Origin of the sequence: Novosphingobium pentaromativorans US6-1, from assembly GCF_000767465.1 — a bacterium.
Lineage (GTDB): Bacteria > Pseudomonadota > Alphaproteobacteria > Sphingomonadales > Sphingomonadaceae > Novosphingobium > Novosphingobium pentaromativorans.
Window position 1 is genome coordinate 3,199,545 of the sequence record NZ_CP009291.1, and the last position, 57,014, is coordinate 3,256,558.

The following is a 57,014-nucleotide window of genomic DNA, read 5'->3' on the forward strand; positions in this document are numbered from 1 at the left end:
CTCTCGGTCAAGGGGCCCAAGGGCACCCTGACCATGGGTCTTTCTGACCAGGTAACCTACACGGTTGAAGAGGGCACCATTGCGGTGAAGCCGATCAACCAGACGAAGCAGGCCCGCAGCCACTGGGGCATGCAGCGTACGCTCGTCGCCAACCTGATCGAAGGTGTGACCGAAGGTTTCTCCAAGGTCCTCGAGATCAAGGGCGTCGGCTACCGCGCGCAGGCCCAGGGCAAGAAGCTCAAGCTTCAGCTCGGCTTCTCGCACGACGTCGACATCGACGTGCCCGAAGGCATCGAGATCAAGACCCCGGACAACACCACGGTCGAGATCTCCGGTATTGACAAGCAGAAGGTCGGCCAGGTTGCTGCCGAAATTCGTCGCTGGCGCAAGCCCGAACCCTACAAGGGCAAGGGCATCAAGTACCGCGGCGAGTACATCTTCCGCAAGGAAGGGAAGAAGAAGTAATGGCAAAGCTTTCCCTTTTCGAACGCCGTCGCCGGCGTGTTCGTACCGCTCTGCGTGCCCGTGGCGGCGATCGTCCGCGTCTTTCGGTTCACCGCACCGGCCGTCACATCTATGCGCAGATCATCGATGATGCGCAGGGCCGCACCGTGGCTGCCGCCAATACCCTTGGCGGCAAGGGCACCGACGTCGACGCGGCTACCCGCGTCGGCAAGGAGCTCGCCGAGGCTGCCAAGAAGGCGGGCGTGACTTCCGTCGTGTTCGACCGTGGCGGTTTCCTGTTCCATGGCCGCGTCAAGGCGCTGGCCGAAGCCGCCCGTGAAGGCGGGCTGGAGTTCTGATCATGGCTGACGAAAACACCAACCCCGAACAGCCGATTGCGGCTGAGCACCCGCAGGGCGGTGAGCCGCAGGAGGCCCGTGAGGGTCGCGGTCGTGGCGGCCGTGGTCGCGGTGATCGTGGCGAGCGTGGCGGCCGTGGCCGTCGCGACGACCGTCGCGGCAATCGCAACGAGGAAGATGGTGGTGAGGAGCTGATTGAAAAGCTCGTCCACATCAACCGCGTTTCGAAGACCGTGAAGGGCGGCAAGCGCTTCGGTTTCGCTGCTCTCGTCGTCGTTGGCGACGGCAAGGGCCGCGTCGGTTTCGGCCACGCGAAGGCTCGCGAAGTTCCCGAGGCGATCACCAAGGCCACTGCTTCTGCCAAGAAGAAGATGGTCCGCGTGCCGCTCAAGGAAGGCCGCACCCTGCACCACGACGGCAAGGGCCGTTTCGGTGCCGGCAAGGTCAACGTGCGTACCGCCCCGGCCGGTACCGGCATCATCGCCGGCGGTCCGATGCGCGCCGTGTTCGAGAGCCTGGGCGTTGCTGACGTGGTGACCAAGTCGGTCGGTACGTCGAACCCCTACAACATGATCCGCGCCACCTTCGACGCGCTGACCAACCAGACTTCGCCGAAGTCGGTTGCCCAGCGTCGTGGCAAGAAGGTTGCCGACCTCCTTGGTCGTGGCGGTGCCAGCGAAGCAGAGGCCGAGGCCGCTGCCGAAGCCATCGTGGAGTAATCAACCATGGCCAAGATCAAGATCAAGCAGATCGGTTCGCCGATCCGTCGCCCCGAGAGCCAGAAGAAGATCCTCATCGGTCTTGGCCTCGGCAAGATGCACAAGGTCGTCGAAATTGAGGACACCGCCGAAGTTCGCGGTGCGATTGCCAAGCTGCCCCACATGGTGGCCGTGGTCGACTGACCTGCTCGTTGGTTCTCCCTTGCGGAGAACGGTCGAGAGACATTCGAAAAGGGCTCCGGCGGCAACGTCGGGGCCCTTTTTCCTTGGCCCGTCGCGCGATTCGCCGCGTCGCGCTTTAATTACGCGGACTTGCCGGTTAGGACTGCGCCTCGGGGCGGCTCGCCGATGGCGCATCGGGCAGCGGGCGATGAGGGCAGGGGGCTTTTGCCGAGATGAAGCAAGCACGGTTCCCGGCGTGGTACGGGATCATCTTCCTGCTCGTTGCACTCGCCTTGCGCGCCAGCACATTCGGCGACCCCAACCTCCACGTCGACGAGACGTTCTACCAGACCGTCGGCATCGCCATGCACGAGCAGCATGCGGTGCCCTATGTCGACGTCTGGGACCGCAAGCCCTGGGGGCTGTTCTTTCTCTATTACCTGATTGCCTTCATTTCCTATGCCCCGCTGGCCTACCAGCTGGTGGCAACGGTCTTCGCGGCGGCGACGGCATGGGTGATCGGTTCGATCGCGAGTTTCTGGAACCGGGCGCAGGGCGGTCTTCTTGCGGGAATCGCCTATCTGTTGTGGCTGGAGCAGGAGCAGGGCTTCGGCGGCCAGGGTCCGATCTTCTACAACCTCTTCGTGGGAAGTGCGGCGCTGCTGGTCCTGCAGGCGGTGCCGGACCTGCGCGAAGGAAAGCCGGGTTGGCGTGTCTATGCAGCCATGCTGCTGGGTGGATGTGCGATCACGGTCAAGCAGACCAGCTTCTTCGAGAGCGCCTTCCTCGGCCTCTATAGCGCCTGGACCTTGTGGCACTCACCGCTTCCGCGCCGCAGGGTCTGCGCGATCATTGCATCGTGGGCGCTGCTGGGAGCTGCGCCGATGCTGGCCATTTCGGCCTGGTACTGGCTGGAAGGCTACTGGGCGATCTACTGGCACGCGATGGTGACATCGAACCTGGCCAAGCCGAAAGTCTGGTTGGCCTCCGGTATCCGCACGATCCTCATGTTCATCAGGCTTGCGCCGTTTCTCGTCATGGGCGTGCTCGGCATTCCGAAGATGGTTCCGCTGCAGCGCCAATTCATGGCTTTCTGGCTCCTGGCGGCGACCTTGGGACTGCTCTCGGTTCCCAATTTCTACGTTCATTATGCCCTGCCGATCCTCGTGCCGCTCACCATCGTCAGCGCGGGACTGCTCCAGGGACGTATCGCCGGGCCCATCGCCATGGTAGTGCTGGGCTTCCTCGCATTTCGCGAAACGTCGGTGCTGGACTTCGAGCATGCCCGGCGCTCGCGCGCGGCGATGGCGCAACTGGCCAAGGCCGTGCGGGCGCATGACGATGGCGGCCCGCTGTTCGTCTACGACGGGCCTTTCCAGCTCTATCACCTGACCGGGCACCGCTTCGTGACCCCGCTGGTCTTCCCGCATCACCTTGCCCAGACGATAGAGAAGGACGTCAGCCACCTCTCCACCGCAGGCGAAGTGCGCCGGGTCCTGGCCGAGCGTCCCAGCACCGTCGTGCTCGCACCCAAGCCGCGGCAGGATCCGGTCAACTGGGAGACGCTGGCGCCGGTGCGCGCCTATATCCATGCCAACTGCCGCCTCGTTGCCCGCGTGGAGACGCCCGAGTGGCTCCTCTCGAGCAAGATGGACGTCTGGGCGGACTGCAATCGGCAGGGCAGGGCGAAATAGCGCCTGTTCGCGCCGGCCTGCCTCTCGTGACACCTTCCTCTGTCCGCCCGCTGTGCTAAGGGCGCTCGCAAGCCCCGGGCGCCGCACCGGGCCGGATCTCCAGACGAGGAATACCTTGGCCAGTCGTTCTCTTGCCGTTTCGCTTCTCTGCCTGACGCTGCTTGGCACGGCTGCCTGCGATACGCGCCCGGTCAGCGAAGAGAACCGCGACGCCAATGCGCTGGAAGCGATCGGCAGCGAAAGCGCCTGCATCGACGAACTGTCCGATCCCGAACTGCTGCGCATGCAGCGCAAGGTGGACGATGCCCTGCGCAAGGCGCTGCTGGAGGGCAAGTCGCTCGATCCGGCCGCTCAGGCAGCCGAGGCTCTGGATCGCGGCGATTTCCGCCTGGCCGGGGCGCTTACCGCAAAGGGCGTCTCCACTTCGGTCTATGGCGCGCAGTGCCGGATCATGGGCGGGTTGAGCGCGCGCGCGATCCGCGCCGTGTCGTTCATCGACGGGGTTCCCGCCGACCAGCCAAAGATCGACTACCTGACCCGCGCCGAGACGTTCGCGCGGGCCTACAACGCGGCGATCCTGGCTGACGAGCGCTACCCTTATGGGGACATCTGCCGCAAGTTCGACGGCAAGGTCGAACTCGGCGAGGACGGCACGCTGCAGGTACAGGGCGCCGGGCCTTCCGATCACGCATTCGGTTTCGCCGATCTCGGACCGGTGCGCTCTGCGCCGACCCTTGCCGAACTGGCACGGCGCGGTTCGGTCAGCCGCCTCGACGGCCTGTTGCGGTCCGGTCAGTACGACGTGAACACGCCCGACCTGTTCGGCATGACGCCGCTCGCCTGGGCGATAGCCTATCGCCGCCGCGGCGCTTCCGACCTGCTGCTGCGGGCCGAATCGAGCCCGGGCGGATCGCGCTGCCAGACGATCTACGACCGCCGCTCGCCGATGCAGGTGGCCCGCGTGCAGCAATGGGTGGGCATGCTGCGGCGCATGCAGCCGCTGGTGACCGAGGACGATTTCAACGCGCTGCAGGAACTGCCGCGCCTTTCCGATGGCGATATCGACCGGTTCAACCACGGGCTGACGCAGCTCAACGACAGTTTCGCCGAGCAGTTCAGCAAGAACAGGTACCTCACCAAGCACCGGATCTATTTCACGGTGAACAGCGATGGCGAATCGACCGGCTGCCGTATCGAGCCCTCGACCGACTATCCCGACTACGACGAGAAGATCTGCGCGCTGGGCCTCGATGTCCTGCACTGGAAGCCGGCGCGCGGCGTCTTCGGCAACGTGATCGATGGCGAGGCTTCGCTGATCGTCGGGGTGCGCTCGCGCTAGGGGCGATGCCCGGATCCGGGTGTCTGGGGCCCGGTGAAAGGGGCGCGCGGGCGAAAGGGGGGTGACATTCGCCGCCCGATCCCCTAAGGGGCCGCCTTCCTATCAAGCGCGACCTAAAGCGAAAGCGAGTGCAGACTATGAAACTGAATGATATCCGCGACAACTCGGGTGCCCGTCATCGCCGTATGCGTATCGGCCGTGGCATCGGCTCGGGCAAGGGCAAGACCGGTGGCCGTGGCCAGAAGGGTGCGAAGGCACGTTCGGGCGTTTCGATCAACGGCTTCGAGGGCGGCCAGATGCCGCTCCACATGCGTCTTCCGAAGCGCGGCTTCTCGAACAAGAAGTTCGCCAAGGACTTTGCCGAAGTGAACCTGGGCATGGTCCAGAAGGCGATCGACGCCGGCAAGCTCGACATTTCGGGCACCGTCGATCACGCCGCCCTGAAGACCGCTGGCCTGGCCCGCGGTGGCAAGGACGGCGTCCGCCTGCTCGGCAAGGGCGAGCTGACTGCCAAGGTCGAATTCAACGTCGCCGGTGCCTCGAAGGGCGCCGTTGCCGCGGTCGAAAAGGCCGGTGGTTCGGTGGTGCTTCCCGCCAAGGAAGCAGCCGAAGCCTGAGGCAAGGCGGTAAAGTGATCTGATGATCCGGAGAGGGCGGGCGCCAGGCGCTTCGCCCTCTCATGCTGTTCAGTCCACGGTTTTTCGAGACAGGGGTTTTCGCTCCCGCCTCGAGAACTATATGACGAGTTCCTGTCCCGGGGTTCGACAAGCCGGCATGCAGCCGCTAAGGGCGACTCCGATAAGATTCTTCGAGGCATCCCTAACGTCATGGCATCTCGCGCCGACAACATCGCAAGTTCGCTCAGTCTTGCCAATTTCTCCAAGGCAACCGAACTCAAGAACCGCATCTGGTTCACGATCGGTGCGCTGATCGTCTTCCGCTTCCTGAGCTTCGTGCCGCTGCCGGGTGTGAACCCGCTGATTCTCGAATCGCTCTACAGCCAGACGCAGGGCGGCATTCTCGACCTGTTCAACACCTTCTCGGGCGGTTCGCTTTCGCGCATGAGCCTGATCGCGCTCGGCGTGATGCCTTACATCACCGCCTCGATCGTGGTGCAGCTGGCCGCTTCGCTCCATCCGGCGCTGATCGCGCTGAAGAAGGAAGGCGAGGCCGGCCGCAAGAAGCTGAACCAGTACACCCGCTTCGGCACCGTCGGCCTGTGCGCGATCCAGGGCTACTTCCTGGCTGTCAGCCTCGAGGCCTATGGCGCGTCGAGCGGCCTGCAAGCGGTCGTCGATCCGGGCTTCATGTTCCGCATCGGCGCGGTCATCTCGCTGGTGGGCGGCACGATGTTCCTGCTGTGGCTGGGTGAGCAGATCACTTCGCGCGGCATCGGCAACGGCGTATCGCTGATCATCATGGCCGGCATTGTCGCGCAGATGCCGACTTTCGCCAGCAACCTGGGCCAGGCCTACAGTGCGGGCGACACCGGTTCGTTCCTGATCATGGCGCTGATCGTCCTCATCATCGCGATGATCCTGATGATCTGTTTCATGGAGCGCGCACAGCGCCGCCTGCTGATCCAGTATCCCAAGCGCGCCACGCAGCGCGGCATGATGCAGGCCGACCGCAGTCACCTGCCGCTCAAGATCAACACCGCGGGCGTGATCCCGCCGATCTTCGCCAGCTCGCTGCTGCTGCTGCCGCTCACGATCACCCAGTTCGCCGGCAATTCGCTTTCGCCGGAATCGACGATGGGCCAGATCGTGGTCACGCTGAACCAGTACCTGGGCCACGGCAAGCCGCTCTACATGCTGCTCTACGCAGCCGGCATCGTGTTCTTCTCGTTCTTCTACACCGCTGTCGTCTTCAATCCGGAAGAGACTGCCGAGAACCTGAAGAAGAACGGCGGCTTCATCCCGGGCATCCGTCCGGGCAAGAATACCGCGACCTATCTCGACTACGTGCTGACGCGCGTAACGGTGATCGGTGCGATCTACCTGACCATCGTCTGCACGGTACCTGAGTACTTCCTGTCGATGACCGGCTTGCCGCTGCTCTTCATGGGTGGCACGAGTCTGCTGATCGTCGTCAACGTGACGGTCGATACGATCACCCAGATCCAGTCTCACCTGCTGGCGCACCAGTACGGCGACCTGATCAAGAAGGCGAAACTGAAAGGCCGCATCCGTTAAGGGGCGAGCGCCGGACATATAACTGAGGGGTAAGGCGTGAATATCATTCTGCTGGGTCCGCCGGGAGCGGGTAAGGGCACCCAGGCACAGCGTCTCGTCGAGCGGCACGGCATGCGCCAGCTTTCGACCGGTGACATGTTGCGTGCGGCAGTGAAGGCGGAGACCCCGACCGGTCTCGAAGCCAAGGCTGTCATGGAACGCGGCGAGCTGGTCTCGGACGCCATTGTTTCGGCGCTGATCGGTGACGAACTGGATGCGATGGGCCCCGATGCGGGCGCCATCTTCGACGGCTATCCCCGCACCGCGGCGCAGGCCGAATCGCTCGATGCGATCCTGGCGCAGCGCGGTCGCAAGCTGGATCACGTGATCGAGCTGGTGGTTGACGAGGACGCGCTGGTCGAGCGCATCACCGGTCGCTTCACCTGCGCCACCTGCGGCAAGGGTTACCACGACAAGTTCGAGCAGCCCAAGGTTCCGGGAACCTGCGACAAGTGCGGCGGAACCGAGTTCAAGCGCCGTCCCGACGACAATGCCGAGACCGTGCGCACGCGCATGGCCGAGTACCGGGCCAAGACCGCGCCGATCCTGCCGATCTACGAATCGCGCGGGATCGTTGCGAAGACTGACGGCATGGCGGACATGGACGACGTGACCGCAGCGATCGAGGCCGTCCTCGGTTCCTGATCGTGCCTGACGGGTGAAGGGCAGGGGCCTTGCGGCTCCGCCTCTCACCCGGGGCCGCCTCCGCCGCCTGCGCGGAGAAAGGCCGGAAACCTTCCAGGAGAACCGCTCCGATGAAATCCGCTGCATTCGCTCTTGCCCTGGCTCTCTTCGGGAGCGCCGTACCGGCTTGGGCGAAAGTGGCGGAAGTATCGGAGCGCGGTTTCGTGGTGCGCCATCTCGTCGAGGTGTCGGCCGGTCCGGCCAAGACCTGGGACATGATTCTCGATCCCGCCAAGTGGTGGGAATCCTCGCATACATGGTCGGGCGATGCGGCCAATCTTTCGATCGAGGCGAAGGCGGGCGGGTGCTTCTGCGAAGTGCTGCGCAATCCCAAGTCGCCCAATGCCGCGCCGCGCGGCAGCGTCGAGCATATGCGGGTGGTCTATATCGAGAACGGGCGCGCGCTGCGCATGGTCGGCGCGCTGGGGCCCTTGCAGGCCGATGCCGCGAACGGCACGCTGACGATCGAGATCAAGCCGGGCAAGGAGGGCACGCAGGTCCTGCTCGAATATGTCGTGGGCGGTTTCCTGCGCAAGCCGATGGACAAGCTCGCACCCGCGGTCGACGGGATGCTCGGTGCGCAGCTGGCAAGCCTTGCGGACAAGCTGGGCAGCCCGTTTTCCGCTGCTTTCCCGTTGCCCGACGACGCGCCGGAAGGCGCGCCGACAGCCGAAAAGGCCGGTCCGCCGACACCGCCTGCATCGACTGGCGACGAAATTATCGGTCGTTGAGCGAGGGGGTGTGTTTTGGCATATTTTGACTGCGCGCCATGGATACGGTACGAAGTGAACACAGGTTGAGCGCTGGCCGCCAGGCAATGGCGGATACGGCGCCGTTTCTCGTCCGCTGGACGTTGACAGGTGCTGCGAATCGTTTTAAGCGCGCCCTTCATTCGAAAACCACGGTAGTCCGGATGGCTCAGGTCGCAGGTGTCAAAGGCACCGTGTGGCGCGCCTTCTGGGCTTTTGCCATTTCTTCGGAATTCGGATGGCAAGCGTTGAGATGGAGGGCGCCCAAGCGTCTTCTGTGGAGCATGGAGATTTAAGTGGCTCGTATTGCCGGGGTAAATATCCCCACCAACAAGCGCGTTATCATCGCGCTCACGTATATCCACGGTATCGGTCGTACCAAGGCCGTTGAGATCGCCGACAAGCTCGGCATCGATCACACCCGTCGTGTTCAGGACCTCTCGGACGCCGAAGTGCTCCAGATCCGTGAAACCATCGACGCCGACCACCTGGTCGAGGGTGACCTTCGTCGCGAAACCGCGATGAACATCAAGCGCCTCATGGACCTCGCCTGCTATCGCGGCCTGCGTCACCGTAAGGGTCTGCCCGTTCGCGGCCAGCGCACCCACACGAACGCCCGTACCCGCAAGGGTAAGGCCAAGCCGATCGCCGGCAAGAAGAAGTAAGCCTGACGGGCCGTTTCGGCCCTCGGTTTCCGCAGCGATTTATCGACAGGATACACGGACATGGCACGCGAACCCCAGCGCATTAAGCGCCGCGAACGCAAGAACATCACGAGCGGCATTGCGCACGTCAATGCGAGCTTCAACAACACCATGGTGACCATCACCGACGCCCAGGGCAACGCGATTTCGTGGTCCTCGGCCGGCATGATGGGCTTCAAGGGCAGCCGCAAGTCGACTCCCTATGCCGCCCAGGTCGCCGCCGACGACGCCGGCAAGAAGGCCGCCGAGCATGGCGTGCGCACCCTCGAGGTCGAGGTCAAGGGTCCCGGCTCGGGCCGCGAGAGCGCCCTGCGCGCCCTGCAGGCCGTCGGCTTCACGATTACCTCGATCCGCGACGTGACACCGATCCCGCACAACGGTGTCCGCCCCTCGAAGCGCCGCCGCGTCTGATCGAGTTATTCCGGGCAACGAACCGGTCGTTGCCCGGCCTTCGGATCGTCCCAGGCCTTTCCACCCGGCCTGAGGACGTAACCGCCATCGAAATCCCAGGGGAAGTCCATGACTGTCAACATCAAGAACTGGCAGGAACTCAAGAAGCCGAACAGCCTTGAGATCAAGCCGGGACCAGACCCCAAGCTGAAGGCGACTTTCGTTGCCGAACCTCTCGAGCGCGGCTTCGGCCTGACGCTGGGTAACGCGCTGCGCCGTGTTCTGCTCTCCTCGCTGCAGGGTGCAGCGATCACCTCGATCAAGATCGAGAACGTGCTTCACGAGTTCTCGTCGCTTGCCGGCGTGCGTGAGGACGTCACGGACATCGTCCTGAACGTCAAGCAGATCGCGCTCAGGATGCAGGGCGAAGGCCCCAAGCGCCTGCAGCTTTCGGCCACCGGCCCGGCAGAGGTCAAGGCTGGCGATATCGCCGTCTCGGGCGACATCGAGGTCATGAACAAGGACCTCGTGATCTGCCACCTCGACGAGGGTGCGACGCTGAACATGGAACTGACTGCCGACACCGGCAAGGGCTACGTCCCTGCCGTCGGCAACCGTCCCGTCGATGCACCGATCGGCCTGATCCCGGTCGACTCGCTCTACTCGCCGGTCCGTCAGGTCAGCTACAAGGTCGAGAACGCCCGTATCGGCCAGGAGCTGGACTTCGACAAGCTGAGCCTGACCGTCGAGACCGACGGCACGGTGACCCCGGAAGATGCCGTGGCCTATTCGGCGCGCATCCTTCAGGACCAGCTTGCCCTGTTCGTCCACTTCGAGGACATCGCCCCGGTCGGCGCTCCGCAGATGATCGGCATGGCCGCTGCGCAGCCCGAGGAAAGCGACACCAACCAGCTCAACCGTTACCTCCTCAAGAAGGTCGACGAGCTTGAACTGTCGGTGCGTTCGGCGAACTGCCTCAAGAACGACAACATCATCTACATCGGCGATCTCGTGCAGAAGACCGAGGCCGAGATGCTCCGTACGCCGAACTTCGGCCGCAAGTCGCTCAACGAGATCAAGGAAGTCCTTTCCTCGATGGGCCTGCGCCTCGGCATGGACATCCCGGGCTGGCCGCCCGAGAACATCGAAGAGATGGCCAAGAAGCTCGAACAGGAGCTCCTTGGATAAGGAACCAGTCGACCCGGCGCGAGCCGGGTCGATGCTTTGGGCGAAAGGTGGCGGCCCTGACGGCCACCTGGATCGGGCTACCTCGCACGGGCCCCCTACGAACGGAGAATGAACATGCGTCACAAGTACGGTCAGCGTAAGCTGCAGCGCACCTCGGGCCACCGCGCCGCCCTTCTGCGCAACATGGCTGCCGCGCTCATCAAGCACGAGCAGATCCAGACCACCACGCCCAAGGCGAAGGAACTGCGTCCCTACATCGAGAAGCTCATCACGCTCGCGAAGCGCGGTGGCCTTTCGAACCGCCGTCTGGCCCACTCGCGCCTGATGGACGAGGCCCAGGAAAAGAAGCTCTTCGAAGTTCTGGCCGAGCGCTATGCCGGTCGCAGCGGTGGCTACACCCGCATCATCAAAGCCGGCATCCGCGCTTCGGACGCCGCCCCGATCGCGATCATCGAGCTGGTCGACCGTGACGTCGACGCCAAGGGCCAGGATTCGGGTCCGGTGATGAACGAAGCCGAGGAATACGCCGAGGCCTGAGCCCGGACGCATTCATCGACAAGATTGCGTGAGCGGTCGCGAGTGCTAGACTCGCGGCCGCTCTTGCGTTTGGGATTGGGAGAGAACGATGCGGCGCCTCAAGGCAGTCGCACTGGGTTGGTTGCCCCCTGTGGCCGGGGGCCCGTCGCGGGCGTCGATCTTCTCGCTGGCGTTGACCTTGTCGCTGGCGCTGGCGACGCCCATCTGTGCCGGGACCATGGCTGACCAGACATATCCGCAAACGCGCCGCGACGACATCGTCGAAACCCACTTTGGTGAGAAGATCGCCGATCCCTACCGCTGGCTGGAGGCGGACGTGCGCCAGTCGCCCGAGGTGGCCGAGTGGGTTGCGCGCGAGAATGCGGTGACCGAGGACTACCTCGCTGGCCTGCCGCAGCGGGCGCGCTTTGCCCAGCGCATCCGCGAGATCATGAACTACGAGCGCTACGGCCTGCCCGACAAGGCGGGGCAGCGCTATTTCTATACCCGCAATTCCGGCCTGCAGCCGCAGTCGCAGCTGTTCGTGCGCAAGGGGCTGCACGGCAAGCCGAAGCTCCTGCTCGACCCCAATGCCTGGGCTAGCGACGGCGCGACCGCGCTTGACGCCTGGGAACCCTCCGAGAAGGGGCACTTCCTGCTCTACAGCGTACAGGACGGCGGCAGCGACTGGCGCATCCTGCGCGTGCTCGACGTGCGCAGCGGAGAGCCGCTGGAAGACGAAGTGCGCTGGGCCAAGTTCACCGGCCTGTCCTGGGTCGGCGAGGAAGGCTTCCTCTATTCGCGCTTTCCCGCGCCGGAGGAAGGGACGGCGTTCCAGGGGCTGAACTACAACCACACGGTCTATTTCCACCGCCTGGGCACACCGCAGTCGCAAGACGAGGTGGTCTTCGCGACGCCCGATCATCCCGAGTACAATCACTTCGCGCGGGTGACGCAGGATGGGAGGCTGGCGGTCATCACCACGTCCGTGGGCACCGATGCGCGGTACGAGGTCTCCGTGATCGATCTCGACAAGCGCGCAGAGCAGGGCTGGAAGGCGCGCAAGATCGTCTCCGGGTTCACCGACGACTGGCGCCTCGTCGAAGGCTCCGGAGAGCACTTGTGGTACGTCACCAACAAGGATGCGCCGCGCTACCGCCTGGTCGGCATCGACTTGTCCAAGGACCATCCGGAATGGACCGAACTCGTCGGCGAGCGCACGGACATCCTCGAGCGCGCGGGCATCGTCGGCGATCAGCTCGTGCTCAACTACATGCGCGATGCCGCCAGTCATGCCGAGATCATCGGACTCGATGGCAGGCCGGGGCGCACGATCACGCTGAACGGTATCGGCACCGCCTCGGGCTTTCGCGGCCGGCCGGGTGATCCCGAGACCTTCTACGCCTTTTCGAGCTTCAACTGTCCCGCCGCGATCTACCGCATGAACATCGCTTCGGGCGAGACCGAACCCTTTGCCGAGCCCAAGCTGTGCTTCGATCCGCAGGACTATTCGGTCGAGCAGCGCTTCTTCAGGTCGAAGGACGGCACCCGCGTGCCGATGTTCGTCGTGCGCGGCAAGACGGTGGCGCGGATGAACCGGCCGGTGCCGACACTGCTTTACGGCTACGGCGGTTTCGACGTCTCGCTGACTCCGGGCTTCTCCGCGGTGCGCCTTGCCTGGCTGGAGGCGGGCGGTGCCTTTGCCCTGGCGAACCTGCGCGGCGGCGGCGAATACGGGCGGGAGTGGCACGATGCGGGGCGCCGTGCGAACAAGCAGAACGTGTTCGACGACTTCATCGCCGCCAGCGAGTACCTGATCGACGAGGGCATCGCGAAGAAGGACGGCCTTGCCATCCAGGGCGGGTCCAACGGCGGACTTCTGGTCGGCGCGGTGGTCAACCAGCGGCCCGATCTCTACGCGGCCGCAGTGGCGCAAGTGGGCGTGATGGACATGCTGCGCTTCGATCGTTTCACGGCCGGGCGGTACTGGGTGGACGATTACGGCTATCCGGACAGGGAAGCCGACTTTCGCATCCTGCGATCCTATTCGCCTTATCACAACATTCGCGGCGGGGTGGACTACCCCGCGATTCTGGTGACTACGGCGGACACCGACGACCGCGTCGTGCCCGGGCACTCGTTCAAGTACACTGCGGCGCTGCAGGCGGCCGATATCGGCGACAGGCCGCACCTGATCCGGATCGAGACGCGGGCCGGGCACGGTTCGGGCAAGCCCACCGACAAGGCGATCGAGGAAGGCGCGGACATCCTCGCCTTCATTGCGCGCTGGACCGGGCTGAAGATTCCGCAAGGCGGGCGGTGTTCAGAAAAATGACTATTTAGCTGAACAATGGCTGTAGCCGGGGTTCAGCGTCACCTCATGGCCCGATTGTTAGAACCTTCTCATGCCCGGACATGGCGTCCGGATGAGAAAGGAAACGAAGCCATGGAAAAGTTCACCAGGAATGTGGTCGGCACCGTGGCCGCCGGTGCCATGGCGGTTGCGACGGCCAGCCCGGCATTGGCCCGGGACCACAGCGGCGGGATCGGCACCGGGGACGTGATTGCCGGCGCCCTCGTCATCGGCGGGATCGCTGCGGTTGCCGCGGCCGCCAGTAGCGGCAACGACCGCTACGATTATCGCTATGACCGCGATCGCCGCGGGCGCTACGACTATGGCCGGGCCGGATATGGCCGGGGCATGAGCGCGCGCGATGCCGTGCAGCAATGCGTGCGCACGGCCGAGCGGGCGGCCAGCCGCTACAGCTATGGCGGCAGGGCCAAGGTAACCGACGTGCGCAAGGTCGATCGCAAGAGCTACGGCTACAAGGTCAAGGGCCGCATCGCGGTGAACGCCATGGGCCGTCACTGGCGCTCGGGCGACCATGACTATGGCCGGGGCTGGAACCGCGATTACCGGGGCTGGAACAGCTCGCTGCGCGGCTACGATTCCGGTTCGTTCGAGTGCAAGGTCGATTATCGCGGCGGGATCCGCGACCTCGACTTCAAGGGCATTCGCGGCCTGTAACATTTGCGACGAGCCGAAAGGCTGAGAGGATGGGCGGTTCATGCCGAAGAAAGCATGGGCCGCCTATTTCATGTCGATGATGGGCGGCGCGGATCGTGCGCGCCGGATGTGGGACTGACCTGCAATGAAGACCTTCCGTTCACGCATAGCTGTCTCGCTTGCCGCCGCTGCGGCCTTGTCCATGACCGCGACGCCGGTTTTCGCCCGTGGCTACGGCGACTGGCGGGGCTATCGCCATCACCACCATGACCGCGGCCTCGATGGCGGTGACGTTCTGGCCGGCCTGCTGATCGTCGGCGGGATCGCAGCCATCGCCAGCGCTGCCAGCAAGTCCGCGAGGGACAAGCAGGTCGAGGAACCCTCCCGCTACCCCGGCGGGCCGGACTACGATGCGCCCGAGGATCGCGGTTACGGTGACGTCCCGCGCGAGGAACGGGGCAATCCGCGTGACTATCCCGAGGGCGCCCGTTCGAACGAGAGCTTCGACGACATGGTGGCAAGCTGCGCCGACGAGATCGAACGCGGCGAACGTCGCATCGATACCGTCGACAATGTCGCGCGCATGGGTGAACGCTACAGCGTCGAAGGCCGGCTTGAGGATGGCCGCGAGTTTGCCTGCAGCATCGACCGCGAGGGGCGCGTGCGCTCGGTGGCGGTCGACGGCCATGCCCTGATCTGATCTCCCGTCCAGTCACGCCAGGGTCGACGCTTCTCGAGACTGGCGACGGGCGAGGCGGCCGGCGCCTCAGTCCTCCGGCGCGCCGGCATGGCCGGGCAGGGCGATGGACCAGTGGATCGCCGCACCGCGCATGGTGAAGCCGGCAAACACCGCGATCGCCCAGGTCAATTGCGCCGACAGCCCAAGCGCGATGCCGAGACCGGCCAGAGCGGCGGAAAGCGCAGCAGCGGTGACGTAGAGTTCCGGGCGCATCAGGATCGAGGGCTGGCCGGCAAGGACATCGCGCACGATGCCGCCGACGCAGCCGGTGATGACGCCCATCATGATCGCAGCGACCGTGGGCACGCCCCAGGCCAGCGCCTTGATCGTGCCGAACACTGCATAAGTCGCCAGCCCCAGCGCATCGGCCCATTCGAGCAGCTTGCCTTCCCACCAGCGTACCGGCGTGAACCAGGCGATCAGGGCGACGGCGAAGCAGACGGGCGCGACGAGCGGGTCCTGAATCCAGAATACCGGGGCGCCGATCAGCAGGTCGCGCACCGAACCGCCGCCGACGCCGGTGACGAGCGCGAAGAAGGCCACGGTCACGAATGTCTGGCGCAGGCGCGCGGCCACCAGCGCGCCGGTCAGCGCGAAGACGGCAATGCCCAGCAGGTCCAGCATCGGCGGCAGGGCGGGCACGGGCGGCGGCGTTATCGCGGAAAGCATCGGCATCATGCCTGTCCCTTAGCACCATCCACAGCACAGGGCAGGGGCCTTGCGTCGCCATGGCAGGGCGCTAAGTCTCGAGACAGGTCACACACAATCAACGGACATTCCCCCCATGCCCGCAACGAATAACAAGCCCGCAACGAACAGAACGCCCGCAACGGAAAAGACGTCCGCGTCCAGGCTGATGCGCTTCTCGCTCCTTCCCCTCCTGCTTGCCGGCGGTGCGTGCACGCAGGCCCCCGGCGAAGTCGCTTCGGCGCCGCCGGCCGATGTCCGTCCGATCCCGGCCGAGGCGGATGGCGATTACAACCTGCCGGCGCAGAAGGAGAAGCTGGCGACGATCCGGATGGACGTCGAGACCGGCTTCCTCAACCAGGAGCAGCGCGATGTCGTCAACCTGCTGATCAAGGCATCGGACCTGATGAGCGAGATCTACCTGCGCCAGCGCTATGCCGAGAACCCGCAGGTGCGCCGCGCGGTCTCGATGAACCGCCGGTCCGACCGCGACCTGCTGGTCGAGATGTTCGACCGCAACTTCGGCCCCTGGGACGAACTGGCCGAACTTCATCCCTTCTGGGGTTCGACCCCGATGCCCGAAGGCGCAGGCTTCTATCCCGAGGATCTGACGCGCGAGGCGCTGGAAGCCTATATCGCCGCCCACCCGGAACAGAAGGAGGCGCTGCTCAGCCCTTATACGGTGGTGAAGCGCGAGGGCGACAGGCTGGTCGCGGTGCCGTACTCGGTGGAGTACAGGCAGTGGCTGGAACCTGCCGCGCAGTTGCTGGAGCAGGCCGCCGCGCGAACCGGCAACGCCAGCCTGAAGAAGTTCCTGTCCCTGCGCGCCAGGGCCTTCCGCACCGACGACTATTTCGAGAGCGAGCTGGCCTGGATGGACCTGACCGGCACGCCCATCGAAGTCGCGATCGGGCCATACGAAGTCTATACCGACCGCCTGATGGGCGCGAAGACCGCCTTCGAGAGCTTCGTGACGCTCAAGGACCCGCAGGAGTCCGCAGCGCTTGCCAAGTACAAGAACTATCTCAAGGACATGGAAGCCAATCTTCCCATCGAGGATCGCTACAAGAACTTCCAGCGCGGCTTCGCCAGCCCGATTGCGGTGGCCGAGCAGGTCCACGGCGGGGGCGACAACGTGCCTGGCGTCCAGACCATTGCCTTCAACCTGCCCAACGACGAGCGCGTGCGCGAGGCGAAGGGCGCGAAGAAGGTGATCCTGTCCAATGTGCTGGGCGCCAAGTTCGAACGCATCCTCAAGCCGATGGGCTCGCTGGTGCTGGAACCCGATCAGGCCGCGCTCGTCGACAAGAAGTACATGCAGTTCGAGACGCTGTTCCATGAACTCTCGCACAGCCTCGGGCCGGGCACGATCGTCGTGAACGGCGAGACGACGACGGTCGACAAGATGCTCAAGGAACAGGGCTCGGCGCTCGAAGAGGCCAAGGCCGACGTCGCGGGGGTCTGGAACATCCTGCTGATGATGCGCAAGGGAGAGATCCCGGCGGCGGAGAAGCCGCAGCTCTTCGCCACCTACTTCACCGGCATCTTCCGCGCCGTGCGTTTCGGCGCGGTGGAGGCGCACGGCAAGGGCGCGGCGCTGCAATACGCCTACCTGCTGGACAAGGGCGCGTTTCGCTGGGACGAGGCCGCGGGCCGCTACGTCATCGACGACGCCCGGATGGAAGCGGGCGTTCGCGACCTGCTGCATGACATTCTGATGCTGCAGGCCCATGGCGATTACGCGGGCACCAAGGCCTTCATGGACAAGTGGGCGAAGCTCGACGCCCATGCCGAAGCCGCCATCGCCTCGATGGGCTCACTGCCGGTCGACATTAGGCCGATCTATCCCGACGCGATCTGATCGCAGATTCGGGAAGTTATTTCCCCGTCATCCCTGCGCAAGCGGGACCCGGGATCGGTTCCGGGGTGACGGGGGATAATGCCGGTGTTGGATAAAGGCCGTCCACAGCCCCTCAGGGACGCATGACCACGCGTCCGAAGGGATGGCCTTCCATGACGAAGCGGTGGGCTTCCTCGGCTTCGCACAGGGCGAATTCGTGCTCGATCGGCATCTCGATCTCGCCCCGCGCGGCGCTTTCGAGCAATTCGGAAACCACGGCATGTCCGCGCGGCGTGTGCATGGCATGGGCGATGGTGATGCCGCTGACGGTCAGGCCGTGCGAGATCAATTCGAAATAGCCGAACTGCGGCGTTTTCGGGCTGGCGACACCGGCGACGGCGTAGCGCGCACCCGGTCGGACGCCCGCGACGATGGAGTCCTTCTCCATGCCCGTGCCCGAATCGACGACGAGATCGAACCCTTTGCCGAATGTGATCTCGCGCAGTCGCTTTGTCTTGTCGGCGCCGCGATAATCGATGGCATGGTCAAGCCCGAGCGGAGCGATGCGCGCGAGGCGATCGTCGCCCAGCGCGGTGCCGGTCAACCTTGCCCCGGCTGCTCGCCCGAGCTGGACCGCGGCAATTCCCACCCCCAGCGTCGCGCCGTGGATCAGCACGTCCATGCCCGGCCGGACCTGGCCGAAGGCATGGAGGCACTCATGCGCAGTGCCGAAAGTGAGCGGGATGACGGCGGCGAGGGCAAGGTCCAGGCCTTCCGGCACATGCCAGACGCTGCCCTGCGGTGCGGCGAAAAGCTCGGCATGGCTGCCGCCAAAGTTGAAGCCGACGACGCGGTCGCCCACGCGAAAGCCGGTGACGGCGCCGCCCAGCGCCTCGACCGTACCGGCGGCCTGGCATCCGGCGACATGTTGTTCTTCCGTGAGCGGGGCGAGGTAGCGGCATACCATGTCCATCCCCTCGACCGATATGTACTCGACGCGGATCAGCACCGCGTCTTCGGCAAGCGCGGGATCGGGAACGGACCCGTAATACAGCGCATCCGGCCCGCCGCTTTCCAGATAATAGGCCGCCTTCACCTCGATCCCCCGCCCCTGCAATGCTTTGCAAGATGATAAATAGGAATGAAGTTATAAGAGGATCAAGTGACCTATCAGCAATTTAACTCAGCGAGGTTGGAAAAATTCGGCGCTCCGGGCCGCTTTTACCTGCCGAATGCGCGTTTCAATCGCGCGCGAAAAGCTGGCCAAGATCCGCGAACGCCTTGATCTCTATTGCGTTTCCCGAGGGATCTCGGAAGAACATCGTCGCCTGCTCGCCCGCCTGTCCGGGAAAGCGCACATGCGGGGCGATGACGAATTGCGTCCCCGCTGCCGTGAGCCGCTCCGCAAGTTCGTGCCACTGCCCCAGAGTGAGAACCACGCCGAAGTGCGGCACGGGGACCGCGTGGCCGTCAACCGGATTCGCGCCGGCATCGCTTGCGGTCATCCCCGGCACGAGGTGGGCGACGATCTGGTGTCCGAAAAAGTCGAAGTCGATCCATTCCGCGCTGCTGCGCCCTTCCGGGCAGCCCATCGTCCCGCCCCAGAACTGGCGCGCGGCAGCAAGGTCGTGGACAGGAAAGGCGAGATGGAAAGGGCACAGTGTCATGTCGCCAGAACTACGGTTATCGAGAGGAGAGGCCAAGGGCGATCTGCGCATGTCGCCTTGTGCATCGGTTGCGCTCAAGGCGCTGCGTATTCCTCGGCCCGGGTCTGGCGCGCCAGCTTGCGGCGGCCGAAACGGGCGATGATTGCCCGGCCCAGCGACTGGCCCGGCCGCTCTACCAGGCGATAAGCCACGTAGGCGAGAGCATAGGCGATCGGCGCGGTGATCGCGAAAGTCAGGGCGAAACGCGCGGCAGCGGGAATGTCCTGTGCCCATTGCCCGATGGTCCAGGCAGCCACGCGATGCAGGACCAGCAGGTGGATGAGATAGACGCCGAAGGACAGCTCGCCCAGCCAGTGGAATGGCGGCGCGCCGAGCAGGCGGGACAGGCGGTCGATCCACGGGACCGAGCGCCAGTGCACCAGCGCGAAGAAGCCGAGCAGGATGCCTTCGCGCACGGCCAGGTGGAGCGGGTCGGTCTTGCCGCCGAGCGGGATTGCAGCCAGCGCTGCGGCAATGACGAGGCAGGCCGCCGCGTTTCTTTCCAGCGCCGCCGCGATGAGCATTCCGGCGGCGAACAGGTGCATCTTGAGCGGCAGGAACGAAGGCATCGGATAGGCCGCGCCCAGCGCATCCGTCAGCACGGCGACGGCCACCGCAAGAAGGGAGACGCATAGCGCGGTCCTTATCCAGCCCAGCCGTCCGGCAAGGAGTACGGCGAAGGGGAACACCGCGTAGAACTGCATTTCCAGCCCCAGGCTCCAGTCGGGCAGGGGCGTGCGGAAGGCATATTCGGGCAGCAGGCCGAACAGGTAGGTGACGTGCAGCAGGACGTTCGAGAAACTCGCGTCGGTGTAGCGCTCCGGCTCCTGCAGGCTCTGCCCGAGAAAGCCGTCGATCAGAACGCGGTCGGCGTAGATGGCCTTGCCCGCCAGCAGGGCAGCGGCAAGCAGGACGAAATAGAGCGGCGAGACCCGGAAGAAGCGCCGGGTCCAGAAGGCGGCCCAGGTTGCAGGGCGCGCCCAGTCCTCCCTGTCCTTTCGCAGCTGGAACTGGAAGGTCATCAGGAAGCCGGACAGCAGGATGAACAGGTCGACGCCGAGGTCTGGCTTGCCCAGGATGGGGAGGGAAAAGCCGGTCAGGATCAGGCAATGGCCGATCAGTACCCATAGCGCGGCAAGGCCGCGCAGGCCGTCGAGACATTCGATCCTGTTCAAACGCTGCTCCTGCCCTGCGCGATGGCCTCCTGTGCGGCGGCGCGATCCGCGACTGAAAAGGAACTTGCCGATGGGGGCGGGCCGTTCCACCGCGTTTCGACGGGAGGAGGCGCAGCTTCGTGCAGTCGAGCGGGGCGATCACGCGATTTTCCGCTCGCCGCGCGCAGGCCTGCTTTCGGCGCTTGGGGCGGTTTGCCGATCTGCCCCCCGGCGCGTTCCAGATTCTTGTTTTGCCGCGCTTTCCGGGTCGTCAGCTGATGGCACCTGACCTGGAAACGCTCCAGATGCGAAAAGGGCCGGCGATGCTGCTGCACCGCCGGCCCTTTTTCAGGTTCGGATCGCGCCCGGGGCGCGTCAGATGTGGATCGGCTTGCCGGTCACGGCCATGGCCGCTTCCTTGATCGCTTCCGAATGGGTCGGGTGCGCGTGGCAGGTATAGGCGATGTCTTCGCTGGTCGCGCCGAATTCCATGGCCTGCGCGGCCTGGGCGATCATCGTGCCGGCAACCGAGGCGATGCACCACACGCCGAGCACGCGGTCGGTCTCGGCATCGGCGATCACCTTCACGAAGCCGTCGGGCTCGTGGTTGGTCTTGGCACGCGAGTTGGCGAGCATCGGGAACTTGCCGACCTTGACTGCACCGCGCTCCTTGGCCGCTTCCTCGGTCAGGCCGACGCCGGCGATCTCGGGGAAAGTATAGACCACGCCGGGGATGACGTCGTGGTTCACGATGCCGGTGAGGCCTGCGATGTTCTCGGCCACGGCAATGCCTTCATCCTCGGCCTTGTGCGCCAGCATCGGGCCGGGGATCACGTCGCCGATGGCCCAGACGCCGTCGACCTTGGTCGCGAAGTCGTGGTCGGTCTCGATCTGGCCGCGCTGGTTGAGCTCGAGGCCGATCTTGTCGAGGCCGAGGCCCTCGGTGTTGGGACGACGGCCGATCGAGACGAGCACTGCGTCGGCCTCGATCACTTCGGCATCGCCGCCCGCGGCTGGCCCGACGGTGACCTTGGCCTTCTTGCCCTTCACCTCGACGCCGGTCACCTTGGTGCCCAGCTTGAGCGTCATGCCCTGCTTCTTGAACAGCTTGCCCGCTTCCTTGCGCACTTCGCCGTCCATGCCGGGCAGGAGCTGGTCGAGGAATTCGACGACGGTCACTTCCGCGCCGAGGCGTCGCCAGACCGAGCCGAGCTCGAGGCCGATCACGCCGCCGCCGATGACGACCATCTTCCTGGGAACCGAAGCCAGTTCCAGCGCGCCGGTCGAATCGACGACGACGCCCTTTTCATTGTCGATCTCGACGCCGGGCAGGGGGGTGACCGAGGAGCCGGTGGCGATGACGATGTTCTTGGCGGTTACCGACTTGCCGGCAACTTCGACGGTGTGCGCGTCCTTGAACTGCGCGTAGCCCTTGAGCCAGTCGATCTTGTTCTTCTTGAACAGGAACTCGATGCCGCCGGTCAGGCCCTTCACCGAATCGCGGCGCTGGCCGTGCATGGCCTCCAGGTCGAGTTCGGGCGTAACCTTGACGCCCAGCTTGGTCATCGCGCCGCTGGCGGCCTGCTCGAAGTATTCCGAGGCATGGAGCATCGCCTTGGAAGGAATGCAGCCGACGTTGAGGCAGGTACCGCCCAGCGTTTCGCGCCCTTCGGCGCAGGCGGTCTTGAGGCCGAGCTGCGCGGCGCGGATCGCGGCAACGTAGCCGCCCGGGCCGGCACCGATGACAAGGACGTCGTAATCGTAATCAGCCATGTGAGGCCTCCGTCGCGCCTGGGCTTCGACAAGCTCAGCCTGGGCGGGAATAGTGCTTGTTCAATCGAATACCGCGCGGCGTCCGCTCATCTCGAGCTTGTCGAAGGATGCCGCGCGGCATGAAAACGTCAAAGGTCGATCAGGAGACGCGTGGGATCCTCGATCGCTTCCTTGATGGTCTTGAGCGCGGTGACCGCCTCGCGACCGTCGATGATGCGGTGGTCGTAGGACAGCGCGATGTACATCATCGGACGGATGACGATTTCGCCATTGCGCACGACCGGGCGGTCCTCGATGCGGTGGAGGCCCAGTACCGCCGACTGCGGCGGGTTGATGATCGGGGTCGACATCAGGCCGCCGAACACGCCGCCGTTGGAAATCGTGAAGGTACCGCCTTTCATGTCTTCCATGGTCAGCGTGCCTTCCTTGGCGCGCTTGCCGTAGTCGGCGATGGCCTGCTCGATGCCGGCGAAGCCCAGCTTGTCGCAGTCGCGCACGACCGGGACGACGAGGCCGTTCGGGGCCGAGACCGCGATCGAGATGTCGACGTAGTCGTGATAGACGATCTCGTCGCCGTCGATCTGGGCGTTGACCGCCGGGATGTCCTTGAGCGCAAGGACCGAGGCCTTGGCGAAGAAGGACATGAAGCCGAGCTTGATGCCGTGCTTCTTGGCGAAGACGTCCTTGTACTTCTCACGCGCTTCCATGACCGCCGACATGTCGACGTCGTTGAAGGTGGTGAGCAGGGCGGCATTGTCCTGCGCGCTCTTGAGGCGCTTGGCGATCGTCTGGCGCAGGCGCGTCATCTTGACGCGCTCTTCCTTGCGCGCGGGCGCGGCGGATGCGGCCGGCGCAGCCGAGGCAGGCGCGGAAGCCGGCTTGTTCTTGGCGGCGGCGATCACGTCGTCCTTGGTGATGCGCCCGTCCTTGCCGGTGCCCTTGATGGTCGAGGGATCGATGCCGTATTCCAGCACCGCGCGGCGCACTGCCGGCGAAAGGACCGAGGCGCCCGAGGGTGCGTCTTCGGCAGCGGCCGGAGCGGCGGCGGGCGCAGCAGCGGCAGGGGCCGGAGCGTCGCTCTTCGCGGCGGCTTCCTTCTTGGGAGCCGGGGCCGAGCCCGAACCTTCCTCGATGGTGGCGATCAGCGCACCGACGGTGACGGTGTCGCCTTCGCCTGCGAGCTGCTGGCCCATGACACCCGCGTGCGGGGCCATGACGTCGATGGCGACCTTGTCGGTCTCGAGGCTGGCAATCGGCTCGTCAGCGGCAACCGCCTCGCCGGGCTGCTTCAGCCACTGGCCGATGGTGGCCTCGGAAACGGATTCGCCGAGCGTGGGGACCTTGACTTCGGTGGACATGGGTTATCTCAAGCCTTCTGCTTGCGTCGGAGTTCGTCACGGACGGAAAGGTGGAGTGCATCGGCCACCAGCGCGGCCTGTTCGGCGGCATGGCGCTTGGCAAGGCCGGTTGCGGGCGAGGCCGAGGCGCCGCGGCCGGCATAGCGCGGACGGCACGCAGAGACGCCGGCTTCCTTGGCGGATTCCTCGATCAGCGATTCGACGAAGAACCAGGCGCCGTTGTTCTTAGGCTCTTCCTGGCACCAGACGATCTCCTCGAGGTTCTTCATGCGCGAGAGGCGCAGGGCCAGCGGTTCGCCCGGGAAGGGGTAGAGCTGCTCGATGCGGATGATCTGGGTGTCGTCGATGTCGTTCTGGTCGCGCGCCTCGAACAGGTCGTAGGCGACCTTGCCCGAACACAGGATGACCTTCTTGGTCTTCTCGTCGCTCGGCGCCTTCGGGTCCGACAGGATGCGGAAGAAGTGGCCTTCGCCCACGAAGTCCGAAGCCGGCGACTTCGCCATCGGATGGCGCAGCAGCGACTTGGGCGTCATGATGATCAGCGGCTTGCGGAACGGACGGTGCATTTGCCGGCGCAGCACGTGGAAGTAGTTGGCCGGGGTGGTGATGTTGCACACCTGGAGGTTGTCCGAGGCGCAGAGCTGCAGGTAGCGTTCGAGGCGGGCGGAGGAGTGCTCCGGACCCTGGCCTTCGTAGCCGTGCGGCAGCAGCATCACGAGGCCGTTGGCGCGCAGCCACTTGGCTTCCGATGCGGCGATGTACTGGTCGATGATGATCTGCGCGCCGTTGGCGAAGTCGCCGAACTGCGCTTCCCACAGGACCAGGGTCTTCGGATCGGCGCTGGCATAGCCGTACTCGAAGCCGAGCACGCCGTATTCCGAAAGCGTCGAGTTCAGAACCTCGAAGGTGCCGTGGGGCAGGGTTTCGAGCGGCGTGTACTTGCGCTCGGTCTTCTGGTCGACCCAGACGGCGTGGCGCTGCGAGAAGGTACCGCGTTCGCAGTCCTGGCCGGACAGGCGCACGCCGTAGCCTTCGGAGACGAGGCTGCCGAAAGCGAGCGCTTCGGCGGTGGCCCAGTCGAAGCCCTCGCCGGTCTTGAACATCTCGTCCTTCGCCTGGATGACGCGGGCGAGGGTCTTGTGGATGGTCAGGTCGTCGGGGACCGTGGTGAGGGTACGGCCGAGGCTGTCGAACAGCTTGCCCTCGATGCCGGTATGCACGTTGCGGCGCGCGGTTTCCGGATCGACCGGCTTGTTGAAGCCGCTCCAGCGCCCGCCGAACCAGTCGGCATGGTTGGCCTTGTAGGTCTTGGCCGCCTCGAATTCCTCTTCGAGGTGGTTGTTGAAGCCTTCCACCGTCGCGGCAAGGAAGGCGTCGTCGATCACGCCTTCGGCCTTCAGGCGCTCGGCGTAGATCGTGCTGACCGAGGGGTGCTTCTTGATCTGCGCATACATCAGCGGCTGCGTGAAGCTGGGCTCGTCGCCTTCGTTATGGCCGAAGCGGCGGTAGCACCACATGTCGATCACGATGTCGCGGCCGAAGGTCTGGCGATAGTCGATCGCCAGCTTGCAGGCGAAGGTCACCGCGGCCGGATCGTCGCCGTTGACGTGCAGGATCGGCGCCTGGACACCCTTGGCGACGTCGGTCGGGTAGGGCGAGTTGCGCGCGAAGTTCGGCGTCGTGGTGAAGCCGATCTGGTTGTTGATGACGAAGTGGATGCAGCCGCCCGTGTTGTAGCCGGCAACGCCCGAAAGGCCGAAGCATTCCCACACCACGCCCTGGCCGGCGAAGGCCGCGTCGCCGTGGATCAGCACCGGCAGGACCTGCTTGTGCTTGGCGCCGGGGCCCACGTCGTCGCCGATGTCGTCATGGAAGACCTGGTAGGCGCGGACCTTGCCGAGCACGACCGGATCGACCGTTTCGAGGTGCGAGGGGTTGGGCATCAGGCTCATGTGGACCTTGATGCCGTCGAACTCGCGGTCGGTGGAAGTGCCCAGGTGGTACTTCACGTCGCCCGAACCGCCGACGTCCTCGGGGTTGGCGGTGCCGCCGGAGAATTCGTGGAAGATGACCTTGTAGGGCTTGGCCATCACGTTGGCGAGAACGTTGAGGCGGCCGCGGTGGGCCATGCCGTAGACGATTTCCTTGACGCCCTGGGCGCCGCCGTACTTGATCACCGACTCCAGCGCCGGGATCATCGATTCACCGCCGTCGAGGCCGAAGCGCTTGGTGCCGACGTACTTCTTGCCGAGAAACTTCTCGTACTGCTCGCCGCGCACGACGGCCTGAAGGATCGCCTTCTTGCCCTCGGGGGTGAACTCGATTTCCTTGTCGGCGCCTTCCATCCGCTCCTGGAGGAAACGGCGTTCCTCGACATCGGCGATGTGCATGTATTCGAGGCCGACCTTGCCGCAGTAGTTGGCGCGCAGGATCTGCACCAGTTCGCGCACCGTGGTCCACTCGAGGCCGAGGTTGCCGCCGACGAAAACAGGCCGGTCGAGCGCGTCGCCGGTGAAGCCGTGGTATTCGGGGGTGAGGTCCTGCGGCAGCTTGCGCTGGTTGAGGCCGAGCGGGTCGAGGTCCGCCGCCAGGTGACCGCGCACGCGATAGGTGCGGATCAGCATCATGGCGCGGATCGCGTCGGCGGCAGCCTGGTCGAGGCTAGCCTGGTCGACCTTCTTGCCGCCCTTGGCAGCGGCCTTTTCGATCTGGACCTTGAGGGCCGTGGGATCGAGGCCCTGGGTGAGGTCGTCTTCGAACTCGGCCCCTACGCGCGGCCAGTTGCTGCGCTGCCAGCTCGGTCCGGGCTGGGGTTCGTCCATGCCGAGGTCCGGAGTGAAATCGAGATTTTCGTTGCCCATCGGAATCACCTTACCTCGTCGGATTAACAGCCCGACGTTACCGAGAAATCAGTTGGAAGCCGGCTGGTTCCCGGGGAGGAAAACCTGGCTGGCCGTTTATGCAGTTATGGTTCTGCCTGTACTTGGCGACCCGGCGCATGGTCCGGCGGGGCGGGCCCCGCCAGACACATGCACCGACCTGATCGTCAGGCGAATTCCTTGAGGGCTTCCACAAGGGTTTCGCCGAGCAGCGAGGGGCTGGCCGCAACGCGGATGCCAGCATCTTCCATGGCTGCGATCTTGTCTTCGGCGCCGCCCTGGCCGCCCGAGACGATGGCACCGGCGTGGCCCATGCGGCGTCCCGGAGGAGCGGTGCGGCCCGCGATGAAGCCGGCCATGGGCTTCTTGCGGCCGCGCTTGGCCTCGTCCTTGAGGAACTGCGCGGCTTCTTCTTCGGCCGAGCCGCCGATTTCACCGATCATGATGATCGACTTGGTCTCGTCGTCGGCGAGGAAGAGTTCGAGCACGTCGATGAAGTTGGTGCCGTTGACCGGGTCGCCGCCGATGCCGACAGCGGTGGTCTGGCCGAGGCCGGCATTGGTGGTCTGGAACACGGCTTCGTAGGTCAGCGTGCCCGAGCGCGAGACCACGCCGACCGAACCCTTCGAGAAGATGTTGGCGGGCATGATGCCGATCTTGCATTCACCGGGGGTGAGCAGGCCGGGGCAGTTGGGGCCGATGAGGCGCGACTTCGAACCGGTCAGGGCGCGCTTGACGCGAACCATGTCGAGAACCGGAACGCCCTCGGTGATGGCGACGATCAGTTCGATCTCGGCATCGATGGCTTCGAGGATCGCGTCGGCACAGCCCGAGGGCGGAACGTAGACGCACGAGGCATTGGCGCCGGTCACGGCCTTGGCTTCGGCAACCGTGTCGAACTGGGGCAGGCCGAGGTGTTCGGTGCCGCCCTTGCCGGGGGTGACGCCGGCAACCATCTGCGTGCCGTAGTCGAGCGCGGCCTGGGTGTGGAAGCTGCCGGTCTTGCCGGTCATCCCCTGGGTGATGACCTTGGTATTCTTGTCGACGAGAATGGACATGGATCTTTTCCTGTTCCTGATCGTGGAAGCAGCCTGATCGGCTGGGGAGGTTCCAAGAAACTATTTGCGCCGTGCGATACTGGCGAGATTGTCAGGCCCGCATCGCACGACGGCTATTTCCTCAGGCCAGCGAGCCGTCGATGCCCTTGCAGGCTACCAGCAGTTCCTTGACCGCGTCGATCGAGACCTGCAGGCCTGCCTTGGCCTTCTCGTCGAGCGAGATCTCGATGACTTCCTCGACGCCGTCCTTGCCGATCTTCACCGGCACGCCGACGTAGAGACCGTCGACGCCGTACTGGCCTTCGAGGTAGGCGGCGCAGGGCAGGATGCGCTTCTGGTCGCCGAGGTAGGATTCAGCCATGGCAATGGCGGAAGCGGCCGGAGCGTAGAAGGCCGAGCCGGTCTTGAGCAGGCCGACGATCTCGCCGCCGCCGTTGGCCGTGCGCTTGACGATCTCGTCGATGCGCTCCTGGGTCGACTTGCCCATCTTGATGAGGTCGGGAACGGGGATGCCCTTGACGGTCGAGTACTCGACGACAGGGACCATGGTGTCGCCGTGGCCGCCCAGCACGAAGCTGGTGACGTCGCGCACCGAAACGCCGAATTCCCAGGCGAGGAAGGTCGAGAAGCGCGCCGAGTCCAGCACGCCGGCCATGCCGACGACCTTGCTGTGGGGCAGGCCGGAGAATTCGCGCAGCGCCCAGACCATCGCGTCGAGCGGGTTGGTGATGCAGATCACGAAAGCGTCGGGAGCGTACTGCTTGATGCCTTCGCCGACCGACTTCATCACCTTGAGGTTGATGCCCAGCAGGTCGTCGCGGCTCATGCCCGGCTTGCGGGGAACGCCAGCGGTGACGATGATGACGTCGGCGCCGGCGATGTCGGCGTAGTCATTGGTGCCGGTGATGGCGGCGTCGAAGCCTTCGACGGGACCGCACTGCGACAGGTCGAGAGCCTTGCCCTGGGGGATGCCTTCGGCGATGTCGAACAGGACGATGTCGCCCAGTTCCTTCTGCGCAGCGAGGTGCGCGAGGGTGCCGCCGATGTTGCCGGCGCCGATAAGGGCAATCTTCTTACGAGCCATGATGCGTGCTTGTCCTTCCCAATGGCGGGACCTCGGACGTGAAAGGCGGCCTGCTTTGTCCCGCATAAGGCAGGTGCCGTCAGTTGCGAAGCGGGCCCTACGCCCCTCGCACCGACATTGCAACCGCGAAACGACGCGGGCAGGGCGCAAGCGGGCACTTTTAATTGATAATAGTTCGCAATTGCAATAGTGGCGATAAAACAGGGCCGCCAGGCGCGGATTTTCAACGATTTGGCAAGGTTTGCGTAAGTCTTGCGCGGCGCGGGACATGTCTCTCACCGAAGCCTGGGCATTGCAAGAGGCTCGGGGCGAATCGCCGGAAGGGCAAGATGCGCGGACTTGAGGGGCTTGCGCGCCGTCGCGATTCGGAGCGGCTGCGCTCACCCCACACGCACCGCTCATCCCGAGCCTGGCGAAGGATCGGTATCGCGCGCGGCATTACCTGCGACGATGGGGTGCGGCCGTCTCGCCGCCGCAGGATCAGCCGTGGCGGGCGATCTTGCGCGCCAGGGCGTCGGCCATGCGGCGATCGAGCTGGCGGCAGATCGAGATCCACCAGCGGCACGCCTCCTCGTCGCTGGCGGCCTTGGCGGCTTCCGCGTTCTCGCGCGCATGGGCAGCGGCCGAGAGGCCGTGGCGGGCGAAGTGGCGCAGGGCCTCGGTCAACATCCGCTGGTCGTTCGCCGCCTGCATCGGCAGGTGCATCTGTTCCGAATAGGCAGCGATGGCGCGGCGGGCGGAGCCGCCGAGAATGGGTCTGCAGCCATTGTCGTTGACTGCGCCCAGGGGGGCGGAGGGGCACAGGGCACGCACAATCGCTGGACTTTTTCCGCCATAGGCAGCGGAGAAGCGGATCGTCATGTCAGGCGGGCCCTTTGTGTCGTTGTTCTGATCGGCACCCTTATGACGATGATGCTCTAAGTGTTTGTAATGGCCTATGGTTGCCGAATTCTTGCCATGGCCCCACGGTGCCCCGAAAGGAGACAGATCGCGCCGGGTCAGGTGCCCGGCTGGGCGATCCAGCGGCCGCTATTGGCGTATTGCGGCTTGATGTCGCCGGTTTCGGGCAGCTTCTGCGCCCGGTAGAGTGCTTCGCCGCCGCGTTCGCGAATGGCGCTGGAATAGATCGGCGCGGGCGCGGTCTTGGCGGCGGCTGTCTCGATCGGGCTTGCCGCGGCAGTCGGCGCTGCCCCTTGTGCATCGAACTTGCGCTGGATCGCCACCGGATCGAGCGTGTCTGCCGCCGCCATGGTGGGCGAAGCGGTGTCGCGGGGGTGCGGTGCGGCTGCCGGTTCGCCGCCCAGGTAGGCGAAGCGGAAGGCGCCCGGGCGGCCCGCCGCGCCATGGAAACTGTAGAAGCGATGCGCCCCGATGGTGCCGAGGTATTCGAGGCTCGCAGCCCAGTAGGGATGGACCTGCACGGTGTGGTAATGCGTCGCCAGGCCGACCGGGGCATAGACGTAGCCCGTCAGCGCGGCGCGGGCGACCTGCATCGCCCGGTCCCAGAAATAGCGCGAAGGTTTGCGTGCGAGCGAGCCGTCGCAGGTGAACGAGAACTGGCAGCCGGTGGAGCGTTCCGATCCTTCGTAGACCACGCCGCACACGGTATTGGGATAGGCCGGGTGGGCCACCCGGTTGAGCACGACCTGCGCAACCGCACGCTGGCCGGCTTCGGCCTCGCTTGCGGCTTCATAGTATATGGCGGCGGTCATGCACTGCAGCGCGCGGGTGCGGTCGATGCCGCTGGCATCGATGGTGAGCGGGCGGGCAGGGGCGCGGGCTTCAGGGGCCGGTGCGTCCGCGTCCCCGGCGTCGGAATGGATGCCTTCGCCCACCTGCAGGGGCGCGGCTTCCTGTTCGAGGTAATAGAAGGCGGAGCCGGGAAAACTCGATCCGGCGCGCTCGAAGGGCATCGGCTCGGGGGTCTGCGCCTCGGCCGTGGCAGCGGCGATGGTGAAGCGGTCCCAGTGTCCCGGTGAGGCGAAGGCGGGCAGGGCGATGGCGGCAAGGCCTGCAGCGGCCACGCTCCAGCGCCGCTGCAGATGGGCGCGGTGCGCATGCCGGTTCCTGCGCCCGCGCTCGAACCGGGCCGCGAAGTCGCGCGGGCGCGCCTCGCTTTCGCCGATCAGGGCCATCAGGGCAGGTGGCTCGGTCACTCGGTTCCTTTCGCTCGCCTTGTCAAAGTGCGCACCGTCAATGTGCGCCACTTCAACGTGCGCCCCGTCAACGTGGCTCGTCGGCGCATCCTGCGCCTAACCCGCCTATCGATCCGGCGCATCCGCTCCGTGGTCGCCGTCCCGAAGCGACACACCGCCGCCTTGTAGCCTTAACCGGTAAACAAACCGGTTGCGCGGGCAGGTACTTGCGCGGCCGTGCTTGCAAAGCCTGCAACACCGCAGTATCCGCCCGGCCACGTCACGGGTTGTCCGGCTTGCCGGACCTAAGAGGGAAGCCGGTTCGATTCCGGCGCTGTCCCCGCAACTGTGACCGGGGAGTTCCGTCCCGATTGGCCACTGGCGTCTTGTCACAAGGATGCCGGGAAGGTGGGGCGGCGCTATGATCCGGGAGCCAGGAGACCTGCCAGTGATGGTCGTTCCGCGCCGGGCGGGTTGGACCGGAATGCAGCGAGTCATGCGCCGTGAAGGCGCGGCCTCAGCCACGAGCGACGCTTCGTTCAGGTTGGAGGTTTGTACGTGAAGTATCTGTATCTGCTCGGCACCGCGCTTGCCGTGTCCACACCCGCTCTTGTTTCCCCCGCTCTTGCCGATGAGGCCGATGTCGCGCCGTTCGTTCCGCTGGGCGACGCGATCACGGTGATCGCGACCGGCAGCGCGCTGCGCGTCGATCAGGCGGGGCAGCCCGTCAGCGTCGTCGGCAGCGAGGAGATCGATTCCATCCAGGGGCCGGACGTCGCCCGCGTGCTGGAGCGCCTGCCGGGCGTGACCTTCAGCCGTAACGGCAGCATCGGCGGGACGACGAGCCTGTTCGTGCGCGGCGCCAATTCCCAGCAGCTTCTGGTGCTGGTCGACGGCCTGCGCGTTGCGGACATTGCCGCGCCCAGCGGCGGGTTCGATTTCGGCAACCTGATGACCGGGCCGGTCGGCAGGGTCGAACTGCTGCGCGGTTCGAACTCGGTCGTCTGGGGATCGGAAGCCATCGGCGGCGTGCTGGCGATCACCAGCCGCGACGTCAACGGCGTCGAGGGCTCGGCAGAGTATGGCGCGCGCGACAGCTTCGACGGGCAGGTTTCGGCCGGGCTTTCCGGCGAGACTTACGGCGTCAACCTCAACGGCGGTTACATGCGCACCGATGGCATCAGCCAGGCGGCGTCCGGTACCGAGGCCGACGGCTTCAGGCAGTGGCGGGCCGGTGGCCGTGCCCACGTCGATCTGGTGCCGGGCCTTACCGCCAGCGTGGTGGGCCGCTTTACCGATGGCACGCTCGACCTCGATGGCTATCCTGCGCCCGATTACACTTTCGCCGATACGCCCGAGTACCAGAAGACCCGCGAGCTGGGCGGCCGCGCGGGGCTGACGTGGACCGGTGATGCGCTCACGCTCGATGCAGGCTATCAGGTTTCGGACACCCGCCGCCGTTACTACGACCCGACGATCTCGGACCAGTTCAATTCCGAAACGCAGGGCCGCAGCGAAAGGGCGGAACTGAGCGGCTCCTACGACGCCACCGATGCCGTCCGGCTCGACTTCGGGGGCGCCCATGAATGGTCGCACATCAAGTCCGACGATTTCCTCTACGGCTCGCGCATTCGCGCCGACGCGGAACTGACGAGCGTGCACGGCCTGCTCGGCTACTACGGCAATCTGTTCAGCCTGGCCGCGGGCGTGCGCTACGACGACCACTCCAATTTCGGCGACAAGTGGACCTTCGGTGCCAACGGCAGCGTCACCGTGGCGGCGGGCTGGCGCATCCGTGCCTCCTACGGCGAAGGCTTCAAGGTGCCCACGCTCTATCAGCTGTTCTCCGAATACGGCAATCCCGACCTGATGCCCGAGCGCAGCCGCAGCTACGATGCCGGGATCGAGTATGGCGACCGCAACGGCCCGCTGCACTTCGCGGTCACCGGCTTTCGCCGCGACAGCCGCAACCTGATCGACTACGTCTCGTGCTTCGGATCGAGCGATGCGCTTTGCGGGGATGGCCGCTACGGGTTCTATGCCAATGTCGGGAAGGCCCGCGCAACCGGCGCCGAGATCGAGTTGGGCGCCCGGGTTTCCGAGCGCTTGCGTGCCGGCGCGGTCTATACTTACGTCAAGTCGGTGAACCGCACGGCCGGCGATCTCAACCGGGGCAACGACCTTGCCCGCCGTCCGCGCAATGCGCTCACCGTCTCGGCCGACTGGGACGCGCCGCTTGAAGGGCTGACGCTGGGCGGCGATATCCGCATGGTGTCCGACAGCTACAACGACAATTACAATCTGACCCCGCTGGACGGCTACGTGACCGCGACCTTGCGGGCGAGCTACACGATAGCGCAGCGCTACGAAGTCTTCGCGCGCATCGAGAACGTGACCGATGCCGATTACGCGACGGTCTCGGGCTACGGCACGCCGGGCCGCTCGGCCTATGCCGGGGTTCGGGTGAAGATGTGACCCTGTCGCTTCCCCCGCAGTCCGGGAGGACCGGAGGGAAGCATCTGGCGCGGGCCCTGGTCCGCGCCGGGGTCCTTGCGCTGGCATGGGCCTGCATATCGGGTTGCGGGGGCGGCCATTCCGGGGCCGCCCCGCTTGCCGCGCCGGGCGATCCGGCCTACCCGACCATCGTCTCGCTCAATCCCTGCACCGATGCGATCCTGGCCGAAGTGACCGGGCCGGGCCAGTTGCTGGCGATCTCGGGCTACAGCCACGATGCCCAGTCCACTTCGATGGACCTTGCCAAGGCGCGCCGTTACCGCGCGGTCTCGGGCACGGTCGAGGAAGTCGCCGCCATCGGCCCGAAAGTGGTTGTCGCCAGCAGTTTCCTGCCGCCCGCCACGGCCAGCGCGCTCGACGAGCTGGGCTTCAAGGTGGTGCAGATGCCGATTGCGCCGGACCTTGAGGCTGCGCGCGGCCAGATCCGGGAACTTGCGGGCCTCACCGGCCATCCCGAACTGGGCAAGCGCCTGATCGGCCGGATCGACGAGGCGCTGGCCCGCGCCGCGCCGCCCCGGGGCGCCACGCCCGTACCGGCGCTGGTCTGGGAATCGGCAGGGCTGGTCGCAGGTGACGACACCCTGATCGTTGACATGATGAAGCACACCGGCTTTACGAACGCGGCCAGTGCACGCGGGCTTTCGCAGGCCGATTTCCTGCCGCTCGAGAAAGTACTGGCCGATCCGCCGCGCGTCGTCTTCGCAGTTGGCAATCCGCTGGCCGAAGAGGACCGCATGCTGCATCACCCCGCTCTCGCGAGCCTGAGCCGCATGAAGCGTTTTCCGCTCGATCGTTCGATCCTCTGGTGCGGCGGCCCGACGATCCCGCGCGCCATCGACGCGCTCGGACGCGCCCGGCGCGAGCTGGACCGGCAGGACGCGGCGATCCGGACGGCACGGGTGCGATGAACCCGCGCCTCGTCCTCCTGCTGCTGGCCGGCCTGCTGGTGGCCGTGCCGCTTTCACTGCTCGCCGGACGCGTGTGGATCGATCCCTTTTCGCCGACGGCGCACAATGCTTCGATCATCCTCATCCAGCTGCGTCTGCCGCGCGCGGTGCTGGCGCTGGCGGTGGGCGCGGGGCTGGGCGCTGCCGGAGCCGCGATGCAGGGCTTCCTGCGCAATCCGCTGGCCGACCCCGGTCTCTTCGGCATTGCACCGGGCGCAGCGCTGGGCGCGGTGCTCAGCTTCTGGACCGGCTATGCCGCCTCGCCGTGGCTGCTGCCGGTCTTCGCGCTTGCCGGGGCCTGCGGAGCGATGACGCTGCTGGCACTGATCGCCGGTCGCAGCGGCGGCGTCGCGCTGTTCACGCTGGCGGGCCTGATGGTCTCCAGCCTTGCCGGCGCGCTGATGAGCCTTGCGATCAGCCTGAGCCCATCGCCCTTCGCCATGACCGAGATTGTCACCTGGACGATGGGCTCGCTTGCCGACCGCTCCTGGCGCGAAGTCTGGATCGCCCTGCCGCTTACCGCCGCGGGGATCGGCGTGCTCCTGGCCGCCGGACGCAGCCTCAATGCCCTGACGCTGGGCGAAGCCGCGGCGCGCTCGCTGGGGGTCGAGCCGTTCCGGCTGCAGGCGATGATGATCATCGGCATCGGCCTGACGGTCGGCTCGGGCGTGGCAGTGGCCGGGATCATCGGTTTCGTCGGCCTGATGGTGCCCCACCTGGTGCGCCCCTTTACCGACCACCGCCCGTCCTCGCTGATCGTCCCGAGCGCGCTGGCAGGCGCGCTGCTTTTGCTCATTTCCGATTGCCTGTGCCGCGTGCTGCCATTGGCCGGGGGCGAACTGCGTCTCGGCATCGCCCTCAGCCTGCTCGGGACGCCGTTCTTCCTGCACCTGCTGCTCAAGATGCGTCAGGAACTGGCATGAGCCTTGGCGCCAGCAACCTGAGCGTGAAGAACCGGCTCGACGGTGTGTCCTTGCAGTGCCGTCGCGGGATGGTCACGGCGATCTGCGGCCCCAACGGCGCGGGCAAGTCGACGCTGCTTTCGTGCATGGCCGGGCTGCTGCGGCCCGATGTGGGCGATGTCCAGCTGGGCGGACGGCCCCTGTCGCAATGCTCGACGGCCCAGCGTGCGCAGTGGATCGGCTACCTCCCGCAGTCGCCCGAAGTGGCCTGGGACGTTTCGGTCGAAGTGCTGGTCTCGATCGGCCGCCTGCCGTGGAAGGATGCCCCGGCAAAGGAAGCGCAGGAAGCCATCGACGAGGCGATTGCCGCGATGGACCTTGAAGCCCTTCGCCATCGCCCGGTTTCGCGCCTGTCGGGCGGCGAGCGGGCGAGGGCCCTGATGGCGCGCGTGCTGGCGACCCGCCCCGGCTGGGTGCTGGCCGACGAGCCTTTCGCCAATCTCGATCTTGCCCATGCCGCCGCCCTGATGCGGCGCTTTCGCCAGCAGACTAAGGCCGGGCGCGGTGTCGTGCTGGTGCTGCACGACCTGGCGACGGCAATGAACCACGCCGATCAGGTGGTGGTGCTCAAGAACGGCAGGGTCGAGGCCGAGGGTCCGCCCGAGATTGCGCTGGCCCGCGAAGTGATCCACCGCGTCTGGAACTGCCCGGCACGCTGGCTGGGCGATCCGGGCGAGCGTGCCCTGTCGCTGGGGCAGCCTTCGCCCTTTACGCTGGACGCGCGCTAGGCCAGCCTTGGGGCCTGTCCTTCGGCAGGCTCAGGACGAGCGGGACCGGCCGCCATGCCGCAGCCCGGATTTCCTCCCCGTCTCGAGGGACCGCGCGGCGAGCTTGGGCGACATCGCGGTATCGACGGCATCGAGCGTGTCGTTGGTATTGGCCGAAACGAGCTGGCCGAACACGTTGCGCACGCGCGTCAGCAGGCTGCCGAGTGCAAGCGGGAGGGGGACTGTTTCATACACCATGCGCCCCCTGCGCCAGACGAACATTTGTTGCGTCGGCGGAAACTTGCGCAGGGGGCTGTCGATCCGGCGGTCAGCTCTTCTTGAAGTGTCCGCCGGACCAGACCTTCATCTCTTCGCCGCCTTCATTGTCGCGCACATGGTCGTCGCGCTCGCGATCGAAAATCAGCGAGCCGGTCCTGCGCGGATCGTTCTTGCGGCGATACGGGATCTCTTGTCCGATCTTGGTCGTGTCCATTGCGTTTTCTCCTCTCGCATGGAGGAGAACGTGCAGGGGCGCTGAAAGTTCCCGTCAGAGCGGCGCGGCCATGGCGGGAAGGCGCGATTCCACCGCGGCCTGGGCCAGCGTCTGCTTGTCCAGTTCGGCGAGGAAGGCATGCACCGCCCGGTCGAGCGGCGAGATCAGGCCGCAGTGGCGCTGCATGACGCACGATCCGCAGTCGGCGGGCTGCAGGTTCGGCTCGGTCAGGCGCACGACGTCGCCCAGCCGGATCTCGTCGGCCGGCCTGCCGAGGCGAAAGCCGCCGCCGCGACCGCGCAGGGTCTCCAGCAGGCCCGCGTTGCCCAGCGCATTGACCACTTTCATGGCATGGTTGCGCGAGATCGCATGGGCCTCGGCCACCTCCGCGATCGAGAGCAGGGCGTCTGGGTCCTGCGCCTGCGTCAACGCGGCGTGGAGCAGGATGCGCAAGGCGTAATCGGTGTGCGCGGTAAGGCGCAAGGCGGGTCTCCGAAATAATGATGCTTCCTATTTACATCTTTTAGCCGCGCTGTATAGATGCATCCAGTTTGCATCTTTTAGGGGATTCGTCATGGCTCAGCCGCTTTCCGAACAGACCGTCGCCATCGTCAAGGCCACCGCGCCCGTGCTGCAGGAGCACGGCGTCGCCATCACCACCCGCATGTACGAGCGCCTGTTCGTGAACGAGGAAGTGAAGGCGATGTTCGACCAGGCCGCGCAGGTTTCCGGCGAACAGCCGCGCCGACTTGCCGCCGCGATCCTTGCCTATGCGCAGAATGTGGACAAGCTGCAGAACCTCACCGCGCCGGTGCAGCGCATGGTCCAGCGCCATGTCGAGACCGGGGTGAAGGCCGAGCATTACCCTTACGTCGCCGATGCCCTGCTTCCGGCGATCCGCGACGTGCTGGGCGATGCCGCCAGCGACGAAGTGCTGGCCGCCTGGGGTGAGGCCTACTGGTTCCTGGCCGATATCCTGATCGGCAAGGAAGCCGACGCCTACGCCCAGCTCGAAGCGGCCGAGTAAGGCCGGGGCCTCAGCGCGAGCCGACCCCGCGGGCGAACTGCGCCTGCAGGTTGGCCAGCGTGCGCTCCGGGATCGGCGGCAGCTTGCTTGCGGCCTTGCCTTCGCGCAGGGCCGCGCGGTCGCGCTCGGTCGGTTCGACCACGCGCACCCGCACCGCCGCCTTGCCCCTGGCGCGCACGCCCAGCAGCTCGGCGGCCCCGCGCGAGAGGTCGATGATCCGCGCGCTTTCGCCGAAGGGCCCGCGATCGTTCACCCGCACGATAATGCGCTGACCGGTATCGAGCGAGGTAACCTCGACATAGCTGGGCAGCGGCAGCGTCTTGTGCGCGGCAGTCACCCAGTCGGGCCGGAAGCGTTCGCCATTGGCGGTCTGGTTGCCGGACTCGTTGCCGTACCACGTTGCATAACCGAGCATGTCGTAGTGCGGATCCGCGGCGGGCGTATAGGTCACGCCGCGGATCTTGTAGGGCGGGCCCACGCGCACCGGCGTGTCGCTGACGGGGCGGAACTTCACCCCGCCGCCACAGGCCGAAAGCGCAAGGACCAGCAGCGCGCTGATCGGAAGGCGCAGGCGCATGGTTATTGCCGCACGCCTTCGCTTCTGTCGCGGATCGCCTTGAACTCCGAGCCGGCCTTCCACTGCGGCCACTTGCCAGAGTTCGCCAGTTCCTCGCCGATGGTGCCGATCAGGTCGATGTCCTGCACGGCCCCGTCGAGGTTCCAGTCGCTCGACCATGCATCGCAGGCCTGGTGGTAGCAGTTGCCGGTATAGGCATCGATCCACGCCTGACCGGCCGCGGTGCCGCCCTGCTTGAGGTCAGCCGCCCCGGCAATGCCCATCAGCAGCATGACCGGCACCCCGCGCTTGGCGAAGGAGAAATGGTCGGCGCGGTAGAACAGCCCGCGCTCTGGCAGGCTTTCCTGCGTCACCGTGCGCCCCTGCGTGGCCGCGACGCGCGCCATGTCGTCCTCCAGTGTGTCCTGACCCTTGCCCACCAGCACGACGTCGTTCGCCGCGCCTGCCGTCTGCAGGATGTCGATGGCGAGGTTGGCGACCGTCTTTTCCATCGGATAGACCGGGTTGGCGGCATAGAACTCCGAACCGAGCAGCCCGCGTTCCTCGGCCGTCCACGCGGCGAAGACGACGCTGCGCTGCGGTGCGGGTTCGGCCTTCATGGCGCGGGCAATCTCGAACATCGCGGCGATGCCCAGCGCGTCGTCGTTGGCCCCGGCGCGGTAGATGCGCCCCTGCGCGTCGGGTTCGCCCTTGCCGTAGGCATCCCAGTGCGCGCCGAACATCACGACTTCGTCGGCGCGCGTCGTGCCCTCGATGCGCGCGAGCACGTTGTGGCTGGCGATCTGCTCGTGAGTTACCGGCACGTCGGCATCGAAAGTCACGCCCTTGAGCGGCACCGGCCGGAAATCGGGCCGCCGCGCCGCCGCCGATAGTTTGGCTAGGTCCAGCCCGGCGCTGGCGAACAGGCGCTTGGCCGCATCGCCAGATAGCCAGCCCTGCAGGGCCAGGCTTGTCAGGTCCTCGGTCTTGCGCACGATGTCGTAGTTCTCGCCGCCCGGACTGACGACGACGTTCCAGCCGTAGCCCGCGCCTTGCGTGTCGTGCACGATCAGCGCGCCCACCGCGCCCTGCCGCGCGGCTTCCTCGAACTTGTAGGTCCAGCGCCCGTAATAGGTCATCGTCCGGCCGCCGAACTTGCCTGCTGCCGGCTCGCCCTGCTTCGCGGCAAAGTCGGGATCGTTGACGAGGAAGACGACCACCTTGCCCTTCAGGTCCGCGCCCTTGAAGTCGTCCCAGCCGCGCTCGGGCGCATTCACGCCATAGCCGACGAAGACGACGGGCGCGTTCTCGATGGCGGCAATGTCGTCGGGCCGCACGGTGGAGACGTAAAGGTCCTTGGCCTGTTCGACCGGCATCGCGCCCTTGGGGCCGGTGAAGGCCAGGGTCCGCGCCTTTTCAAGCTTCGTGTGGAGCAGGGGGACGGTCTGCACCCACTGTCCGTCCGGACCGGCGGGTTGCAGGCCAAGGTCCTGGAACCGCGCGATCAGGTAGCCGATCGTGCGGTCCTCGCCCGCGGTGCCGGGCGCGCGGCCTTCGAAAGTATCGGAGGCAAGCGTCTTGACGTCGGCCGCGATCCGGTCGGCATCGACCGAGACTTTGGCAAGGGCAGGGTGGGAACTGGCAGCCAGCAGGGCTGCGGCGAGAACGGGGGGAAGTTTTCTCATGCCCCCATCTTAGGTTAGCCGCCCCGTGAGGCAAGCATCGGGCAGGCAGGACCGCCAGGCCTGCGCCGCCCGATGCCTGCCTCACGGGGTGACCGAAGGCAGGGAGCGTGCGAGCGTTCCCTGCCTTCCGGTTCAGTCGACCGTCCGGTGTGAAGGGGGTGGGCGGTCCTTCGGCGCCCGTTCCTCAGCGGGCCGCAATGGCGATCGATGTATCGAGCGCGGCGAGCCGGCTCGGATCGTCCCGGGCGGCAAGGCGCGCGGCCAGGATCGAATCGCGGTCGGCAAAGGCGCGTTGCAGCGACTGGTCGCGGCAGGTGTGGGTCATGGCAACTTCACGCGGGATACGGGCATCGGGCTGGCCGCAGACCGTCCTTACGGCAGCGGAAATGCGCACATTGAGCTTGTCGATGCCCTGGGGGGTATCGAGGTTGAGGTCATTGAAACGCACTTCGCGATGGGGAAGGCTGGACCAGGCGGTGTCCTTCACCACGACGTCGGCAAGCGAAGGAGTTGCGATGGCGAACATTGTCGCGGCGAGGATGGCGGCATGGATTCTCTTCATGGTTCGTCTCCTGACGATATGAGGCGCAGGGCAAGGACCGTCAGGCTCTGCAACCTGCGGCTCGAGAAGTTCCAGGCGACCCGGAATCGGTAGATGTGGCAAGATGCCCGACAAGACCTGAGCGCCGCGTGATATCCTCACTACGACGCTGAAATGATTTACAGAAGTCAGAAACCCCTCGACTCACCCCGGTATTGAAGCGCTGTCGGAAATAAAATTACTTGGAGTTACCGTTACTTGTAAAATTCGACTCGTCTTCTTGGTGTCCAGCGACATTTTTACGCGCATTCGCAGTATTGGGGAAGGGGGCGACTCAAGAGTTTGTTCGCTTGCATCCTGCGTGCGACAGGGCGCCAGCGTGTAAACCGGAAATTCACGGGCGCGGGGAAAGCTGGGCTGTGGCAGGACGCGCGATAGCGCGCATCGAGAGCTGGATTCCCGCCTGTGCGGGAATGTCGAAACAACATGGTTTCAGATCCGCTTTGTCGGCAAATCTGGTCACGATACCTTCACTTCGTCATCCCCGCGAAGGAGGGGACCCCGCTGCAGTTATCCTGGCATCTCTCGGGGGAACGGAGCAGCGCGCCCACAGTCGCGGGAGGCGACGACATTGTAATCGGGCTGCGCGGTTCAATGTCCCCTCGCACCGACATTTCGTACAGCTGAGCGGCGGCTTTTCAACATTTTAACCCGCTAACACTGTCGTCAATAGTCCGCTGTCGGCTTAGCGAATGACGCCTGAGCTATGCATAATCTAGATTTTGTTAGGGGGTGACGTGAACATTTCGAGGAGATCAATTTACCTTTCATGCCTTCTTTTGGGCGTTTCAGGTTGCGGTGGAGAAGAAAACAGTGGTTCGGCAAGCTCTCCCACACCCTCTGCGTCTCCTGCAGAAAATCCAAGCACTATGCCGACCTCGACGCCTGAGGTGACTGAAGAGTTTACATTCACAGAGCCGTTTTCGCTGGAAACCGATCTTGGATATTCGGTGGCGACCTTCAAAGGAAATGGCACATCCATTCTTGAAGGGGTGTCGATCTTTAAGGGCGATGACCGCGCTTACCTCACACTTCGTCTTGAACCCGACGCTATCACCTACGATTTTCCTAGAATAATTTCTGAAACTTATACCAGCGATACGCTGCAGAATGGTCCCATTTGGCGTATCTACGGCAAAAATGAAGACCGACTGATTATCGAGCATGATGCGAAGTCAGCCATTCTTGTGACTCGCCTTACAAAATCAAATAGTTCTTATTTTGGGCAGATCGGTGAACGAATTACCTATCGGCAAGCCATTTTTGGACGTGATGAGCCATTTGATATGCCGGCTAGGGACTTTTCAGATTACGAAGGGCGAGTATATGGCTATTTCGAATCGGAAAGCTTGGCCGATAAGCAGATTCTTGGAACCTGCAATTTTAATTATACGCCTTCCGTTAATAGATTGTCTGGGTCCGCAAGTTTTGTTTATCAATCTAAACAAGTAGCGACTATGTCGTTCGTGAGTTCTCTTGACCGAGAAAGCAAAACCTTTTCCGGAAATGTTGCCGACGCATCCACTGGCTACAGTGGAACGCTTCATGGCCGTTTCTTCAGTCCCAACTCATCAGTAGGTTTCGTATTTGAGGCACGTAATGCATCTGATGAAAAGGTGATTGGACACTGTTTGGGATCGCTTAAAGGCACGTGAATTCTTGAGGCTGACGCGCCCTCCCCTGTTCCCTTCCGCGGGCAGAAGGGGGGCTCTGACGTGTTGATGAGATGCGTGGTGGGGCTGTCGCGCGCATAAATGGATGTGCGCGACCTGATGGCGCTGAGTCAGGCCCGGTGCGGACAGGTAGGGGGCAGGGCGCTCCGGCGCCTCAGCGGCGGCAGCGTGAGTAGTAGCCGGCGCGGCAGGCGGCGACGTCTTCGCGCCAGTCGGCCATCGCGCGCTCGTAGTCGCGGCGGTCGGACTCGTAGTCGCGCATCTGCCGGGCATAGCGGCTTTCGCCATAGTCAGGTGAGCGCGGGGCGTCGTCGTAGGCGCGCCAGCCCTTGGCATATTGCGCGTCGCGCTTGCGCACGTAGTCGAGCTGTTCGCGGTTGAGGCGGCGGATCGTCGCCTTGTCGCGGGCGAGTTCCTCGGGCGTCAGTTTCTCGTACGGATCGTCCGCATGGACCGGACCGGACAATGTCGCCGCGGCCAGCGCCGCTGCGCACAGGAAACCAAAACGCTGCATGATCTTTTAGACCTTCACCTGAACCCTGCGCGCGTTTTGCCAATTCGTCCGGGGCGATGCAAAGCCATTGCGATAAGCCGTTTGCATCCCATCTTGCGGGCAAGTCACCCCGCCGCTTGATCGACGCGAACAAATCTGGAACACACGCTCCCCATGAGTCTCTCCCACATTACCGTGCGCGGCGCGCGCGAGCACAACCTCAAGGGCTTCGACATTGCGCTCCCGCGTGAGAAGCTGATCGTCATCACCGGCCTTTCGGGCTCGGGCAAGTCGAGCCTGGCGTTCGACACGATCTATGCCGAGGGCCAGCGCCGCTACGTCGAGAGCCTGAGCGCCTATGCCCGCCAGTTCCTCGAGATGATGCAGAAGCCCGATGTCGAGCATATCGACGGGCTTTCTCCCGCGATCTCGATCGAGCAGAAGACCACCAGCCGCAACCCGCGTTCCACGGTGGCGACGGTGACCGAGATCTGGGACTACATGCGCCTGCTGTGGGCGCGCGTGGGCATTCCCTACTCGCCCGCCACCGGCCTGCCGATCGAGGCGCAGACGGTGTCCAACATGGTCGACCGGGTCATGGCCCTGCCGCAAGGCACGCGCCTCTACCTGCTTGCCCCCGTCGTGCGCGGCCGCAAGGGCGAATACCGCAAGGAACTGGCCGAGTGGCAGAAGGCGGGCTACACCCGCGTGCGCATCGACGGCGAGATGCATGCGATCGAGGACGCCCCCGCGCTCGACAAGAAGTACAAGCACGACATCGAGGTGGTGGTCGACCGCATCGCCGTGAAGGAGGGCATCCAGACGCGCCTTGCCGACAGTTTCGAGCAGGCGCTCAAGCTGGCCGACGGGCTCGCCTATGTCGACCTTGCCGACGGCAACGTCCCGGGCCGCGAGGAAGAGGAAGCGCAGGGACGCAACCTCAAGGGCGCGGGCCTGCCGCCCAACCGCATCGTCTTTTCCGAGAAGTTCGCCTGCCCGGTCAGCGGCTTCACCATCGAGGAGATCGAGCCGCGCCTGTTCAGCTTCAACGCCCCGCAGGGCGCGTGCCCGGCCTGCGACGGCCTGGGCGAGAAGCTGCTGTTCGACCCGCAGCTCGTCGTCCCGAACGAGAACCTGACGCTCAAGCAGGGGGCGATCGTGCCCTGGGCCAAGTCCAACCCGCCCAGCCCCTATTACATGCAGGTGCTCTCCAGCCTTGCCGCGCACTTCGGCTTCGACCTCACCACGCCCTGGCAGGACCTGCCCGACGAGGTGAAGATCGTCATCCTCTACGGCACCGCGGGCGCGCCGGTCCCGCTCACCTTCAAGGACGGGCGCAAGGAATACACCGTCAACAAGCCGTTCGAGGGCGTCATCGGCAACCTCAACCGGCGCATGATCCAGACCGACAGCGCCTGGATGCGCGAGGAACTGGCCAAGTTCCAGACCGCCCAGCCTTGCGAGACCTGCGACGGCAAGCGCCTCAAGCCCGAGGCGCTGTCCGTGCGCATTGCCGATAGCGACATCGCCGATGCCGCGCGGCTTTCGGTGGCGGACGCCTTCGCGTGGTTCGGCGAACTGGAAGGCAAGCTCACCGACCAGCAGCAGCAGATCGCCCGCGCCATCCTGAAAGAGATCAACGAGCGCCTCGGCTTCCTCAACAACGTCGGGCTCGACTATCTCAACCTCGATCGCACCTCGGGCACGCTGTCGGGCGGGGAGAGCCAGCGCATCCGCCTCGCCAGCCAGATCGGCTCGGGCCTCTCGGGCGTGCTCTACGTGCTGGACGAGCCGAGCATCGGCCTGCACCAGCGCGACAACGACCGCCTGCTGGAAACCCTCAAGCGCCTGCGCGACCTTGGCAACACGGTCATCGTCGTCGAGCATGACGAGGACGCGATCCGCGCGGCCGACCACGTGGTGGACCTCGGCCCCGGCGCGGGCGTCCACGGCGGCGAGGTGGTGGCCGAAGGCACGCTCAAGCAGGTGCTCAAGAGCAAGCAGAGCCTCACCGCCCAGTACCTCACCGGCGCGCGCCGGATCGAGGTGCCGCAGACCCGCCGCAAGGGCAACGGCCACTTCGTCACGGTGGAGAACGCGCGGGCCAACAACCTCACCGGCGTCACCGCGAAGTTCCCGCTGGGCACTTTCTGCTGCGTTACCGGGGTTTCCGGCTCGGGCAAGTCCAGCCTCACGCTCGATACGCTCCACGCCGCCGCCGCGCGCACGCTGAACGGCGCGCGCATGATCGCGGGCCCGCACGACCGGGTGACCGGGCTGGAGATGTGCGACAAGGTGATCGAGATCGACCAGTCCCCGATCGGCCGCACCCCGCGCTCCAACCCGGCGACCTACACCGGCGCCTTCACCCAGATCCGCGACTGGTTCGCCGGCCTGCCGGAATCGGAGGCGCGCGGCTACAAGCCCGGGCGCTTCAGCTTCAACGTCAAGGGCGGGCGCTGCGAGGCGTGCCAGGGCGACGGCCTGATCAAGATCGAGATGCACTTCCTGCCCGACGTTTACGTGACGTGCGAGGAATGCCACGGCAAGCGCTACAATCGCGAGACGCTGGAAGTGAAGTTCAAGGGCCACTCCATCGCCGACGTGCTCGACATGACGATCGAGGACGCGGAAGAGTTCTTCAAGGCCGTGCCCCCGATCCGCGACAAGATGCACATGCTCAACGAAGTGGGGCTGGGCTACGTCAAGGTCGGCCAGCAGGCGACGACGCTTTCGGGCGGCGAGGCGCAGCGCGTGAAGCTGGCCAAGGAACTGGCCCGCCGCTCCACCGGGCAGACGCTCTACATTCTGGACGAGCCGACCACCGGCCTGCATTTCGAGGACGTGCGCAAGCTCCTCGAAGTGCTCCACCGCCTCGTCGACCAGGGCAATTCGGTAGTGGTGATCGAACACAACCTCGACGTCATCAAGACGGCGGACTGGATCATCGACCTCGGCCCCGAAGGCGGCGTGCGCGGCGGTGAGATCGTTGCGGAAGGGACGCCCGAGCAGGTGGTGAAGAACAAGCGTTCATTCACGGGGCATTATTTGAAGCCGTTGTTGGGGAAGTGACTGTTTACGGCGACGGATGGTGGACCCCCGACTGACCGGCGTCTTTGATGAACGACGCGCATAGTCGCATAATAATTGCAGACATGCGCGTCCTTTCTTATTTATAATCCTGTTTCTTCGATTTCCACGATATCAGGAAGCTCCAAGTCTTCAAGCAACTCAGCAATGTTTTGACTGGACAGCCAGATTAGGAAGCCTTTGTCAACAACGTGAAGGCTTGTGTTCGCGGGGTCGTAGTCGATGATTAGTGGTCTAACACCCTTTTTGTTTTGTAGGGACGTTGATGAATTTAGCGCCTGCGTGATGTTTCCGTTGTTAAGATCGTTTCCGCGGACGTGAGCTTTTTTTATAAGTTTGCTTATCCTGCGGAGTCGAACGCCTTTTTCAAGTTGATCGACTGATGAACAAAGGATCGAATATATGATCCATTTTGGCATCTGTAGATCAGTTTCTTGAAATCCATCGGCAAAGCGCTGAAGAAAGCCGCGATATCGGGCCGCTTGTTCTTCAACGACAAGCGATACCAGAGCAGCAGTATCCTGGTTTGCTCCGACTGACACTATTTCTTCTTTTGTTTCAGTAACATGTGCTTCTCGACATGCTCTCCGGCATGCTTCTTGAACAATGTGGACGCTATCGAAACATCTCTCGAGCAACTGCTCGATGAACTTCTGATCAAAGTCCACGTTCAAAAGCTTTCCTCCTTCAAGAATAACTTCTCTCTGGCTTTCCGTGTTCCATGTGTCAACATCAACAGACAAGACTCGATCGGTTAAATCGCCGTTAAATCCGATAAGTCTATTTTCCTCTCTCCACACACCGACAATAATGAAAGATATTTTTGATTTTTCATGAAATGTCTTGAGCGCGAAGCTGAAATCTTTCTGAGTTTCGTCAGGTAGATAGTGAAAATCTTCGAGCACTATGTATTTTTTGAAGTCTATTTCGCTGATAGCGCGAATAATATCGTTAGTGTCTTCTGCGTCCAATTCGAGAGGTTTGTAGAAATCGACTGTTTGCTTATCGTTTTCATACTCGTAGGAAGCTTTTCCGCCTCCTTCAGTGAAAAAAGGAATCTTAGCCTTCGCTTCTAGCTCCGCAACAACTTTATGTTTACCGGAAACGCTCTTCTCTGACGATTGTCGAATGGAAAAGCCACACTCCTTTAATATGGCGGAATGCAATTCAGCGAGCGACCATTTATTCTGACATGCAACGACGATATAATCTGTGTCGTTGAGGCAATGCTTGCGAAGCGAGGTTTTGCCTTGTTTCGAACTTCCGTAAATAACTATGTGCTGATGGCGGGCAAGGCTATCTATAAATTTCTGATCTACCTCTTCCCGGCTTACGTAGTTGAGGGGAAGGTCTCTATTTACGCCGAAAACATCATCGGTTGTCTGTATCGCTTCAAGCATTTTTGGGGATTTAGCCTTTAGGTTGAAAATTATCCCATGCTAGCAGTGTATTGTTTGTCATGCCTTGTTAAAGAATTGAAATTCAGTTTCGAGCTGATCCTGTCACTTTCCTACACACCCCCACATGCCATAAATACCCCGGTTCACCCCGGCGCGGGCCATTCGCGCCGGTCCTGATGCTCCAGTTCGAGGGGGTGAACCATGTCCGACAGTTCCAGCCCAGCCACGCCCGGCGCGCCGCATGGCGCGGCTCCGGGTTCCCGCCCGTCATCCGGTCCCTCTGCGGCAAGGGCAGGCGACACTGCGCCGCCCACGCGCTTCGGGCGGGGGTGGATACCGGCTTCGCGCGATATCGGCCTGCCGTCCGACGATTGGCCCGGCTCCGCTTGCCCTGAGCATTTCGACCGGGATTGCGGCGCCGGGGCGGCCTCGCTGTTGTCGGCCTCGTCCTTCGGGCAGGCCCGGGGCTGCGGGCAGGGGGAAGGAATGCCCACCCCTGACCCCTCCGCCAAGCGGGAGGGGAGCGTTCTGCCCCACAATGGCTGGAGCGATGCGCGCAAGGTTGCCTTCCTCCACCACCTTGCCGACCGGGGCGATGTGCGCGCGGCCTGTGCGCAAGTGGGGATGAGCCGGACGTCCGCCTATCTCCTGCGGCGGCGCGATGCGGTCTTTGCGCAAGGCTGGTCCGCCGCACTGCTCCTCGCGCGCGCCCATGCCGAGGAAGTGCTGGCGACCCGCGCGATCGACGGGGTGGACGAGGCGGTGTGGTTTCGCGGAGAGCTGGTCGGGCGGCGGCGGCGCTACGATTCCCGCCTGCTGCTGGCCCACCTCGCGCGGCTGGACCGGCTGGCCGAGCGGCACCACATAAGCGAGCAGGCCGGACGCTTCGATGAAGTGCTGGCGCTGCTCTCGGGCGAGGCGCCGGACGCGGACTTTTTCCAGCCCCCTCTCGATCCGGCGCTCGATCCGGCGTTCGATCCCATGCTGGACGAGGGCGCGCCCGATCCGGTCCTGCCGCTCTCGCGCCGCGACTATGTCGATTGTGCCCCGGCGGACCCGGAAGGGGCCGGGCAGGACTGGGACGCTTGGCAGGTCCGCGCCTGCGACCATGTCGACGCAGTGCTGCGGCAGGCCCGGCAGGAGCGCGAAGCGGACGTGCGCGAAGGGCAGGGCGTGGTCGCCTGGGACGGCTGGATCGGGCCGGGGCTGGACGATCTGCCAGCCGAATTCGCCTCTCCCGATGCGGGCGGGCAGGACTGTGGCGGCGATGCGGATGACGGGGCGCCGATGGAGTACAAGTCGCTGGACGGGCCAGCGCCGTACCTCTCTGGACAGTGTAAACCGTGTAAACCTGCAGGGCCTTGCGGCGTTTTTCGAAAAATCCGCAGGCGCCGGGAACGGATTGCCGGGGCCGATGTTATCGCATGTGAAGGCCGGCGCGGTGATGCTCCCACCCCCCTCCCACCACCGCGCTGGCCGACTTTTCGCGGTGATGGATCTGCCGAAAGCGCGCAGGTTTTTCACAGGGATGCGGGGCAGGGCCGGTTAGGGCGTGATGCGCGTTCAGGCGCAGGACCCGCTCAGGCAGAGCCTGTCGAAGCCCCCCGATGCAAAAGCCCAGCGGAAAACCGAAAAAAGAAGGCTCAGTCGGCCAGGAGCGCCAGTTCCACGCGGCCCTTGCCGGCGCGGGTCAGGCCGATCTCGTCCGCGGCGGCGCGGCTGAGGTCGATCACGCGGTTGCCGTGGAACGGCCCGCGGTCGTTGATGGTGACGATCACCGAATCGCCGGTCGCCTCGTTGGTCACGCGCACCTTGCTGCCGAAGGGCAGGGTGCGGTGCGCCGCGGTCAGCGCCTGCGGGTCGAACAGGTCGCCGCTGGCGGTGCGGTTGCCGGCGAACTGGCGGCCGTAGTAGCTCGCCATGCCCGAACCGATCGGATCGAACTCGGGCGCGTCGATTTCGGCGGGGGCGGGGGCGACATCACCGGTCGTGACGGTGGAAGCGGCAGGTGCGGTCAGCGCCGGTGCGGCCTGCTGCGGGGCCAGCTCGGGCACGGCAACGTCGGCGGCGTGGATGGGGCCTGCAAGCGGAAGCGTGACCAGTGCCGCAAGCGCGACAAGCAGGTTTGCTTTCCGGTTGCCCGGTCGAACTGCCAAGATTCCCCACTCCGTCCCGTTTCAGGTGAGGGGGACTCCTACATGCCGCAACGCAAAAAGGGGACTCATGCAAAAGCGGCCCGTCGCGCTTTGGCAACGGACCGCCGGAATGTGTTAACCGTTTGAGAGGATTCGCCTTCCCGGTTGCGGTTCCGGCCCGCGCCCCCTCCCGGCCTCCCACGGGACGATGCTGATGGGAGGCCGGGAGGGGGCGCGGGCCGGTGCCGCAAGGCGCACCTTCCGGTGCGCCTTCAAGACGTTACTTCGCGTCGCGCTGGGCCAGCAACCGCAAACGCAGGGCGTTGAGCTTGATGAATCCGGCGGCGTCCTTCTGGTCGTAGGCGCCCGCATCGTCCTCGAACGTGACATGGCGTTCGGAGTACAGCGAATCGGGCGACTTGCGGCCGACCACCGAGGCCATGCCCTTGTAGAGCTTGAGCCGGACGGTGCCGTTGACGCGCAGCTGGCTGTGGTCGATCGCGGCCTGCAGCATCTCGCGCTCCGGGGCGAACCAGAAGCCGTTGTACAGCAGTTCCGCGTACTTCGGCATCAGCTCGTCCTTGAGGTGCGCGGCGCCGCGGTCGAGCGTGATCTGCTCGATCCCGCGGTGGGCAGCGGCGTAGATCGTGCCACCCGGCGTCTCGTACATGCCGCGCGACTTCATGCCGACGAAGCGGTTCTCGACGAGGTCGAGGCGGCCGATGCCGTGCTTGCGGCCCAGCTCGTTGAGCTGGGTGAGCAGGGTGGCCGGGCTCATCGCCACGCCGTTGAGCGCGACGCCGTCACCCTTGTCGAAGTCGACGGTGATGTATTCCGGCTGGTCCGGCGCATCCTCGGGATTGACGGTGCGCGAATAGACGTAGTCGGGGGTCTCTTCCCACGGATCCTCGAGCACCTTGCCCTCCGACGAGGTGTGCAGGAGGTTGGCGTCGGTCGAGAACGGGCTTTCGCCGCGCTTGTCCTTCGGCACCGGGATCTGGTGGGCCTCGGCCCAGGCGATCAGCGCGGTGCGCGAATTGAGGTCCCACTCGCGCCAGGGAGCGATGACCTTGATGTTCGGATCGAGGGCGTAGGCCGACAGCTCGAAGCGGACCTGGTCGTTGCCCTTGCCGGTTGCGCCGTGGGCGACGGCGTCGGCGCCGGTCTCGTGGGCGATTTCGATGAGGCGCTTGGAGATCAGCGGACGCGCGATCGAGGTGCCGAGCAGGTAGTCGCCCTCGTAGCGGGCATTGGCACGGAACATCGGGAACACGAAGTCACGCACGAATTCTTCGCGCAGGTCGTCGATGTAGATGTGTTCGTCGGGAATGCCCATGAGCTTGGCCTTGGCGCGAGCGGGTTCAAGCTCCTCGCCCTGGCCGAGGTCGGCCGTGAAGGTCACGACCTCGCAATTGTAGGTGACCTGCAGCCACTTGAGGATGACGCTGGTATCAAGCCCACCGGAATAGGCGAGGACGACCTTCTTGATATCGGACATGACGCTTGCGAGCTCCGCTGGAATCGACGCTGGAATTGCGACGCGCGCCTAACAGCGGGGGCGGTTCGGCGCAATGCCGGTGTTAAAAAGGCGCTTGCAATCAACCGGCGCGAAGCAGCTCTTTCTCCCGCGCTGCCATGTAGTCCCGGGTGAGGGGCAGGGCCCGCCGGCTGCGGGTGTACTGGATCTGGTAGTTGCACATGCTCCCGCTCTCGAACGCGGCGGTGGCGCCGGCGAGGTAGAAGATCCACATGCGGTAGAACCGCTCGCCGTAGAGGCCGACGATCTCGTCCTTGTGGGCGACGCAGCGCTTGTACCATTCGCGCAGGGTCAGTGCGTAGTGCAGGCGCAGGTTCTCCACATCGGCGGCGATCAGGCGATAGCGTTCGCTGGCCGCGACGGTTTCGCTCAGCGCGGGGATGTAGCCGCCCGGAAAGATGTACTTGCGGGTGAAGGCATCTGTCGAGCCCGGGCCGCCCATGCGCCCGATGGTGTGCAGGAGCATGACACCGTCGTCGACGAGGAGCTTCGCGCAGTCCTGGAAGAAGCGGTTGAACTGCGCCTGCCCGACATGCTCGAACATGCCGACCGAGACGATGCGGTCGAACTTCTCACCCTGGGCCGCAAGATCGCGGTAGTCGACCAGTTCGAAGCGGGTTCGGCCCGCCACGCCCGCGGCCTCGGCCCGTTTGCGTGCAAGGGCAAGCTGTTCTTCGCTCAAGGTGATGCCAAGAACCTGAACGTCGGCATGCCTTGCCAGGTAGATCGCCATACCGCCCCAACCGCAGCCGATGTCCAGCACCCGCTGGCCGGGAGCGAGCACGAGCTTGGCTGTGATATGCGCGAGCTTGGCCTCCTGAGCCTGCTCCAGCGTCATGCTGTCGCTTCCGTCCGCATTCGGCCAGTAGGCGCAGCTGTACTGCATGTGGTCGCGATCGAGGAACAGCGTGTAGAGATCGTTACCGATGTCGTAGTGGTGCGCGATATTGGCCTTCGCGCGGGCGGCCTTGTTGATCCCGTCGATCACGGTGAGCGCGCGGGCACCGATCTTCTTGAGCTTCGATCCTTCACCGAAACTGCCGCCGCGATCCCACGGTCGATTGGCGCGCAGGAGCTGGACCAGTTCCATGATGTCCCCGCGCTCGACCAGAAGCTGGCCATCCATGAAAGCCTCGGCAGCGCCCAGTCGCGGGTCGAGGATGATCTTGCGCTCGGCTATGGGATCGGTGAAGCGCACGGCGACTTCGGGAAAACCGGGTTCCGGCGAGCCCTTTCGCGTTCTGCTGCCGTCCGAATAGGTGATCTCGAGAATGCCCCTGCGAACCGCCTTGCCGAGAAATCGTTCGAGCAACATTTTCGACATATGCTTATGATCCCGCTGGATAATTCTATTACCTACGGAGCCTGAACCGGTCGCAGTGCGACTGGTTCCGGGCCATGTGGGCAGCGTAGCCGGCAATTGGCCACTGGCAAGGACTTATCCGGAACCAGCTACGCTATTGCCGGGCGAGGAACAGAACATCGCGCTCCTGGGCGAGAAGGTGCTGGCCGGAATCGACGAACACGGTTTCTCCGCTCGCAAGCCAGCCCTGCGCCAGGAACAGGGCCGTTTCGGCAATGTCCTGCGGCGAGGTCTTGCGGCCCAGCAGGTTCATGCGGTGGGACACTTCGGTTTCGGCTTCGGTCTGGTCATGACTGGCCAGGATTGCCCCGGGGGCAATGCCATAGATGCGGTCCTCTGCATGGGTGCGGGCCATCGACAGCATCGGAATGGTTGCGGCCAACGCGTGCTTGCTCATCGTGTAGGAAAAGAAGTCCGGATTGGGGTTTAGCAGCTTCTGGTCGGTGACATGGATCACCCGTCGCCCGCCCCCTGCCTGCGCATGGTGGAGGTAGGTCTGGGCAAGCAGCGCCGGGGTGCACGCATTGACCTGCATCGCCTTGGCGAAGGTGGACGTGTCGAGCGCCTCTGCCGTATCGAGATCGAACACACCTGCGCAGTTGATCAGCACCCGCCAGTCCTGGAGCCGGGCGGCAAGGCTTTCCACCAGTGCAATGGCGGCCCGTCCATCGCCCAGGTCGCAGCTGACGATTTCGGCGGAAGGAAGCTGTCCCGCCAGCGCCTCGGCCTGCGCGGTCGACTGGCCGTAGTGAATTACGACGTGCCAACCGGCGGCTCCGAAGGCACGCGCAATGGCCGCGCCGATCCGTTTCGCACCGCCCGTCACCATCATCGTCGGTCGCATGGTCATGTGGCTTCAGGAATGTTGTTTTGGGTCATCGGCCTTATTGGAGCATATACAGCCGGCCGGGGAAAGCGCTGGAATTCCAGTCCTTCGCAACTATCGCTGCGCCAGATGAACGCAAAGCGAAAGGGCGCCCCGTCGGTTTCGACGGGACGCCCCAAGCGTCTTGAGGCAATGCCGCTCAGGTCAGCGGCACTTGAGATCGCCGCGGTCGATCGTGCGGCCGAGCAGGCCGCCGGCAACGCCGCCAAGGATCGCTCCAAGCGTCTTGTCGCCGTTACCCGCCAGTTCGTGCCCGGCGAGAGCGCCGACGCCGGCACCGATGATCAGACCGGTCGTACCGTTGTCACGGCGGCAGTAATAGCGGCCATCGCGTCCACGCCAGACGCGGTCGCGGCGCGTGATGCGACGTGGTTCGTAATAACGGCCGCGCGAATCGTACATGCGGTGATGGCGTTCCTTTTCGCGATAGCCGTGGGCTGGTGCCCAGTGCGGCGGATCCGCGGCGGCCGGCACGGCCGGGATCGCCAAGGCGGCGGCCGTGAAAGCCAGAATGGATTTCTTGAACATTGCGTCCTCCTGCAAGTGCCTGTCTTGAACCTTTGAATTGCTTTTTGGTTCACCTGAACCCAACGCTGGATGAACGGTTCGTTGGGTCGCCGGGACTGGAGACAGACCGATGTAATCCTGCGATGAAGTGAACTGCAATGATGAAAGGTTCATTAGGTGCAAATCGATCTCGTCGATGTCTTTGGGTCCGGACCGCTGAGCGGCAATCCCCTGGCCGTCGTGCGCGGAGCTGAGGATCTCGAAGCCGACGCGATGTTGAAGCTGACGCGATGGCTCGGCTATTCGGAAACGACCTTCATCCTGCCGCCGACCGACACCGCCGCCGATTACCGCGTACGCATCTTCTATCCGGCGGGTGAGCTGCCTTTCGCCGGGCATCCGACGCTGGGCACGGCCCATGCCTGGCTTGCCTCGGGCGGTGTTCCCAAACATGCGGGCAGGATCATGCAGGAATGCGGCATCGGCCTTGTCGAAGTGCGGCAGGATGCCGACCGGCTGGCATTTCGCGCACCTGACCTGCGGCGCTCAGGGCCGCTGTCGCAAGCCGATCGGGCTGAAACGATCCGTCTCACCGGCGTCGACGAAGAGCAGGTCATTGCCGCAGTGCATGCCGACAACGGTCCAGGCTGGAAGCTCCTCCACCTCAAGTCTGCAGAGCAGGTTCTTGCGGTAAACCCGGTGCCGCGTGCGCCGATGCCGACCGATGTCGGCCTGCTTGGTGCCTGGGGGGCGGGGGATGAAAAGCAATTCGAGGTCCGCGCATTCTTCGCCGATTCGACCGGGACCATTGTCGAGGATCCGGTGACCGGCAGTCTCAATGCCGCCGTGGCGCAGTACCTCTTCGAGCAAGGGCTCGCGAGTGGCAGCTACCTTGCCGGGCAGGGCCAGAGGACCGGTGCCGACGGTCATGTGCATTGTTGGAAAGACGCCGACGGTTCGATCTGGGTTGCTGGGCGCGTCGAAACGGTGGCGCAAGGCGCAAGCCTGACCTTCTGAACTCACCCGTTGCGAAGCAGGGGTTGTTGGCGGCTCTGCCACCTTGCCATGCCGAAACTCTCCGCCTCGTTCAGCACGGGCGTGGCGATCAGACCTCGACGAAAGTGCCTGCCTCACGATCCTTGCGGACCTTCAGGCCATCGAAGACCGACCCGTTCATCGTGATCCAAACCCCGGGGCTGGCCGCCTGACAGCAGGCGAAGGCCATGCCAAGGTTGAACGCGGCATCGCTTTCCGAAAACCTTGCCGGGGCCAGCGCGCCAGCCAGCACGACAGTCTTGTCGGTGAGGTGCGCCAACGCCTGCGCCGTTACAGCCATCGTGTCGGTGCCGTGGGTCACGACGACGCGCTTCTCCGGCGCATTGGCAATCGTCGCGGCGATCAGTGCGCGATCCTCGTCAGTCAGCTCGAGGCTGTCCTTGCGCATCAGTTCGACGATCCGGAACGGATGCGTCACGCGCGCAATCTTCAGCAGCTTCTCGATCACGCTTTCGGTGATCTGGTACTCGCTGAGCGCGTCGAAATACTGCTTGTCGATGGTGCCGCCGGTGGTGACGACGAGAATGGGTGACCTGTCCATGGCGGTGCCTTTAGCCGGGGAGTAGCGCGATAGGCAATCGTCAGCCGAGAATGCCGGGCAGGTCCAGTCCCTTTTCGCGCGCGCAGTCCAGCGCGATCTCGTAGCCTGCATCGGCATGGCGCATAACGCCGCTGGCCGGATCGTTCCACAAGACGCGCTCCAGACGCCTCGCTGCCGCTTCGCTGCCGTCGGCGACGATGACCATGCCGGCATGCTGCGAATACCCCATGCCGACGCCGCCGCCGTGATGTAGCGAGACCCAGGTTGCACCGCTGGCGGTATTGAGCAGGGCGTTGAGCAGGGGCCAGTCCGAAACCGCGTCCGAGCCGTCGCGCATGGCCTCGGTCTCGCGATTGGGGCTGGCGACCGAACCGGAATCGAGGTGGTCGCGGCCGATCACGACCGGGGCCTTGAGTTCGCCGCTCGCCACCATCTCGTTGAAGGCAAGTCCGAGCCGGTGCCGATCGCCCAGGCCGACCCAGCAGATGCGCGCTGGCAGGCCCTGGAAGTGGATGCGCTCGCGCGCCATGTCGAGCCAGCGGTGCAAGTGGGTGTCGTCGGGCAGCAGTTCCTTCACCTTGGCGTCGGTCTTGTAGATGTCCTCCGGATCGCCCGAAAGCGCGGCCCAGCGGAACGGGCCGACCCCGCGGCAGAACAGCGGGCGGATATAGGCGGGGACGAAGCCGGGGAAGTCAAAGGCGTTCTCGACGCCTTCGTCCTTGGCCATCTGGCGGATGTTGTTGCCGTAATCGACCGTGGGCACGCCCGCTTCATGGAAGTCGAGCATCGCGCGAACGTGGGTCGCCATGGAGGCCTTGGCGGCCTTGGCCACCGCTTCGGGTTCGCGTTCCCGGCGCTCGACCCATTCGGCGACGGTCCAGCCCAGGGGCAGGTAGCCATTCACCGGATCGTGGGCGGATGTCTGGTCGGTGAGCAAGTCGGGGCGGATGCCGCGCGCGAACATGTCGGGCAGCACTGCGGCGGCATTGCCGAGCAGGCCGACCGAGACGGCCTTGCCTTCGGTGCGGGCCCTTTCGAGAATCGCCATGGCATCCTCGATGGTTGCGGCGCGATGGTCGAGATAACCTGTGCGCAGACGCATATCGATGCGGCTTTCCTGGCATTCGATGGCAAGGCAGGAAGCCCCCGCCATGACCGCTGCGAGCGGCTGCGCGCCGCCCATGCCGCCCAGACCGGCGGTAAGCAGCCAGCGCCCGGTGAGGTCGCCGCCATAGTGCTGGCGGCCCATTTCTACGAAAGTCTCGTAAGTGCCATGAACGATGCCTTGGCTGCCGATGTAGATCCACGAACCTGCGGTCATCTGGCCGTACATCGCCAGTCCCTTGCGATCGAGTTCGTTGAAGTGCTCCCAGCTCGCCCACTTCGGTACGAGGTTCGAATTGGCAAGCAGCACGCGCGGCGCATCGGCATGGGTGCGGAACACGCCGACCGGCTTGCCCGACTGGATCAACAGCGTCTCGTCGTCCTTGAGGCGGCGCAGCGTCTCGACAATGCGGTCTTAGCTTTCCCAGTCGCGTGCGGCGCGGCCGATGCCGCCATAGACAACGAGTTCTTCGGGACGCTCGGCCACGTCGGGGTGCAGGTTGTTCATGAGCATGCGCAAGGGCGCTTCGGTGAGCCAGCTTTGCGCAGTGCGTTCGGTTCCGGTCGCAAGGACGATCCGGCGCGAATTGTCGAGGCGGGTCATGATCTTCCTTTCGCGAAGTCTAGGCAGGCTTGGATGATCCGGTGCAGCACGGGCAGGACGGCGGGCTGCGTGCCGAGCGCGGCGGGCCAGTTGTCGGGCAAGGGCGCCTCGGGCTCGGTAAGGTAGCCGCGCATCGCGAGTTCCATCTGGATCGCGTGAATGCCGATGTCGGGCGCGCCGTAGTGGCGGGTGGTCCAGCCACCGCGAAAACGCCCGTCGACAACATGGCTGTGCCCGCTGGCAGCGCAGATCGAGGCGACGGCCTCGCGTAGCGCCGGGGAGCAGGTCGCACCGCCATTGGTGCCCACGTTGAATTGCGGCAGCTCGCCTTCGAACAGGCGCGGGACGCGGCTGCGGATGGAGTGGGCGTCATAGACGACGATGTGATCGTGGCGCGTGCGCAGGCGATAGATCTCGTCGCGCAGGGCCGCGTGGTAGGGATCGAACCAGTTCGCCCGGCGCCGTGCGATTTCGGCTTCGTCGGGCCGGGTGGCCGAATAGAGAGGCTCACCGTCGAAGGTTTCGGTCGGG

At 64.8% G+C, this 57,014-nt stretch carries 53 protein-coding genes, 1 pseudogene and 1 riboswitch (2 of these 55 cut by a window edge); of the genes and pseudogenes, 26 read left to right on the forward strand and 28 right to left on the reverse strand.

Features of this window, described 5'->3' with window-relative positions; translation table 11 throughout:
* The 17 genes from rplF to JI59_RS15025 form a co-directional block, all read left to right on the forward strand.
* Positions 1-465, forward strand: the 3' portion of a protein-coding gene (rplF, locus tag JI59_RS14940) for a 50S ribosomal protein L6 (RefSeq protein WP_007011857.1). The gene continues 69 nt to the left of window position 1, outside the view; only the last 465 of its 534 coding nucleotides appear in the window; its start codon lies beyond the left edge, outside the window; the stop codon is at positions 463-465.
* Positions 465-803, forward strand: coding sequence for a 50S ribosomal protein L18 (gene rplR / locus JI59_RS14945; RefSeq protein ID WP_007011856.1), 339 nt, complete (start codon positions 465-467; stop codon positions 801-803). The genes rplF and rplR overlap by 1 nt, the downstream gene beginning before the upstream one ends.
* 2 nt (positions 804-805) lie before the next feature.
* Complete coding sequence (gene rpsE, locus JI59_RS14950; protein ID WP_007011855.1) at positions 806-1,522, forward strand: 30S ribosomal protein S5; 717 nt, start codon at positions 806-808, stop codon at positions 1,520-1,522.
* 6 nt (positions 1,523-1,528) lie between these two features.
* Positions 1,529-1,705 (forward strand): 50S ribosomal protein L30, encoded by a 177-nt coding sequence (gene rpmD / locus JI59_RS14955; protein ID WP_007011854.1) that lies wholly within the window; start codon positions 1,529-1,531, stop codon positions 1,703-1,705.
* A 212-nt stretch (positions 1,706-1,917) separates the two neighbouring features.
* Positions 1,918-3,378 (forward strand): hypothetical protein, encoded by a 1,461-nt coding sequence (locus JI59_RS14960; protein ID WP_007011853.1) that lies wholly within the window; start codon positions 1,918-1,920, stop codon positions 3,376-3,378.
* Between the two features lie 115 nt (positions 3,379-3,493).
* A complete protein-coding gene (locus JI59_RS14965; protein WP_007011852.1) occupies positions 3,494-4,717 on the forward strand; it encodes a hypothetical protein in 1,224 nt (407 codons plus the stop codon).
* A gap of 137 nt (positions 4,718-4,854) precedes the next feature.
* A complete protein-coding gene (rplO, locus tag JI59_RS14970) occupies positions 4,855-5,334 on the forward strand; it encodes a 50S ribosomal protein L15 (RefSeq protein ID WP_013832940.1) in 480 nt (159 codons plus the stop codon).
* A gap of 210 nt (positions 5,335-5,544) precedes the next feature.
* Positions 5,545-6,912: a preprotein translocase subunit SecY gene (gene secY, locus JI59_RS14975; RefSeq protein WP_007011850.1), complete on the forward strand. Its 1,368-nt coding sequence runs from the start codon at positions 5,545-5,547 to the stop codon at positions 6,910-6,912.
* A 36-nt stretch (positions 6,913-6,948) separates the two neighbouring features.
* Positions 6,949-7,596 carry an adenylate kinase gene (locus JI59_RS14980; RefSeq protein WP_007011849.1) on the forward strand — a complete coding sequence of 216 codons (648 nt, stop codon included), beginning with the start codon at positions 6,949-6,951 and terminating at the stop codon, positions 7,594-7,596.
* Between the two features lie 110 nt (positions 7,597-7,706).
* Entirely contained in the window at positions 7,707-8,366 is a 660-nt protein-coding gene (locus JI59_RS14985; RefSeq protein ID WP_007011848.1) for an SRPBCC family protein, read from the forward strand.
* 314 nt (positions 8,367-8,680) lie between these two features.
* Positions 8,681-9,049, forward strand: a complete 369-nt coding sequence (gene rpsM / locus JI59_RS14995) for a 30S ribosomal protein S13 (RefSeq protein WP_007011847.1) — start codon at positions 8,681-8,683, stop codon at positions 9,047-9,049.
* A 60-nt stretch (positions 9,050-9,109) separates the two neighbouring features.
* Complete coding sequence (gene rpsK / locus JI59_RS15000) at positions 9,110-9,499, forward strand: 30S ribosomal protein S11 (RefSeq protein WP_007011846.1); 390 nt, start codon at positions 9,110-9,112, stop codon at positions 9,497-9,499.
* A 108-nt stretch (positions 9,500-9,607) separates the two neighbouring features.
* Positions 9,608-10,666: a DNA-directed RNA polymerase subunit alpha gene (locus tag JI59_RS15005; protein WP_007011844.1), complete on the forward strand. Its 1,059-nt coding sequence runs from the start codon at positions 9,608-9,610 to the stop codon at positions 10,664-10,666.
* Between the two features lie 114 nt (positions 10,667-10,780).
* Positions 10,781-11,203 (forward strand): 50S ribosomal protein L17, encoded by a 423-nt coding sequence (rplQ, locus tag JI59_RS15010; protein ID WP_013832944.1) that lies wholly within the window; start codon positions 10,781-10,783, stop codon positions 11,201-11,203.
* Positions 11,204-11,291: 88 nt separating this feature from the next.
* The gene (locus JI59_RS15015) at positions 11,292-13,517 is read left to right on the forward strand and encodes a prolyl oligopeptidase family serine peptidase (protein WP_420798865.1); all 2,226 of its coding nucleotides are present in this window, start codon (positions 11,292-11,294) and stop codon (positions 13,515-13,517) included.
* Between the two features lie 111 nt (positions 13,518-13,628).
* The gene (locus JI59_RS15020) at positions 13,629-14,210 is read left to right on the forward strand and encodes a hypothetical protein (RefSeq protein ID WP_007011841.1); all 582 of its coding nucleotides are present in this window, start codon (positions 13,629-13,631) and stop codon (positions 14,208-14,210) included.
* Positions 14,211-14,334: 124 nt separating this feature from the next.
* Entirely contained in the window at positions 14,335-14,889 is a 555-nt protein-coding gene (locus tag JI59_RS15025) for a hypothetical protein (protein ID WP_238532468.1), read from the forward strand.
* A 66-nt stretch (positions 14,890-14,955) separates the two neighbouring features.
* Here JI59_RS15025 and JI59_RS15030 read toward each other — a convergent pair whose 3' ends face one another.
* Positions 14,956-15,606: a trimeric intracellular cation channel family protein gene (locus JI59_RS15030; protein ID WP_007011838.1), complete on the reverse strand. Its 651-nt coding sequence runs from the start codon at positions 15,604-15,606 to the stop codon at positions 14,956-14,958.
* A 178-nt stretch (positions 15,607-15,784) separates the two neighbouring features.
* On the opposite strand from JI59_RS15030, the gene JI59_RS15035 reads away from it, so the two are divergent.
* Positions 15,785-17,476, forward strand: coding sequence for a dipeptidyl-peptidase 3 family protein (locus JI59_RS15035; protein ID WP_007011837.1), 1,692 nt, complete (start codon positions 15,785-15,787; stop codon positions 17,474-17,476).
* A gap of 112 nt (positions 17,477-17,588) precedes the next feature.
* Here JI59_RS15035 and JI59_RS15040 read toward each other — a convergent pair whose 3' ends face one another.
* From JI59_RS15040 to JI59_RS15085, 10 genes are all read right to left on the reverse strand, one after another.
* Positions 17,589-18,551, reverse strand: coding sequence for a quinone oxidoreductase family protein (locus JI59_RS15040; RefSeq protein ID WP_038576284.1), 963 nt, complete (start codon positions 18,549-18,551; stop codon positions 17,589-17,591).
* Positions 18,552-18,696: 145 nt separating this feature from the next.
* Entirely contained in the window at positions 18,697-19,122 is a 426-nt protein-coding gene (locus JI59_RS15045) for a VOC family protein (protein ID WP_007011835.1), read from the reverse strand.
* A gap of 74 nt (positions 19,123-19,196) precedes the next feature.
* Positions 19,197-20,336: an acyltransferase family protein gene (locus JI59_RS15050; protein WP_038577707.1), complete on the reverse strand. Its 1,140-nt coding sequence runs from the start codon at positions 20,334-20,336 to the stop codon at positions 19,197-19,199.
* A 354-nt stretch (positions 20,337-20,690) separates the two neighbouring features.
* Positions 20,691-22,088, reverse strand: coding sequence for a dihydrolipoyl dehydrogenase (gene lpdA, locus JI59_RS15055; RefSeq protein WP_007011832.1), 1,398 nt, complete (start codon positions 22,086-22,088; stop codon positions 20,691-20,693).
* Between the two features lie 128 nt (positions 22,089-22,216).
* Complete coding sequence (odhB, locus tag JI59_RS15060) at positions 22,217-23,446, reverse strand: 2-oxoglutarate dehydrogenase complex dihydrolipoyllysine-residue succinyltransferase (RefSeq protein ID WP_007011831.1); 1,230 nt, start codon at positions 23,444-23,446, stop codon at positions 22,217-22,219.
* Between the two features lie 8 nt (positions 23,447-23,454).
* Positions 23,455-26,307, reverse strand: coding sequence for a 2-oxoglutarate dehydrogenase E1 component (locus JI59_RS15065; RefSeq protein ID WP_038576287.1), 2,853 nt, complete (start codon positions 26,305-26,307; stop codon positions 23,455-23,457).
* A gap of 185 nt (positions 26,308-26,492) precedes the next feature.
* A complete protein-coding gene (gene sucD, locus JI59_RS15070; RefSeq protein WP_007011829.1) occupies positions 26,493-27,383 on the reverse strand; it encodes a succinate--CoA ligase subunit alpha in 891 nt (296 codons plus the stop codon).
* A gap of 121 nt (positions 27,384-27,504) precedes the next feature.
* Entirely contained in the window at positions 27,505-28,467 is a 963-nt protein-coding gene (gene mdh / locus JI59_RS15075; RefSeq protein ID WP_007011828.1) for a malate dehydrogenase, read from the reverse strand.
* A 480-nt stretch (positions 28,468-28,947) separates the two neighbouring features.
* The gene (locus JI59_RS15080; protein WP_007011827.1) at positions 28,948-29,328 is read right to left on the reverse strand and encodes a hypothetical protein; all 381 of its coding nucleotides are present in this window, start codon (positions 29,326-29,328) and stop codon (positions 28,948-28,950) included.
* Between the two features lie 137 nt (positions 29,329-29,465).
* Positions 29,466-30,674 carry a cell wall hydrolase gene (locus tag JI59_RS15085; RefSeq protein ID WP_007011826.1) on the reverse strand — a complete coding sequence of 403 codons (1,209 nt, stop codon included), beginning with the start codon at positions 30,672-30,674 and terminating at the stop codon, positions 29,466-29,468.
* 195 nt (positions 30,675-30,869) lie between these two features.
* A riboswitch (cobalamin riboswitch) is annotated at positions 30,870-31,066 on the forward strand.
* 94 nt (positions 31,067-31,160) lie between these two features.
* Here JI59_RS15085 and JI59_RS15090 point away from each other — a divergent pair.
* The 4 genes from JI59_RS15090 to JI59_RS15105 are packed head-to-tail and all read left to right on the forward strand — an operon-like array spanning position 31,161 to position 35,753.
* On the forward strand, positions 31,161-33,077 hold the full coding sequence (locus JI59_RS15090) for a TonB-dependent receptor plug domain-containing protein (protein WP_007011824.1): 1,917 nt from the start codon (positions 31,161-31,163) through the stop codon (positions 33,075-33,077).
* Positions 33,074-34,024 (forward strand): ABC transporter substrate-binding protein, encoded by a 951-nt coding sequence (locus JI59_RS15095; RefSeq protein WP_007011823.1) that lies wholly within the window; start codon positions 33,074-33,076, stop codon positions 34,022-34,024. Before JI59_RS15090 ends, JI59_RS15095 begins: the two co-directional genes overlap by 4 nt.
* On the forward strand, positions 34,021-34,986 hold the full coding sequence (locus JI59_RS15100) for a FecCD family ABC transporter permease (protein WP_007011822.1): 966 nt from the start codon (positions 34,021-34,023) through the stop codon (positions 34,984-34,986). The genes JI59_RS15095 and JI59_RS15100 overlap by 4 nt, the downstream gene beginning before the upstream one ends.
* On the forward strand, positions 34,983-35,753 hold the full coding sequence (locus JI59_RS15105; RefSeq protein ID WP_007011821.1) for an ABC transporter ATP-binding protein: 771 nt from the start codon (positions 34,983-34,985) through the stop codon (positions 35,751-35,753). The genes JI59_RS15100 and JI59_RS15105 overlap by 4 nt, the downstream gene beginning before the upstream one ends.
* 30 nt (positions 35,754-35,783) lie before the next feature.
* Here the strand turns inward: JI59_RS15105 and JI59_RS15110 are convergent, their stop codons facing one another.
* The 3 genes from JI59_RS15110 to JI59_RS15115 form a co-directional block, all read right to left on the reverse strand.
* Positions 35,784-35,990, reverse strand: coding sequence for a M3 family metallopeptidase (locus JI59_RS15110; RefSeq protein ID WP_138921281.1), 207 nt, complete (start codon positions 35,988-35,990; stop codon positions 35,784-35,786).
* Positions 35,991-36,060: 70 nt separating this feature from the next.
* On the reverse strand, positions 36,061-36,225 hold the full coding sequence (locus JI59_RS27395) for a hypothetical protein (protein ID WP_007011819.1): 165 nt from the start codon (positions 36,223-36,225) through the stop codon (positions 36,061-36,063).
* A gap of 54 nt (positions 36,226-36,279) precedes the next feature.
* Complete coding sequence (locus JI59_RS15115; RefSeq protein WP_007011818.1) at positions 36,280-36,708, reverse strand: Rrf2 family transcriptional regulator; 429 nt, start codon at positions 36,706-36,708, stop codon at positions 36,280-36,282.
* A gap of 91 nt (positions 36,709-36,799) precedes the next feature.
* Between JI59_RS15115 and JI59_RS15120 the strand changes: the two genes are divergently transcribed.
* Complete coding sequence (locus tag JI59_RS15120; protein ID WP_007011817.1) at positions 36,800-37,252, forward strand: globin domain-containing protein; 453 nt, start codon at positions 36,800-36,802, stop codon at positions 37,250-37,252.
* A gap of 10 nt (positions 37,253-37,262) precedes the next feature.
* Here the strand turns inward: JI59_RS15120 and JI59_RS15125 are convergent, their stop codons facing one another.
* From JI59_RS15125 to JI59_RS15135, 3 genes are all read right to left on the reverse strand, one after another.
* Complete coding sequence (locus tag JI59_RS15125) at positions 37,263-37,829, reverse strand: septal ring lytic transglycosylase RlpA family protein (RefSeq protein ID WP_007011816.1); 567 nt, start codon at positions 37,827-37,829, stop codon at positions 37,263-37,265.
* 2 nt (positions 37,830-37,831) lie between these two features.
* Positions 37,832-39,493: a M28 family metallopeptidase gene (locus tag JI59_RS15130; RefSeq protein ID WP_007011815.1), complete on the reverse strand. Its 1,662-nt coding sequence runs from the start codon at positions 39,491-39,493 to the stop codon at positions 37,832-37,834.
* A gap of 184 nt (positions 39,494-39,677) precedes the next feature.
* Positions 39,678-40,055: a UrcA family protein gene (locus JI59_RS15135; protein ID WP_007011814.1), complete on the reverse strand. Its 378-nt coding sequence runs from the start codon at positions 40,053-40,055 to the stop codon at positions 39,678-39,680.
* A 776-nt stretch (positions 40,056-40,831) separates the two neighbouring features.
* On the opposite strand from JI59_RS15135, the gene JI59_RS26790 reads away from it, so the two are divergent.
* Positions 40,832-41,749: a hypothetical protein gene (locus tag JI59_RS26790; protein WP_138921280.1), complete on the forward strand. Its 918-nt coding sequence runs from the start codon at positions 40,832-40,834 to the stop codon at positions 41,747-41,749.
* Between the two features lie 172 nt (positions 41,750-41,921).
* Here JI59_RS26790 and JI59_RS15140 read toward each other — a convergent pair whose 3' ends face one another.
* Positions 41,922-42,281, reverse strand: a complete 360-nt coding sequence (locus JI59_RS15140; protein ID WP_007011811.1) for a hypothetical protein — start codon at positions 42,279-42,281, stop codon at positions 41,922-41,924.
* Positions 42,282-42,434: 153 nt separating this feature from the next.
* Here JI59_RS15140 and uvrA point away from each other — a divergent pair, with 153 nt between their 5' ends.
* Positions 42,435-45,332: an excinuclease ABC subunit UvrA gene (gene uvrA / locus JI59_RS15145; RefSeq protein WP_007011809.1), complete on the forward strand. Its 2,898-nt coding sequence runs from the start codon at positions 42,435-42,437 to the stop codon at positions 45,330-45,332.
* A 101-nt stretch (positions 45,333-45,433) separates the two neighbouring features.
* Here the strand turns inward: uvrA and JI59_RS15150 are convergent, their stop codons facing one another.
* The 7 genes from JI59_RS15150 to JI59_RS15180 all read right to left on the reverse strand — a co-directional run bounded on the left by JI59_RS15150 (position 45,434) and on the right by JI59_RS15180 (position 53,199).
* Positions 45,434-46,750, reverse strand: coding sequence for a hypothetical protein (locus JI59_RS15150; protein ID WP_007011808.1), 1,317 nt, complete (start codon positions 46,748-46,750; stop codon positions 45,434-45,436).
* 267 nt (positions 46,751-47,017) lie between these two features.
* Entirely contained in the window at positions 47,018-47,860 is an 843-nt protein-coding gene (locus JI59_RS15155; RefSeq protein ID WP_138921279.1) for a hypothetical protein, read from the reverse strand.
* A gap of 533 nt (positions 47,861-48,393) precedes the next feature.
* Positions 48,394-48,906, reverse strand: coding sequence for a septal ring lytic transglycosylase RlpA family protein (locus JI59_RS27695; RefSeq protein WP_007011805.1), 513 nt, complete (start codon positions 48,904-48,906; stop codon positions 48,394-48,396).
* A 259-nt stretch (positions 48,907-49,165) separates the two neighbouring features.
* On the reverse strand, positions 49,166-50,383 hold the full coding sequence (locus tag JI59_RS15165) for an argininosuccinate synthase (RefSeq protein ID WP_007011804.1): 1,218 nt from the start codon (positions 50,381-50,383) through the stop codon (positions 49,166-49,168).
* Positions 50,384-50,483: 100 nt separating this feature from the next.
* Positions 50,484-51,746 (reverse strand): SAM-dependent methyltransferase, encoded by a 1,263-nt coding sequence (locus JI59_RS15170; RefSeq protein ID WP_007011803.1) that lies wholly within the window; start codon positions 51,744-51,746, stop codon positions 50,484-50,486.
* Positions 51,747-51,879: 133 nt separating this feature from the next.
* Positions 51,880-52,635 (reverse strand): SDR family oxidoreductase, encoded by a 756-nt coding sequence (locus tag JI59_RS15175; protein WP_007011802.1) that lies wholly within the window; start codon positions 52,633-52,635, stop codon positions 51,880-51,882.
* Positions 52,636-52,815: 180 nt separating this feature from the next.
* Positions 52,816-53,199, reverse strand: a complete 384-nt coding sequence (locus JI59_RS15180; RefSeq protein ID WP_007011801.1) for a glycine zipper 2TM domain-containing protein — start codon at positions 53,197-53,199, stop codon at positions 52,816-52,818.
* Between the two features lie 156 nt (positions 53,200-53,355).
* Here JI59_RS15180 and JI59_RS15185 point away from each other — a divergent pair, with 156 nt between their 5' ends.
* Positions 53,356-54,195, forward strand: coding sequence for a PhzF family phenazine biosynthesis protein (locus tag JI59_RS15185; RefSeq protein ID WP_007011800.1), 840 nt, complete (start codon positions 53,356-53,358; stop codon positions 54,193-54,195).
* A gap of 88 nt (positions 54,196-54,283) precedes the next feature.
* On the opposite strand, the gene JI59_RS15190 is transcribed toward JI59_RS15185, so the two are convergent.
* From JI59_RS15190 to hutG, 3 genes and pseudogenes are all read right to left on the reverse strand, one after another.
* Entirely contained in the window at positions 54,284-54,775 is a 492-nt protein-coding gene (locus tag JI59_RS15190; RefSeq protein WP_007011799.1) for an asparaginase domain-containing protein, read from the reverse strand.
* A 40-nt stretch (positions 54,776-54,815) separates the two neighbouring features.
* Positions 54,816-56,483: pseudogene (gene hutU / locus JI59_RS15195) on the reverse strand (urocanate hydratase).
* Positions 56,480-57,014, reverse strand: partial view of an N-formylglutamate deformylase gene (gene hutG, locus JI59_RS15200; protein WP_007011796.1) — the 3' portion only. The gene runs 275 nt beyond the window's last position; only the last 535 of its 810 coding nucleotides appear in the window; its start codon lies off the right edge, out of view — the gene reads right to left on this strand; its stop codon occupies positions 56,480-56,482. The pseudogene hutU and the gene hutG overlap by 4 nt, the downstream one beginning before the upstream one ends.

What these genes read in the sequence shown, in the direction of transcription:
- JI59_RS15045 (WP_007011835.1), bottom strand. Translation starts at nt 19,122, where the DNA reads ATGACACTGTGCCCTTTCCATCTCGCCTTTCCTGTCCACGACCTTGCT.
- secY (WP_007011850.1), top strand. Translation starts at nt 5,545, where the DNA reads ATGGCATCTCGCGCCGACAACATCGCAAGTTCGCTCAGTCTTGCCAAT.
- JI59_RS15035 (WP_007011837.1), top strand. Translation starts at nt 15,785, where the DNA reads ATGCGCTTCTCGCTCCTTCCCCTCCTGCTTGCCGGCGGTGCGTGCACG.
- JI59_RS15190 (WP_007011799.1), bottom strand. Translation starts at nt 54,775, where the DNA reads ATGGACAGGTCACCCATTCTCGTCGTCACCACCGGCGGCACCATCGAC.
- rplR (WP_007011856.1), top strand. Translation starts at nt 465, where the DNA reads ATGGCAAAGCTTTCCCTTTTCGAACGCCGTCGCCGGCGTGTTCGTACC.
- JI59_RS15150 (WP_007011808.1), bottom strand. Translation starts at nt 46,750, where the DNA reads ATGCTTGAAGCGATACAGACAACCGATGATGTTTTCGGCGTAAATAGA.
- JI59_RS15180 (WP_007011801.1), bottom strand. Translation starts at nt 53,199, where the DNA reads ATGTTCAAGAAATCCATTCTGGCTTTCACGGCCGCCGCCTTGGCGATC.
- rplO (WP_013832940.1), top strand. Translation starts at nt 4,855, where the DNA reads ATGAAACTGAATGATATCCGCGACAACTCGGGTGCCCGTCATCGCCGT.
- JI59_RS15005 (WP_007011844.1), top strand. Translation starts at nt 9,608, where the DNA reads ATGACTGTCAACATCAAGAACTGGCAGGAACTCAAGAAGCCGAACAGC.
- JI59_RS15030 (WP_007011838.1), bottom strand. Translation starts at nt 15,606, where the DNA reads ATGATGCCGATGCTTTCCGCGATAACGCCGCCGCCCGTGCCCGCCCTG.
- JI59_RS15105 (WP_007011821.1), top strand. Translation starts at nt 34,983, where the DNA reads ATGAGCCTTGGCGCCAGCAACCTGAGCGTGAAGAACCGGCTCGACGGT.
- JI59_RS15135 (WP_007011814.1), bottom strand. Translation starts at nt 40,055, where the DNA reads ATGAAGAGAATCCATGCCGCCATCCTCGCCGCGACAATGTTCGCCATC.
- JI59_RS15125 (WP_007011816.1), bottom strand. Translation starts at nt 37,829, where the DNA reads ATGCGCCTGCGCCTTCCGATCAGCGCGCTGCTGGTCCTTGCGCTTTCG.
- rpmD (WP_007011854.1), top strand. Translation starts at nt 1,529, where the DNA reads ATGGCCAAGATCAAGATCAAGCAGATCGGTTCGCCGATCCGTCGCCCC.
- mdh (WP_007011828.1), bottom strand. Translation starts at nt 28,467, where the DNA reads ATGGCTCGTAAGAAGATTGCCCTTATCGGCGCCGGCAACATCGGCGGC.
- JI59_RS27395 (WP_007011819.1), bottom strand. Translation starts at nt 36,225, where the DNA reads ATGGACACGACCAAGATCGGACAAGAGATCCCGTATCGCCGCAAGAAC.
- JI59_RS14985 (WP_007011848.1), top strand. Translation starts at nt 7,707, where the DNA reads ATGAAATCCGCTGCATTCGCTCTTGCCCTGGCTCTCTTCGGGAGCGCC.
- rpsK (WP_007011846.1), top strand. Translation starts at nt 9,110, where the DNA reads ATGGCACGCGAACCCCAGCGCATTAAGCGCCGCGAACGCAAGAACATC.
- JI59_RS15140 (WP_007011811.1), bottom strand. Translation starts at nt 42,281, where the DNA reads ATGCAGCGTTTTGGTTTCCTGTGCGCAGCGGCGCTGGCCGCGGCGACA.
- odhB (WP_007011831.1), bottom strand. Translation starts at nt 23,446, where the DNA reads ATGTCCACCGAAGTCAAGGTCCCCACGCTCGGCGAATCCGTTTCCGAG.
- JI59_RS15165 (WP_007011804.1), bottom strand. Translation starts at nt 50,383, where the DNA reads ATGTCCGATATCAAGAAGGTCGTCCTCGCCTATTCCGGTGGGCTTGAT.
- rplQ (WP_013832944.1), top strand. Translation starts at nt 10,781, where the DNA reads ATGCGTCACAAGTACGGTCAGCGTAAGCTGCAGCGCACCTCGGGCCAC.
- JI59_RS15120 (WP_007011817.1), top strand. Translation starts at nt 36,800, where the DNA reads ATGGCTCAGCCGCTTTCCGAACAGACCGTCGCCATCGTCAAGGCCACC.
- JI59_RS14960 (WP_007011853.1), top strand. Translation starts at nt 1,918, where the DNA reads ATGAAGCAAGCACGGTTCCCGGCGTGGTACGGGATCATCTTCCTGCTC.
- JI59_RS15170 (WP_007011803.1), bottom strand. Translation starts at nt 51,746, where the DNA reads ATGTCGAAAATGTTGCTCGAACGATTTCTCGGCAAGGCGGTTCGCAGG.
- JI59_RS15015 (WP_420798865.1), top strand. Translation starts at nt 11,292, where the DNA reads ATGCGGCGCCTCAAGGCAGTCGCACTGGGTTGGTTGCCCCCTGTGGCC.
- sucD (WP_007011829.1), bottom strand. Translation starts at nt 27,383, where the DNA reads ATGTCCATTCTCGTCGACAAGAATACCAAGGTCATCACCCAGGGGATG.
- JI59_RS15020 (WP_007011841.1), top strand. Translation starts at nt 13,629, where the DNA reads ATGGAAAAGTTCACCAGGAATGTGGTCGGCACCGTGGCCGCCGGTGCC.
- uvrA (WP_007011809.1), top strand. Translation starts at nt 42,435, where the DNA reads ATGAGTCTCTCCCACATTACCGTGCGCGGCGCGCGCGAGCACAACCTC.
- rpsE (WP_007011855.1), top strand. Translation starts at nt 806, where the DNA reads ATGGCTGACGAAAACACCAACCCCGAACAGCCGATTGCGGCTGAGCAC.
- JI59_RS15110 (WP_138921281.1), bottom strand. Translation starts at nt 35,990, where the DNA reads ATGGTGTATGAAACAGTCCCCCTCCCGCTTGCACTCGGCAGCCTGCTG.
- JI59_RS15155 (WP_138921279.1), bottom strand. Translation starts at nt 47,860, where the DNA reads ATGGTCGCAGGCGCGGACCTGCCAAGCGTCCCAGTCCTGCCCGGCCCC.
- JI59_RS15080 (WP_007011827.1), bottom strand. Translation starts at nt 29,328, where the DNA reads ATGACGATCCGCTTCTCCGCTGCCTATGGCGGAAAAAGTCCAGCGATT.
- JI59_RS15130 (WP_007011815.1), bottom strand. Translation starts at nt 39,493, where the DNA reads ATGAGAAAACTTCCCCCCGTTCTCGCCGCAGCCCTGCTGGCTGCCAGT.
- lpdA (WP_007011832.1), bottom strand. Translation starts at nt 22,088, where the DNA reads ATGGCTGATTACGATTACGACGTCCTTGTCATCGGTGCCGGCCCGGGC.
- JI59_RS15175 (WP_007011802.1), bottom strand. Translation starts at nt 52,635, where the DNA reads ATGACCATGCGACCGACGATGATGGTGACGGGCGGTGCGAAACGGATC.
- JI59_RS15065 (WP_038576287.1), bottom strand. Translation starts at nt 26,307, where the DNA reads ATGGGCAACGAAAATCTCGATTTCACTCCGGACCTCGGCATGGACGAA.
- JI59_RS15025 (WP_238532468.1), top strand. Translation starts at nt 14,335, where the DNA reads ATGAAGACCTTCCGTTCACGCATAGCTGTCTCGCTTGCCGCCGCTGCG.
- JI59_RS15100 (WP_007011822.1), top strand. Translation starts at nt 34,021, where the DNA reads ATGAACCCGCGCCTCGTCCTCCTGCTGCTGGCCGGCCTGCTGGTGGCC.